This window comes from Butyricimonas synergistica DSM 23225 (genome assembly GCF_000379665.1).
Taxonomy (GTDB): domain Bacteria; phylum Bacteroidota; class Bacteroidia; order Bacteroidales; family Marinifilaceae; genus Butyricimonas; species Butyricimonas synergistica.
Genome location: NZ_KB903369.1, coordinates 1 through 57671, shown reverse-complemented (window position 1 = coordinate 57671; position 57671 = coordinate 1). Strand labels below are relative to the sequence as shown.

Genomic DNA, 57671 nt, shown 5'->3' with positions numbered 1-57671 from the left:
GTGTGTCGTGTTCGGACCGCTACTCCACCACGGATTGGCATGAGCTCCCGCCACGGTATTCAACCCGGGGATGTTGGTAAAATTCTCGTCACCCGGTTTTCTCCAACGATCTACAAACTCCCGACGCAAGTTACTTGACGGGTTGGGATTGGTTGTCCCGTACTCGGTACACAGTTTCAACAAACGGATTTTATTACCCAAGCTATAAGTCAGGTTAAACGATAAACCGAAGTTCCTGTACCCGAAATAATTCGAGATACCTCCTTGCAAGTAAGGTTCGCGCCGCCCGGATCGCTCCATCACTTCCAAAAAGACATCTTCCCGTTCCATGTTGTTGTATTTTTTACCCAACTCTTCTTGCAATTCATCTTCCGTCCCGTAAAAAACAGGGGAACCGTCTACTGGGCTCAAACCTTTAAAGCGGTATGAATAGAATGTATTCAATGGCTCACCCGCTATATCCACGTCGCCTTTTAGCATGTCGGTATACTCGATTTCGTCCCGCAAGACATTATTCCGGTTATTTATCGCCTTGTTCACCAGCTCGTTCAACACTTGTCCCAACTGGGGATCGATACGCCAAACAAACCCTCGCTTCCCGCCATCCAACCCGGCACGGTTGATCGGGGTAAAATTCAAGCTCACCTCGATACCCTTGTTCACGAGCGTTCCGCTATTTACCACATATTGGTTGGTCCCGTTGATCTCGGAGATCGTCTTGGTCAAGAAGGCATCACGCGTTTTCTTATAATACCAGGAGAACGAACCGTTGATTTTATTTTTCAAAAGCGAGAAATCCAAGGTCAAGTTCGTGGATGCCGTCTTCTCCCATCTTAAATCAGGATTCGGGTAATAGGCCACTTTCGAATTGTATTCCCCGTATTTTCCGGTATAATCAACCCCTTGCTTGATAATCATGTTCGGGGTCTGGTTGCTCAACATATTTCCCTGGTAACCGAAAGACCCTCGTAATGCCATGTCATTCACCCAATCAACAGATTTCAAGATATCCTGTTTCATGTTCCAACGACCGGACAAGGCCCAAATCGGCATCATGCGGTCGTTCGCCCGTGACCCAAACAAATTGGAACCTTCGCCCCGAATATGCAGATTCACCATGTAACGGTTGTCGTAATCATACCCTGCCATAGCATACCACGCTACCGAATTTGTCAAGTTTTCCGTGATTACCCCCAAGGCATTCGCGCTTGCCATAAACTGGTTATAATATCCCGTGTAAGTCTGGGGAACCGAAGAGAACAGTTTACCACGATCTCTATGATACCCCCGCCGCGTGATATTAAAGCCGTCATATCTTTGAGAATTCAACTCCAATCCGGCAGAACCATTCACGTTATGCTTTCCCTCGTGCCCGATATTTCTCGTGTAATTCGCCTGCACACGGGCCATCCAGTTCGTACTGCGCACCTCGCTCTTGCGCAATTCACCCCCGACAGGACACAAGTCATTCCGCTCCGACTGGTCGGCACGCAGTTGATGCACGTAATAGGTGTCTTCCGTGAAATAGATTTCTTGGTTCGTGTTGCTCACCGCGTAAGAGAGGGTTCCCTCCAGTTTCAACCCGTCGATAAGGTTGTAACCGACATGCGCCTGCATGTTAATCGCGTTACCCTTGGTCTTATCCCCGGAATTATCCATTTCGTTCAACACGTTGAAATCATACACCGGCGTCGTGCTGCTTATCCGTTGGTAAAAATAGCGGGAGCCATCGGGATTAAAAGCCGGAACGGCACGGCTCATATTATAGGCATAATTCAATACCCCCAGTTCCGAAGGATTGTAATCGCGTTTCGATACATTCCCCTGAAGCTGGAAACGTGCCGAGAAACGCTCGTAATTAGCCGTCAGGTTCAAAGTCGTCGAATGGCGTTTGTTACTCTCGCCTTTTATCGCGCCATTCTCATCACTCATACCGAGAGAAGCGTAATAACGGAGATTGGCAGAACCGCCGGAGAGGCTCAGCGTATGGCTATGTGAAAATACATCCTGACAAACAATATCGAACCAGTCCGTGTTCAAGGTCTCGTAGTACGCGACTAACCGGCTATACTCCTTGTAATCGATCACCCCGTTGTAATAATCCTGTACCACCGCCTCGTAGCCAACCCAACTATCCACATTGTTGTAATACACACCCCGTTCTACCAACTCCCGGGAAACATCCACTCTTTCTTTGGAGTTCATCAGATAAATCGCCCGATCGCTATAACGCGGACGCCGGGTGAAAGAACCCGTCCCGGAGTAAGTGACACTGGGAGGCCCTGCCTTTCCTTTTTTCGTTGTGATTACAATCACCCCATTACCCGCTTTCGCACCGTAAAGAGCCGTTGCCGAAGCATCCTTCAACACGTCAATCTGTTCAATATCGTTAGGATTCAACCCAGAGATGGCATTTCCCAACAGGTTCACGAAATCCAAGTCATTGATTTGCGCGGGATCCACGTTCACCGGATCGGTCAAAACGACTCCGTCCAACACCCACAACGGTTCCCTGTTCCCCAGAACAGTCGAAGTCCCTCGTATCCTCAATTTAGGTGCGGCACCTACTTGCCCGGAGTTCTGCATAAAAATCATACCGGGAATACGTCCTTCCAACATTTGGTCAATCGTGTTCACACCCGCAACCCTTATATCATCCATCTTGATGGTTTGCACGGCACTTGTCAACTTGCGTTTATCAATATTCTGATATCCCGTTCTCACGACCACCTCATCCAATTGTTCCGCAGATTCTTTCATAACGACACGAAGCGTATCCTGTCCGATGTATTTCACTTCTTGCGTTTCCATTCCTATAAATGAGAAAAGCAACGATATATTCTCGGTTTTCGGTAAAGTTAATGAAAAATGCCCCTTAACATCGGTGGCAGTCCCCAACGTCAGACCTTTCACGATAACGGTCACCCCGGGAAGCGGCAACTTTTTCTCATCCGTCACCTTACCCACGATACGTATGACTTCCTTTTTCTCGTCATTTCCTTTGCCCGGCACAATAATAATCACACCTTGTTCTATACGGTAAGCCAAATTTACCTTCCCGAGAATCACATCCAATACTTTCTCCAATTCCTCATTCTCGAACTTCGCGGAAACATCTTTCACCTTTTCTAACTCGTTATGGTTAAAAAAGAATTTGTAACCCGTCTGCTGGCGTAATTCCCGAATCACGTCCAACATACTCACACTCTCGACATCCAAATTCACTCGCTTCTGCGAATAAGTTGCTGCCGAAACTTGCAATAGCAAGAGCACCGTCAAAAAACACGTCAGTTTCATCACTAAAATCATTTTTTTCAGGCATACCCACTCAGCGGGGTAACCCTCGTTTCGATTTTTTTTCATACATTTGTCTTGTTAATGTTAAGATTGATACAAAGATTAACACATTTCCAGCCGGCAGGTGGTCGCAACACCTTCCGGTTTTTTGTTTATTTCATTTTTACGGTTATCGTTTTATCCTTTACTTCAAAAACCACGTTTGTCGTCATAGATATGATATTCAATACAACTTCGCAGTTATTATATTTCTCCAAGTCACCCGTGAAGACCAAATCCTTTACTTGCGGGTTTTGGTAAAAAACTTTTACATCATACCAACGAGCCAGCTGTTTCATGATATTTTCCAATCTCTCCCCCTCGATAATCCATTTTCCTTCAGCCCATGCCGTGTATATTTCCGTGTCTACTTTCGCGACATCCGCTTCCCGGGTTTCTTTATCGTAAGTTACCTGCTCACCGGGGGTAATCACCAGAGCATCAAGCATTCCCGCACCTTGAAATGCCACCTTCCCCTCTACCAGCGTGGTTTGCACGAACTCTTCGTCAGGATACGCATTCACGTTAAACACCGTTCCCAAAACCTCGATCTCTCCATTTTCCGTTTCCACGATAAAAGGATGCTCCGAGTCTTTTGCCACATGAAACAAAGCCTCCCCCTCCAGTCGTACTCTTCGCTCTTTCCCGATGAATTTATCCGGAAAACTCAATTTTGAATCGGCATTTAGTTTTACACTTGTCCCATCTGCCAATACCAAATTGTACTCACCTCCTCTTGGAATAATAAGTGTATTATATTCTTCCTTTTCCAGCAGCATACCTTGACCTTGAGAAGCTACCATTTTTTGCTTGTACTCCTCAACCACTTGTTCCAACACGGACGAATCGGTCAACGCAATATGCTCTCCTGAATTAAATATCAAAAACGCTTTCATCGTACCCGGCTTCAAGGGTTGGTTCACGGCTACCGTCTTCGGCTGTTCCACTCGGTTATCCGACATCCAATACGTGAATCCCACTCCCAAGAGTATAATCACGGCTGCCGCGTATCCGACGACTTTCTTCCATAAAAGTTTGCGGGAAGATTTTCCGGTATAAGCAACGAATTCATCCCACGCTCCCTCCGAATCTACCTCCCGGGTTTCCTCTCCCGTGTAGTATACGTCAAAGTAATGTTTCGCTTTCCGATAATATTCCCGGTTCGCTTCATCCTCCGCAAGCCAATCATCAACCAGCTTGTTCTCATCTTCCGAGGATTCATTCAATATCCGTCGTACAATAATGTCCCAATTTATATGCATCCTGTCTGTCATAGTTCTCATCACAATTACATACCTAAGACACACCGGAACAAAAAACGGAGTACAAAAAAAAAAATGATTTTAACGAAAAGTTTTTACCCGTACAAATACATTAACCTTGTTGTAACCATTCTATCAACAAGAGAATCGGCACCAATTTTTCACGCAACATCCGGTATGCACGTTGCACTTGTGTTTTTACCGTGGTTTCGGCAATATCCAATTGCTCGGCTATCTCCCGGTTCTTTTTCCCTTCCACCACTTTCAACATAATAATCTCCTTGCACCGATCCGGCAAAGAGTTCAACGCCTCTTGCAATCGTTGTTGTACCTCTTCGTCTATCACCACATCTTCTGTTCCGGAAAACAACTGCGCCTCAAACAACTTATCGTTGTGTTCATCCCGAATTTTACGGTCACGCAACACGTTCAAGCAACGATTCCGCAAAGAGGTGTAAAGATATGCTTTCAAAGAGGTCACGACCTGCAAGGTCTTCGCGTGATCCCAGATATAAAAGAATAAATCCTGTACCAAGTCTTTCGCCTCCTCCTCGTCATACAAGTAACTTTCGGCAAACAAGACCATTTTAGAGAAATACCGCTCATAAAGAAACCGAAACGCTTCCCGGTCACGATTTTGCAAACGGACTAAAATATGGGTTTCCTTATCTTCCATGTACATACTATTATCCCAACAAAAGTAAATGATATATTCGAGAAAAGCAACCGTACCCGGGATTAGCCATAAAACAAATTACCTCATCGACTGATTAATAAGTCCATGAGGTAATTACAATTATCCGAAATATTTCTTCTATTTTACTTCCCGAATAAGTTCGACAATCCGTTCATTATTAATGATAATCATCCCATGTTTATCATTGGTTATGCCCGGCTCCAACTTATACGTGTAAGTCGGCACGCTTCCGTTCATCACCGTGGGCAGGTAAGCGAACGTCGCGTTATCACAATTTTTTCCCAACTCATGACCGACTTCGATAATATGTGTTGAGATCATAAAAGAACAAGCATGACGCTTTGCCAAAGCTGACGTCACGGCATACGTGGCATCATAAGCATCCTTGACATTCGTGCCCTTGAAGAGTTCGTCAAAGATCACGACCAGCCGCTTAGAAAGACTCACCTCGATAGCCACTTTCTTCACCCGAAGCACTTCAGCGTAAAAATGACTATATCCCATGTTGATGTTATCAGGCACATTGATAGAAGTGTACATCCCGTCCTGCACGGTAAAGCGCATGCTACCGGCAGCAACGGGAAATCCCATGTGTGCCATATACACCGCGATACCGAAAGACTTCATCAACGTGGACTTCCCCGCCATATTCGCTCCCGTGAGAAAGAAGATATTCTTTTGCCTGGTAATAGTAAGATCATTGGAAACAGCCTTCCGGATACAAGGATGATGCAAACCTTTTATCTCCATAGACACCTCCCCGTCTTTCATGGCCTCCGCGAAACAAAAATCATTCTCGCGAGCCACACGCCCGACCACGGTATATAAATCTATTTCAACGAAAAGGGCGAGTAATTCCTGCAAGGATTTGAGCCATTCGCCCCGCAGCAGACGGTCGATGGCAAACATCCGACCGAACGTCAAGGGACGTGTCGTATCTTCCAACAAACGGGTAAAAGCCTTGTTATTCAGCAAGTCCAAGCCCCAACGGACACGTTCCTCCAACGGATTCCCGGTGATATTCTCACTCACTCGAGCCAAATACCCCCTCCCTTCCCGCAGGAAATCAAGGGTTGTTTCCATTCGCGTGCGCCAGATAGCAAAATGCTCGTCTTTGCTAATCATCTCTAACGCCTTCATTTTACACAACGATAACAAATTAACGAACCAAGCCGTACGCCCGGCACTTCCGATATATTGGTCGATCTCCTCCAATCCCTCGGGATCGCCGGGATATTCAAGATCATGCTCTTTAAAATAACGGAAAATCGCCGTTCTCCGGTTTATTTCATCCGCATCGGTCAAGGGATGAGTAAACATCTGGTCCATCAATCGTTCTGCCCCGCGGGTAACCAAACCGCTATACAAGCTATAAACGGAATTGCCGCTATACTTACCCAAAATATTCAGGTCGTCCAAGGTCTGTTTGTCGGTTTCAAAACTCATTGCACACCTCCTTCCCCGTTTATAATATCGATTATTTTCTCGTTGTTGATGATGATCATTCCATGCCGGTCATTCGTGATACCCTCTGTCAGCCGGTAAGTATAAACCGGTTGACTCCCTTCCATCTTAGTCGGGAGGTACACGAAACGGATATTCTTACACCGCTCTTTCAATACCAAGCCGATCTCGATAATATGCGTGGATATCAAAAACAAACAATTGGGGACTCCCGCAAAAGCTTCCGTCACGGCAAGCGTGGCATCGTAAGCGTCTTTTACATTCGTACCCCGGAAAAGCTCGTCGAACACGATCACAAGGTTCTTTGTCTGTTGCAGTTGCATCGCCACTTTTTTCAAACGCAATACTTCAGCGTAAAAATGGCTATATCCCATGCTCAGGTTATCGGGCAAATTAATTGTCGTGAACATCCCGTTGCGCACGGAAAATTCCATCGATTCCGCCGGAACCGGAAAACCGACATGAGCCAAGAATATCGCGATGGAAAAAGCTTTCATAAACGTGGACTTCCCCGCCATATTCGCCCCCGTGAGAAAAATAATATTACTATTCTCGTCCACCTCTATCGTGTTGCCTATCGGTTGCTTTAAAAACGGATGGAAAACTCCTTTCATCTTCAACACATTACATTCACCGGGACACACGGACGCAAAAGCAAACCCGCGTTCTTTAGCTACCCGTGCCACAGCAATATAAACGTCCATCAAGTAAACGTAATAAAGTACTTTCCGGAAATTCTCCCGCTCCTCGAAACGGAATACCCGGTCGTAAACGACAGCCTGTTCGTAATTTATTTTTTTCTTATCCAGGTACCAAGACCATTTTTCATTGTTCAACAAGTTTCTCAGGTTCAAATTTACCTCTGCCACATCTTTACTGCTCGTGTTGCCGGTTTTATTCAGAAAATCATTCAAGGTATTCAGCAATTCGAGGCATCCCAAGATCCCGTTTTGTATCCAGGTATATCCCGTATCGGCTCCCATGAGATTTTTCATTTTCCATTCCAACGTATTGTTCTGGCTCATCAACTGGCTACGCGTATCCGTGTTGTCCAAGTAGAACTCGATAGCATCGAAAATGGCTGCCCTGAACGGAAATTCCATACCACACTCCATATAATAATGGATCGCCGCACTCCTGTTGGCAATCAAGTCGCACTCCGATAGGGGCTGCTGGAACATTTCTTCCAGCAATTTAGCCCCACCCCGGGTATGCGTCCTGTTGAAGATCTCGTACACCGATTTGTTTGACCCGGCACTCAATATTGCCAAATCATTCAGAGTCTGTTTATCTATTCGAAATCCCATTTATTTTAATTTATTCTATAATTTTGAAAAGCACACCACGATTACCCGGTTAATTTCTCTTTCTACGGATCCACAGCACCACACCCCACAAGAGCAACAGCACGGGCACCACGACCATGAAAGCAGCCTTCACGTACGGCATATCCGGACGACTTAAATGGATCTTATCATCCGACCCGCCCGGACGACGCACGTCTAAAGGAGCCTCGCCATAAGAGAACCAATGGAATGTTCCGGTCACCAACGGATAGTTCGCAACAGCCACACCTCTCTCCCCGGCAACGCCGTCATTACTGATACAACTGCCATTGCCCAAAATCATAATACGCTGCTCCCGATCGCCTATCTTACGGGACAAAGCCAATGCTGTCGGATACATCCGTTCCACCTCTCCGGCTGCCGGATTCAACACCACCGTGTCATTCACGAAATCACGCGTCTCCATCTCATTCCAACACCCGGTAGAATCCGTACGCAACAATTCCCGCACCGTAAAGCCCTTATCCGTCGTGTAGTCCAAACCCACGGCATCTTTCATATTCACTTTAAATTTACGTACCAACCACATGAACTCATAGTGATAGGAAAGTTCTTTTACCGTCTCGGGCACAGCGGTCAACATCATTGAATTAGGAAGGATATCCACCTTCTTCTGCACCAAAACTCCCGGCAAGAAACGAACACCCAACGACTCGACAATCGGGTTCATGATATCCTGCTTCCCGGCTCCTGCCGCTATCAGCAAATTACCTCCCCGCTCGATATATCTGTTCAATTTAGCCATCTCTTCCGGGGTCAAAGCCTTGTTCATATCGGAAATAACCAATATATTTATATACCCGGGGATATCCGAATCACCCGAAATAGACACCTCTTCCGTGTCGAATCCCTGATTCAGCAACGAATGGCGGAATGTTTTCGCACCGGCAAACAACAGGTAATCTCTCTTCAACTCCCCCGTAATAGAAGGCTCCCCGTGTCCGGTAAGAAATCCGACTTTCGGCATTTCCATCACGAAACGTTTGAAGGTCACTCCTATTTCAGCCTCACTCGGGAACATTTCCATATCATTGAACAAGCGCAAGAAAGCTTTCTGCCCGTTTTTGCGTTCCACCAAGCGCACGAAAACATTTCCTTCCGGTTCCAAATCAATTACTTTCTTGATCTGCTCCGGCGTCAAGAACTTCTTGAGATTCCACCCTTTTTTCTCGGCTTCTTCTTTTGCGATTTCATGGATGGTTTTACCCGGGTAACGATTCATTAACCAGGGATTATTCGTCACCGTGTCATAATAATAAACATATTTCATCTTGATATCCGGTTTGAAACGCAGATATTGCTTGAAACGCTCCTTATCTTGATTCACCATCTTGGGTATTCCGAGATAAGCATTCCGGTCGAGGTAATTCACAAAAGTCGTGATCGTCATTCCGTCTTCCAACTTGTTCATGATTTCCTGGCTCTTGGGTGTCAACGTCATCCGTTTGGTTTCCGTCGTATCGTAGAAACACATCATTGCCGGACGGGAGGTGATATACCCGACCATACAGGTACCCGCTATCACCCCCAGGTATTTGCCCCACATCACTCCCTTGGGAGCATACTGGCGGGTAGAATTCAATCTCAGAATCGTCAATGCCAAGAACATTGCCGACACGGTAATGAAATAAATCACATCCTCGCTACAAATCAATCCCGCGATCATTTCTCCCGAACGACCGGAAATACAAAGCCAATAAGTGATATCCCGCACGAAGTCGTAACTTTGCCCCACCTGATTCGCGTAATTCAAAGCAGCCAAAATCACCAGAGTCCCGATGCCGGCTACCACCTGATAAGAAGTCAGCGAAGACACGAACAAACCGATAGCCGCGTAAGCGCACAACAACAAGTACAACCCCAACAGTCCGGACAAAGCCTCGCCGAAAGCGAAATGATCAATAACACACCCGGCAAACAATACCATAACAATCAACACTCCCAACAACACTAACCCGTAGAGCATCATGGAAAGGAACTTACCCAAAATAATCTGCGTGGAAGTCACCGGCGAAGCATACAACAATTTAATCGAACCGCTGCTATACTCCCGGCTCATCAAAGACATGGTCAACAAGGGCATATACAGATAGAGATATTGCTGCACTCCCGAGAACAAACCTCTCATTCCCCCCAGCAGGTTGGCTGTCAGCCAACCCCAGCTATATCCCAATGTGTTCGCCTGTGCCTGCTCCCCGATCAACTCGACAAAAGTCATTCCTACCTGAAAAGAAAACACAACTAAAATAAACCACGCTACCGGAGAATAAAACAACGTGGCTAATTCTGCTTTTGCTATTTTATATATTTGTCTCATAATATTCTGTCAAATAAATTTACATACTATTTCCTTTTCCCTTTGGCGGCATTTTTTGATAATTGGGCAAATACCGCATCCAACGAACTTCTCTCAATGACCAACTCGATTAATCCCCATCCCCGGGTGACACATTGTTCGGCAACCCGCTTCGCCGTGTCCTGATCTCCGTCATACTGCAAACGGAAGCGTTTTCCCGATAAAGTTTCTACCCGAGAGATTCCCGGCAACATCAGGTCGCATTCCATCGGGGGCGTATCCAACTCCACCAACAGGGTATTCGGCTGGATATAATTATCAAATTCCTCGATGGTACCCGAGAAAATCATCTGCCCGTTCTCAATCATCTTGATATCCCGGCAAGTTGCCTGTACCTCGGAAAGAATATGAGTGGAAAGCAACACGGAACGCTCTTCGGCAATCTCTTTGATTAAATGGCGCACCTCCACGATCTGGTTCGGGTCCAAGCCATTGGTCGGCTCGTCCAACACGACAAACTTCGGGTTATGCACGATCGCTTGCGCAATGCCCACCCGCTGCTGGTATCCCCCGGAAAGATTCCGCAACACCCGTTTACTGAAATGGGTGATGCCACAACGTGCCTTCGCCTCATCCACAGCTGCTTTAACACGTTTCTTATCCACCATGTGGAGATCGGCACAATACGTCAGATACTCATCCACCGTAAAGTCCAAATGCAGGGGTGCTTTCTGGGGAAGAAAGCCGACATTCTTTTTCGCTTCCACCGGATTCTCCCGCAAATTAACCCCACCGATAAACACATTTCCTTCCGTTTGTTTCAACACCCCGCATATAATATTCATCGTGGTTGATTTTCCCGCCCCGTTGGAGCCCAAGAGTCCCATGATACCCCGCTGATTGATTTCGAAATCAATATCCCGGATAGCCCATTGAACACTGTAACGATGAGACAAATGCTCTACTTTTACAATCGAATTTTCCATACAGTAATTTTATAATTCAAACACCTTATTTTTAAGACAACACGCTCCTACAATCCGTTTTCAACGCATTGTCCATACAATTTTCACACGTTTGCAGAATGGTGGGAGGCAGGGAACCCCGCCTCCCTTTATTTTAATACATATCAATAAGTTGCATTCCCGATTTTTGTCAGATCAAGATTATATTCTTTCTTGAAATGATCCACCAGAATATCGTATTTTTGTTTTACCAGCGGATAGGTCAAATCGCTTGCCCATTGCTCGGAAGTACGGCGAAGAATACTTGACAGAAAATAATTCAAATCATCCGACTGCAACAAAGTTTTCGTTTGCCAATTGACATAAGTACACCATTCACTCCCATACAGGGGATTAGCCACAAACCCGCGCTTACGGGCGTAGTCAGCATCATTCGGATTGGCACTCGCTTTCGTCGAATAATCACTGATTTTATAAAATTCCTCCGGAATACTTATCGCTTTCCGAACTTGCAACAAATCGAAGAAAAGAGATTGAACCGTGTTCTTCAATTCCAATTTCTCTGCTGCCGTTTTATTCTTAAGATCTTCATTCATATATCCGAAAGCCAATGAATTATCACCCGTTTTCACACATATCTCCGGACGATCCGTCCAACTCAACACGGAATACACCGTATCCGCCATAAAAACTCGATACGGCAGATTCTGTTTCAAGAATTCCTCGGGATAAAATTTCAACCATACCTCGTCCAGCAAATCCAACATATCTAGGGCATATTTCGGTTCTCCCAAAGCCAATTTATACAGCATCGAATTGGCTACTTGATTCCAGTTCAAATCCGCCACGGTGAAATCATACAGGAAATAAGAACCGTACTTTTCATACAGATCCATAATCCGTTCGTCCGCATCGGGATCCCCGCCCTGGGGCAATACATAATCCCTTTCCAATTCCACGTCCGGTCCCAAAGCCACGTCCTTCGAGCAAGAGCACAAAAATATACCCCAGATCAACATTGCTATCGCATATCTTTTTTTCATAACGAATCTCTTTTAATCATTCATAATTTTATTCTGCTTTTCTTTCCGGTTCATAAGCCGAAACATTTTGAGTCAATTCCGGATTGATACTCAAGACTGCCTCCGGCAAGGGAAGAGTATACATCGGATCTTTCTCCTTCAACACGTAAGTCTGTAATGCCATCCCTTCCCCTGGCAGCCAGGTATGTTTGATAGAAGGCATCCCGTAACGGCGTAAATCCAACCAGCGGTGTCCTTCCAAAGCAAATTCCAAACGACGTTCCAAACGAATCTCGTCCAATAGTAATTTGGGATCACTGATGGATACATCCTGATAATCCGTGATACGATTCCGACGCAATTTATTCAAATCCGCCAAAGCCTCCGCAGTCTTGTTTTCCCATTGTACATAAGCCTCAGCCCGATTCAAATAAGCCTCGGAAATACGTATTGCCGAACCTGGAGAATTTCCCTCTATCACTAATGCCGATGTAGCCTCCTTTTGATTGTAATACAGCCCTCTATCCGCATCATACGAATAATAAAGATCCATTCTTCGATCATCCTCCCCATAAGCTGTTCTTAACTCGGTAGACATATTCAAACCACTTTCAATTTTAAAAGTAGACACACTACCTCCATACACCCAAGTGACCTCTTGAGAAGAATATTTAGTACAAGCAAAAGCTCCCGCTCTTTCTATCGCGGTCAAATTCGTTAATTCTCCACCTATCCGGATAGCTTCTGTAGCCGCCTCCACAGCCTTTTGCCAATTTCCCATGTAAAGATACACCCGCGAAAGAAGAATCTCCACGGTCGGTCGATTGATTCTGTAATCCGTAGTTACACGGCTCGCTTCCCCGAAGAATTCTGCCGATTTATTCAAATCTTCCAAAATTTGAGCATACACCTTTTCTACCGTGGTACGGGCAATACTAGTTTCTTCTACCGAAGAAGAAAGTTTCAGGGGCACCCCTAACGCCCGCGGGTTCTCCGTGTAAGGCTCCCCGTAGAGATTCACCAACCAAAAATAAAACAATGCCCTCACTGCCAAGGCTTCCGCCTTGATCTGGTTTTTCTCCTGTTGGGTACCGATCGCATCATCGATATAATCCAACACGGCATTACAACCCTTGATTCGCTCGTACATAGCATAATAGGGAGTGGAAGCCAATTCCGGGCTCATAACCGTCGACTCGTATTTTTCCGCATCAGGTTGCCACGTGTAAACCGAAAAAACATTCTTAACAAGATTCGAACCAGCCATATTGTTATTCACGTCACAATCAACATCATCATCCATATAACTGGTGATCGCCATGGGATGAGTGTGCACTCCGGGCTGAGGATACCCCGACCCTAATAACAATTCGCGAAAATCCTTCGTTGTTTTAGGTATCACCTCATCCTGAGATTTGGAATCCAAGAAATCCGAACAAGAAGCCATCAGGATTCCTAATACACATATTATTGATAAAACTTTTTCTTTCATTTCTTTATTGTTTATCGGTTCTACTCGTTAAAAAGTCACATTCAAAGAAAGAGAGGTCGTCCTCCGAGCAGGCCAATCTTTCGTTTCCGGGTCTAAACCTTTCCATGCCTTATCGAAAGCGATCATAAACGGATTGCTCATGCTCCAACTGATGCTTGCATATTTCATGTGAAGAGCCTTCAAAATCTTTTCACTCACGTTATAGGTAAGAGCAATCTGACGGCAACGAATCAAATCCGTATCTGCCACCCGGATATCTGAATTTGCATACATTACGTAGGGAGTTGTACTATTCGTTCCCGATAACACCGGCAACTGTACATATCCGGATGTACTTGCGCTATTATAATTCGGCACGGCAGGGATATTAGTTTCATCTCCCGCTTTCCGCCAACGATTCTTCAACTGGCGGGAAACATTCTCCTGCGGCGCAGGAACCCCTTTCAAACTACCGGAATATAATTCGGGCAAACGATCTTGCCCCCCAAACTGCATGGCAAATTGCATCGTTAGCGATAAACGTTTGTATCTCACTTGTGTATTGAAACCTCCCGTGAAATCCGAATCAAAATTACCGCTACGCACCAAGAATTCAGTAAAGTCATTCGTCTTCTCGATATCCATGTTATAGAAAAGAGGTTCTCCATTCTCTTGGCTCAACTCTTTAAATTGATAAGAGTAGAACGTATTATATGCCTTCCCGTCAATGATAGCTGTACCATTCAAGAAATCTTCCAACACGTTTACCCGCTCGTTATTCTGAATCTTATTGTTTACCTTCCCGGTATTCACAGAGAATGACCATGTTAAATCTTCCGTACGGATAGGAATAAAATTAACGGTTAACTCGTACCCGTTATTATTCATTTGGGTTCCGAAAATCTGAGAATTCAACATACCGTTTTCCCCCGGAACCTGCCGGGAAGCAATCACGTCACTCTTTTTACCGTAGGCATTGAATACCACATTCATCCGCCCCTTCAAGAAAGAAAGGTCAACACTGGCATTCCATGATTTTGTTTTCTCCCAACCCAACTTTTCATAAGGCAAAGATTTTATATTCAACGTGTACTGGTTGTAGTATGAACTTAATCCCCCATCCCTTGCGATCAGATAAGGAGACACTTCCTCCACTGAATTTCCTTGATACCCGTACGATCCGGATATATCCAAAGATTCCATCCAATTCCAGTTCCGGGTAAACGGCTCACTGCCGACCCTCCATTTTCCCCCGATAGACCACGTCGGTTCGAAACGATCGTTCTTGTCCTGCCCGAAACGATTGGAAGCATCCAGACGGGCATTAAAATTCAATACATAACGATTATCAAAAGAATACACCGCCGTCAAAAATTCGCTGACGTAATTATTCTCCCGGTTGGTTACCGACGATGCCGTTCTCATCGTTTCTAACAGAGGATTCAATTGCGGAGTACTGTTATAAGTTGTCGTATAGGTCGTCGGAAGGGATGCAAAAGCCTCTCCCCGGTAACGCAGATAACCGTAACGCGTACTTCTCGAACCCGTAGAGGTATTGGAAGAAAGTTCCAATCCTACTTGCAACGTCACATTATGACGTTCTTTAAACAATTTATTAAATACCAAGCTATTTCGGAATGACCACGTATTCGTCGTGGCATTCTCCGTAACCAACAACCCGCCGAAAGGTAGCCGTGTCATACTCTCTTCTTTACTATTCGCTGCAACCTCCCCAATCTCGTATCCCCGCAAAGAAGTGATATAATTGGAATACTCCGTGGCATAAGATTTCATTTCCGACGAACTCACAGTGTAAGATACCAATCCCTGGTATTCCAGATAAGGCAAAATCTTCCACGAAAGATCAAGGCTGGAAGAAACCATTTTCGTCCGGTTCTCGTTACCCGTGTTATCAATCTCGTTCAAAATATTATACCCGTACCAATTCTTTCCGGATATGGCTGTGCTGGAATTTCCCCATTTCTCGTGGTAATATAACGTTCCGTCCTCATTATACAACGGAATTGTCCGTGCTGTATTGTAAGCATAACTGAAAGGACTAACCTCATAAGCAAAACCGAATATTTCACGGTAACTTCCATTCAGGTTCAAACTGATTCTCAAATTCGGGATCAATTGCAACACGGTATTTGAACTACCAGTAAATGTTTTCCCCTCGTTCCCCTTGGCTTCCCCTTTCTCCTCGGAAATACCGATAGAAGCACGGCTGGAAATTTTTTCCGAACCACCAGTGATACTCAATGAATGCTTGTGATTGAATGAATTACGGAATAAAATATCAAACCAGTCCGTATTCATATTTGCCATTTTATTATATTCCTCCACCAGTTGCTCATGAGTAATCTCCTTGTTCGTCAATTTTTGCACCAACCCGGCAAAACCAATGGGCAACACGGCACTGGGATAACGCACGCGGTCCTCGTACATTTCCCGGGAGAACTGCATCAATTCCTGTGAATTCATTCGATCGTACAACCCGTAACGCGGACGTTGCCCGATAGTAAAACTTCCCGAATAAGAAAGAGAGGCGGAACCTGCTTGTGCTTTCTTCGTGTTAATCACGATTACGCCATTCGCGGCCTTGGAACCATAGATTGCCGTTGCCGAAGCATCTTTCAACACGGTCAATGACTCGATATCCGACGGGTTCAACCAGGAAATCGCGTTAGCCGCAATATCCCGCAAGTTATCCAGATCACTCGAAAGAGCGGCATCCGTCTGGCTCAACGGTTGCGGGTCACGCTGAATCACTCCGTCAACCACCCACACCGGATCCTGACTACCTAACAAAGTAGAAGTACCGCGAATCCTGATTTTAGGAGTAGAACCCACCAATCCGGAAGTAATCCGCACGGACATTCCCGGGATCACACCCTGCAACATCTGGTCGATCGTACTCTCTCCCGGCACCATAATATCCTTGGCATACACCTTATTGATCGCTCCGACATATTTACTCTTGTCCAAAGTCATGTATCCCGTCACGACAACATCGTCCAACGTTTCAACGTCTTCCTTCATCACCACGTTGATCGTGTCTTTTCCCGTGTATGCAATTTCTTGCGTTACCATTCCGATAAAAGAGAAAAGTAAAGAAAACTTTTCCGGGGCATTCGGAATCGAAAGTCGATAATTTCCATCTCCACTCGTTGCCGTACCTATCGCGAAGCCCTTCAATTGCACGGTAACACCCGCCAGAGGCTGTTTCTTCTCATCGGTCACTCTCCCGACAATACGAACCACCTTAGCCTGTTGCACGGCGATTTCCCGAACGATATATACGCCACCCTCTTCAAAAAATTCGAAACGAGTGTCTTTTAATATCTGTTTCAAAGCCTCGGCAATCTCCATATCCGAAATCTTCATCTCGCGGCACTGCACTTGTTTTGTTTTACCCGCATCGTACAGGATACGAATTCCCGACTGATCTTTCAACTGCTTCAATACCTCGTTCAAACTCATATCTGACTTCACCGAGATATTCACTTTCTGAGTAAAGGCACTAGCCGATACAAAGAAAAACAACATAAAAAATAGAGTCAATTTCATCACTTTAGAAATTTTTTTGACACAATGTGGTCGTACCCACACTTTAGGTGGATTTTTTTTCATAACTTTGTTTGATTTTATAAGTTTAACACTTAGATAAAAGGGTTTCGATTCAAGGTTTGGTCGCTCTGTATCGATCCCTTTTTATTTTGCTTTTTTCACAGTCACTACATTACCTTCTATTTCAAATTTCACGTTCGTTCCTAACTCAAACAATCTCAATAACTGGCTCACGTCCGCATACTTATCCAAGGTTCCGGACAACTCCACGCTTTTCAGTTCTTCCGACATGAATCGCACTTTCAAATCATACCAGCGAGCCAAAATCGTCATGATTTCCGACAATCGCTGCTCTTCGAAACAGAAAAGATGATCTTTCCAAGCCGTGTACAATCTCGTGTTCACCTTACTCACGCGAGGTTGGTCATTCCCTAGCTTATAAGCCAATTGCTCCCCGGGACGCAACACAATTTCCGGCTGTGATTCATGCACGTAACTGATTGCCCCTCTTTCCAACGTTGCCACGATTCTCGTCGTGTCGTACACCTCCACGTCAAATGCCGTACCCAGTACTTTCACATCCCCCGCGGCCGTACTGACAATAAAAGGCTTGCCCGAGTTCGTTTTTACATCGAAATAAGCCTCCCCCTTCAAATACACCTGCCGGGTATCTCCCTTGAAATGAATCGGGAAACGCAACTCCGTCTCGGAATTCAACCACACGTTCGTCCCGTCCGACAAAACCAGATGATACTCGCCTCCCCGTGGAATAATCAATTTATTATAACTATCCTCGGCAACTCCCTCCCCGCTTTCCTCGCTACGAATCACCCCGACCGAATCGATATGAATCACGCCTTCCGCGGTTTCTATTCTCGTGGCTCGTGTTTCTTTCAGATCGAGTTCCCGCCCGTCGTTCAACACGAGCACAGCTTTCCGTTCCCCGGGAACAATCACCTTTTTCGTCAAAGGTACATTCTTCACGGACTCCGGCTCCATCTGAAACAGCCAGATCACCCCTAAAAGAATTGCCGCGGAAGCCGCCACGGAACTTACCCGGATCATCACCCGACGACGATTACGCCTCTTCAACTTCCCGAAAGCCGCATCCGCATCAAAACGCCGCTGCTCTTCCCGTTTCTGTCGCAAATAATCCGCCCGGGAAAGTCGTTCGACAATCCGTTCCTCCATCGGGTCACCCGTGAACGTACTTTCGGGACTTTCTTCTTCTAAAAAAAGTCCTTTCAGATAATCCGTAACCCGCTTGGATCGACTCGCTATATTTTTCCAGTCTTTCATTATTTCATGTTTCTTCTCAATTAAAGAACACATGACTTAAAAAAACGGGTGACAAAATTTTTAAAGAAAATGATATCTTGAAAGAAAAAAATAGTTTTCACGAGAATAACAAGAAAAGTATCGCCCCGAGTCCTTCCCCCAAACGCTCACGTACATAAGCATAAGCCCTCTTTTTTTGAGTTTTAACGGAATTCTCGCTGATATGCAACTTCTCCGCGATCTCCTTCACCTTCGCTCCATCCATGCTCATCAACACCACTTCCCGCTGTTGCTCGGACAATTCATCTATAATAGCATAAAACTTATTCACGACATCCTCTTCCACCGCAATCTCGATCACCGGATCCATCTCCTCCTGTTCCTCCAGCATCTTTTCTCCCCATTTCTCGTGCAACCCTTGGGCATATCCCAGATCCCTCACCAGATTCAGTGAGCGGGTGTACACCGCACGGAACAAATAAGCCGTCAATGACGGCACATCTTCAAACTGAATATATGAATCCCATATTTTAATGAAACAATCCTGAACAACATCCTCCGCCACATCCGCATCTCTCACGATCTTCAAGGCATAGTTACAAAGAGCAGGATAAAACCTCCTGTACAACTCACTCCATGCCCCCTCCCGTTTCTTGTTCACGTTTTCAATAAAATGCTCCATATTACATCAGCCAATTCTAACTAAACTCCTGTCTTTTTAATACAAAGATGCAAATAATTATCGAGAATTAAAACGTAATCTTTTCAAATCCTCCACATCCTTCTCTCCAAGTACATCATAGGCTCCCCCACTTTGCACGATAATCCGACAAGCCATCTCGAAAAACAAGGCACGCTGCAACACATCATCAAAATTCTTCCCGCACACCACCTGCCCGTGATTACTCATCAACACGGCATCGTGATCCCGCATCGCCTCGATAACCGCTTGTGCCAATTCCGGCGAACCCGGACAATAATAAGGAATCACAGCGATCTCCCCCACGTGATAAGGCACTTCCAGCGTCACGTTGAAATTCTTCGGTTTCTCCTTCATACAAGCCACCACGGTAGCGTACTCCGACTGGAAATGCAACACCACGTTCACGTCCGCCCGTTCCCGCATTACCCCGAGGTGAAAAACACTCTCCATGGAAGGTCGCACCCCATTCTCCGACAACCCTGTCACGACATCACATACCGCCACCCGTTCCCCCGTCAAAACAGGCAGCCACGACCCCGTCCCCGAAACGAGAGCCTTCTCCCCGATCCGCCAAGACAAATTCCCGCTACTGCAAAGCATCAACCCCACTGCGCCATACCGGTGCGCTTGCGTCACAAAGTATTCCATATCCTTTTTCGCAATCATATTCTTTCCTGTATATAAGATAACAACCACAAATAACGGAAATTAATTCAAAAGAAACAAGAAGAAGTCGCCCCGGAACATACCGGAACGACTCCATACCAGTCAAAAGCACGCATTCTGTTTTACAACCCGGGTAAATTCTCCAATACCTCCAACGTCTTCGGATCCGAGGGACGGGACATATTCGCATTCACGTAATTTCCCTCCTTGTCAATCAACAAGAAACGAGGAATACCACTACAAAGAATGGATTCCATAAACGAACGATCCTCTCCCATAATCAACTGAATGCCATCCAACTTTTTATCTTTAACAAACTTCAACCATGCTTCTTTACTTTCATCACAAGAAATACTCACGAAATAAATATTTCGTCCATGCAATTTCTTCTCCAACACTTTCAAATGAGGGATCTCCGCATTACAAGGTCCACACCACGTTGCCCACACGTCTATATACACATACTTCCCTTTCAAATCAGATAAACTCACGTCTTTCCCCTCTACATCTTGAAACGTGAAAGGAACAGTCGGTTGCCCTTTTAGCAAAGGTTTGTTTCGTTCAATGTATTGATTATATTCAGCCAAATAATCCGTCCGTTTTACACGTTCTTGAAAAACACGCTCCATCTCCTCTATTCCCTCCATCCCGTGCGACCTCACGTATGATAACACGCTCCGGGCCACCACAAATTCAATCAACCGCATATCCTTCAGATTCTCCGTCGCTATCTTCAATACATTCATCAACAAAGTTTTCGAATTAACAGAAGACTCCTCCATCCGAGCCAACACGTGAATCGCTTGTTGGACAGACTCCGCATACTCCAATATACCCCATGCGGTAGAATCTTCCGTCAAACTTTCCCGCAACTCCATAAATGTATCCCCGGAAAGTGTCCGGTCTCCTTGTCCCCCGTAAACAATATTGGAAGCCAACTCATAACGCCGGTCATAAAGCATGCGTTTCCTTTCCAAATTCATGAAAAACGGATCAAATCCACTCGTGTCCAACACCTGCTCCTGTTCCTGCACCATATTGTCCAATTTAGTCCGAAAAGAGAGATCTTCCATGCCATAATCCCGAAAATTGATTGAATTATACCATTTCCGGTTCAAATAAGCATTGATTTTCTCGGAGTTTTCTTTAAAATAGAGCACGTTCATTTCCAACGTGACATCCAACGATGTACTCGCCTCCAACCACAAGGGGAAATGCCTATCCCCCACCCACAATCGCCCGTAACAACTGTTCGCCAACGGCAAGCGGGCTACTGCCGTCTTCGTACTATCCACCACTAAATTCAAAATAGTATCCGCTGTTTCCAAACTAATCTCGAAAGAATAATCCATAGGCAAATGCAACACTAACTCCATATCTTTTGCCTTCTGCACACAAGAACAACAGCCACTCACAAACACAAACCACACAAACAAAGTCTTCACCATTCTCCTCATAACAATTACTCTATTAAAAACAATCTATAAAAACTATTTTATCCCCTTCAAACCCATTAAATACTTCTCCGTGTTCGCATCGGAAGGTCTTGTCATTTCCAATTTCAACACCCGTCCTTTCCGATCCAACAAAATAAAACGAGGAATTCGGTCCACCTTGAATGCCTTCATAAATGCCTCTCTCCCAGCAATCCACCATTGCACTCCCTCCATCATTCCCACCGCACCCGTCCAACGCCATTCCGCATCATCACAAGAAATCCCGACAAAAACGATATTCCGCCCCTTCATCTTTTTCTCCAGTTCCTGTAAATAAGGATACTCCTTCCTGCAAGGATAACACCACGAAGCCCACACGTCAATAAAGACATATTTTCCCTTGAACTCCCGCAACGTGTGATCCTTCTTTCCGGCATCCTTAAACACGAATTCCGGACATTTATCCCCTTTTTTCAACTCGGTCGTGTCCGCCCGATTCCCGGCTTCCGCTACCCGGGAAATGGCAAACAACAAAAAAATGACACACGAAATATATAAATACTTTTTCATACCTGATTCTTTTTATTCTAAACATCCATAAAATCAATCCCGCTTCCCCTTCATCAACCGCATGATCGAACTTACCGGAATACATTCCTTTATCCCCATCTGCTTATCAGAAGGAGGTTGCTCCACATAAAATATCGGGTGAAGGCAGGACACCATGGCTATCATATTTCCCCGGTCATCCATAATCGGTCCCCCACTGGAACCTTTCGCGAAATCTGCCGTGATCTCCACCCGGTTGCCAAAAGGATTATTCGCCTCCTTGGTAAACGTGCGGGAAACCACCCCGCTTGTGTACACGTAAGGATACCCCGCCGGATTCGTCAATGCATGCACATTCTCTCCCACCGCAATGTCTTGCCCCATCGGCATCGGTTCCAAGCGGTCTCCCCGGGTATCAATCTTGAAAAAAGCCAAATCCCCACTCCGGCTATAACTAAGAATCGAGGCAATCGAATATACCTTCCCTGCCTCTGTCGCCACGAAAAGAAGACTATCCCGCGCATCCAACCGTGCAATCGTGTCAATCAATTGCCAGAACACGTGCCAATTCGTCACGCACACTCCGTCCTCCGACAACACCACCGCGGTAGCCCACGGCTCTATTGCTTCCGGACGGGTCGTGGGACGTAAATACTTAAACATCATCAACACACTCCCCTGCCTATCCTCTATAATCTCCCTCGGTTTCAACTTCCGTTTTCCGGCAGGGCAAGACTTCACGTCTACGGTAGTCTCCTCGACCAGCGTTCGGCATTCCTGTTTCAACGTACTCATTCCCTTGAACAAAGAAGCCTCTCCCGGACGCTTCAACGAATCGAGTATCGCCCACCCCAGCCGATCATAATCCCGGTAAACCACCTTTTGTGCATGACTTGCTGTCCCCAAAAAAAGGACAAGCAAGCCAACACCCAACCATCTGAAACAATATCTTTCCATTCGGTCACTTTTTCTCCAATGCGTACGGGATAAATTGCCCTAGCGAAAACTTAAACTTATCATTCGTCGTTTCCTCCAAGAGTTTCTTTGCCAGCTTCAATATCCGTTCCTGTTGTCCTGCATCCCCATTTCGTTTAATAGTCAACGACAAAGGAAAAAACACTGCCAACAAATGCTCATGCTCAATCTGTGGAATATCTCTTTCACAAACCGCCAACAACTTTTCAATATCCCCGCTCCGCTGTGCCCGGGCTATCTCGGCAAACATCTTCAAACGAGGCTTGCTCAGGAACTTATACCCCTCCATCTCTTTCTCTATCGCATCAATCGCCTCCACCCCGCTTTGTTTATCCCGTCCCGTGATCATATTCGTCAACTTTAAATCAAAGGCGGTTGCAATCTTCTCGTTCACACGCTCCTCCCCCACGCTTTTCTGAAAACGAACGGCATTCGCTAACAAATACTCCATATTTGGCGACCCCACCGGAGTCAACGCCGGATGCTCGTACACGAACCAGTAAGCCGAATCTACCCGTTGCTCGTCACTCAATCCCTTGATCAACACCTCGGCAACCTCCAACACTTTCGGATCATCAACCGCCAACAAAGCCCTAGCATAATTCGCCAGGAAAGACACCTCCCGATCGCCCTTCTCGTATCTGGCGGCAAGTACCCCGATTGCCGTATTCTCATCCAACCCCTCGGCAACCCGCTTGATAAAATCGGCAACCGTCTCGCTTCCCCCGACAATCCGATGTTGCACCACCCCACTCGTGTTCAATATTAAAAATGTAGGGAAAGCCGCAATTTCATATCGTTTAGCGATCTCCACACCTTCACCCTCCTCCGCATTTATCTTCAAACACACGAATCGGGGATTCAAGTATTCCCCCATCTCCGCTTTCGGGAATATCGTGTTCGCCATATACTTGCACGGCATACACCACGACGTGTACATGTCAACAAACACCAACTTTCCCTCTGCCTTCGCTTTATCCAAAGCTTTATCCAGTGTCAACTCCTCAAAATTCGTTTGGGCAAAAGCCCCCACTTGCAGCATCAATAACGCCACAACAAATAATAAAAATTTCTTCATAACACAAAAATTAAAATAGATGACCTCCACACGCACCGAAGAGGTCATCCGAACTATAAATCAACTAATTGTAAATGTAAATATTTGAAGGTAACTTGGACAAAAATCCTGTCGGATTATACCCGTACCACAACATCTTTTTCACCTTTCCACGCCCCTCGAGAGTTCTCTCCGGTCTTAAAACCAAATTTCCATTATCATTCTCTTCAAAAGTGTACACGCTATAATCTTCCCCGGAACAAGTAGCCGCCATCAAACGGTTAAACGTATAATTATACTGAATGGCATCCCACGAATCACTTAGATCATAGTTATTACCCACGAATTTCAAGAAAGTAACCTCCCCATCAAACACATGACAATCCTTCACGAACCGGTCATTCTCAATATCGTAATAATGCAAAACATTATCCTTCACGAAATAAAGAATCTTCTTATCCTGATGCAACGTGTAGAAGTCTGCTGATGCAAACTCAGGACAAGCAGAAACTTCTATCGTCCGATGAAAACGTATCGGGCTATAAATAGTCCCGTAACTCGTGGCTTCCCTGAAATTCAAACCATACAATTCCACTTGTTCCGTATTCCCCTTTTTCCTCATCAACGCATAACCGATTCCCGGACCATAAGCAGGATACGACGAATAATTAGGATCCAGATTCCCATGTGTCTGCCCGAAAAACAACAGATCGGCATCCATACCGTTACTGGAAATTTGTACATCATCCCCTTCCCGGTAAGTATTCGGGAAATAAGACAACGCATCATCACCCACCATAACAAAAGACGAAGTAAGCTCATCGTACCCTACCAGCAGATTCATAGACACCCCGGTAATCAACCAAGGAGCTAATTTATAGTTTCCGACAATTTCCGGCATAAACCTTGAACCCGAATACGAGGCAAGCGTCCGGGAAACCCTTCCGTTGTCCACCAACGCTATGGCAATAGTAGATCCAAAAGCTCCCGACGCCTCAAATTTTCTTGTCGCCACGGGAGAAGGTTCATAAAACATATCATCACCCGACAACATCATCACCTCATCTTTAATCCGGTACCACCCAATACTCTTCTCGCTCACGGGTAACAAACATTCTAATCTTTCCTCTCGCACAAGAGTGATCGGGTGATACCAATAGTACTTCCCCGCCTCAAGCAATGCCACCGGTTTCCCTTCCAGCGGCTCCGCCAACAAATTCTCTGCCAACTCCATAACATCATTACCCGTCATAAGAAAAGCATCCATATCCGTATTCCCCTCAGCATTCTCTTTCAAAACAATCCAACCGCGTTCGATACGGGGAGTGATCTTGAAATTATACACCTCGGAAATCATGATTCCCGTCTCCACGTGCGTCACATCCAAACCGATATTTACAAAATCGGTCGTATCCACCCGCCACACCAAATCTTGCCCCTCATAAATCAATTCCGGTTCATTGCCATGATAACGATACCATTGATACGTGCATTCCACCTCTTCGCCTCCCAACATCCCAATCGGGTGTAAATTCAACTCATCTCCCGTCTTTACCGATCCCACCGAAATATTCGTTATCTGCAAATCAGGCAAACGGTGTATCGTGTTATCCTTGTCATAACAAGACGTGAGGAAAAGCCCCACAAATAACACCAACAACAATGTATATCTATTTGATTTCATCTCATTCATTCATTTAATTCATAACCTAATTAAAAGCGATCTCGGTACTCAGGTCATTCGGGTCATCCCTCAACGGGGGCAAACCGTCCTCTGCCCGGGCTGCATTTTCCTTCACCAACTCCCTCCTGAACACGTAAATGTAATAACTCAATAACTCCTCGTTACTATTCACGGATGCAATAAAATCTTCATCCCAAAATACTCCCGAAGCCCGGTTCATAAAATCATGCCGTACCACGCTCCAAGTTCCGAAACGCCAAGACCAATTGAGAGGTCGCACCAAACAATCGCTTATCACGATCTGTGCCTGGCAATAGTGGCTATCCCCCGCCGAAAAATCATCGGAATCCACAATCCTGAAATTCAACGTGTAAGGCTTCTCCTGCAAAGAAACATCGCGCAACACGATCACAGGTATCCGGGCTTCCAACTCCCCCTCCTCTAATTTCATCAAACCCGCAACCCGGGCATCATCGAATGCCACGTAATGCACTCCTGGCTTCGCTTGGTCGGGATACTCGTAAAGCGTAGAATCGACCACGTGCCCCAACTCGTCATACTCATAATCCCAACGAGTCTCCTGAAATTGCTCAAAACGTACATAGCTGGTTCTCTGAGGCAACGCCCCTTGCGGGCGCACTCTCACCCAAACAGTATCTTGCACCAGCGATGCATCTTTACCATAAAACGAATAATTACTCTTCACCCGATCATTAAGGGTTGCGTTATATCCTCCGTCCAGTATAAATTGGACCCCATGCCACTCTTCCGCGAAACCCGGCAACGCCTTTTCACACCCGCCACACAAGAGCAGCAACGCAATAAATAGATATAAATTGTTTTTCATGACTTCCATTTTTAATAACTATCTTCTATACTCGTTTCTCTGCGGGGCAAAGGCACCACGTAATCGCTCTCCCCACACGTGTGGCTGCTCCAACGCATCTGTTCCGTCCCGCGACGTTTATAAACATAAAACATCTGTCCCTCCGCGTAAAACTCTTTCATGTACTCCGTCGTCAGCACCTCTTCCCGGTTCGTCTCCGTCAACGTCGTCACTGGGGCATTCCGGCTGTTCAACAATTCACGATACACCTCGTTTGCCTCATCCAGCGGTGCACATTCCGCGATAATCAAGTACATCTCCGCAAGCCGTATCAGAGGCACCCCGCGGGACGGGGAAGCATTTGTAGTTTCCGTCGATCTCAAACCGGAATACTTCCTCGTGGAACGCTTGTACATACCCGCCGAAGCATTCCATGTCGATGAATACCATTGATACAAACGGATATCCGTCTCTCCGTTTACTACCGGAAACAACTCCTCTATCCAATAATTATTTTGATACTGGTACGAGTTGGATGCTGACGCCATCTGCGAATCATTAAAATCCTCTATATACGCGGCAAATATCTGCTCGTTAAAGAACACGAAATCATTACTGCCACTTCCCCCTACCGGTCCGAGAGCCGAAGTCGGACCCAGCGTGAACTGGGGAGTAATCCCTTCCAAGGCAGCGTTCTTCACCAAACGGGCATAACGCAACGCCTCTGCCCGATTTCCCATCCACAAATACACCCGAGCCTTCTCGGCTAAAACCGCATAATAATTCATCCGGTTCTGCCGGTATTCATTAGCAGCATTCAAAACCGAATTCGACGTTGTGATGATCGGGTCTACCCGAGCCAGCAAAACCTCCGCCGAATCCAGATCAGCAATTAACGTCCCCATATACTCGTTGTACGTCGAATAAGTATAATTTTCCAAGGAAACCATCGTTTCGTAAGGCAAATAACGCCGTCCCTCCTGTACATTCGTCGGCATCGGACCGTACAAACGTATCAAATCGAAATGCAGATAAGCCCTCAATCCCAAAGCTTCTCCTTTATACAAGGCATATTCCCGATTCGTCAAAACACCATTCTCCACGTACGCCAACATCTGATTCAAATTCGTGATCGCCTTATATTGTTGTAAAAACAATTCCCCGTTAGCCCTTTCCACCGCATCTCCCCGGTAATTATGAGCCGCAAAATCTCCCGACTCCGTGTTACTCTCCGAGTACCAAAGATTGGCAATATACTCCACCATCCCGGTCACCAGATTCCCGTCGGGAGCGTAATTATTCTCTCGCATCAAGGTATACACTCCGATCAAAGCATCGCGAAATCCTCCCGAACTTTTAAACATATCATCCTTTGACACCTCCGTCTTAGGTTGTACCGTCAACCAATCCGTACACGCACTCAATCCTGCTACAATCAAAATAGCCCATGCAAATATTTTCATTCTCTTCATAATATCTCTATTTAAAACGTACATGATAATGAAAATGACGGTCTGACAGAGAACGGATAACTAATTCCCCGTTCCTGCTCAATCGTGGAAAGATAAAACAAGTCATTCAAATTACCGGATACACTCAACCGTTCCATCCCGAAGAATTTACTTATCCGACGGGGAAAATCATACTGAATATTTACATTCCGAAGAATAAACGTCGATTCATCCGCCACGAAACGGGAATTAGCCGGCGTATTCGTGTCATTATTCAACCCCTTGTAACGGGTCACGTCACCCGGTTTCTCCCAACGCTGGGTAGCCACCCGCCGATCCACGTTAAAACGTACTTCTGCGTTTTCCACCTTATCCAACAACGTTTGGTTAAACTTCTGCCCCCCGAGCCTCAACTCAAAATTCAAATTTACAGACAGCGTCTTGTAACGGAACGCCGTACTCAAACGGCTGTTGATCTTGGGAATCTCGTTCCCGCAATACACTTTGGAATACATATCATAACCGTCAGACACATTCCCGTTATTATCCATATAGAGCACTCTACCCGTTGCCGGATCAACTCCCGGCGAAATAAAGGTATAAATAGCATCCATCGACTGCCCTTCCCGGTATTGCAAATAAATAAAAGCACCAGTCTGATTATTAATCGTTTCCTCGTTTCTCCGTTTCATCTCCTCGGACAACTTCACGATCGTATTCTTGTTATGAGAAAATGCCGCCCGTGCTGACCAAGATATATTCTTATTCCGCAACAAATAAACGGAAAGCTCCCAATCCAATCCCACGTTGCGCATCGTCCCCGAGTTCTCCGTGTACCCGTCGAACCCATGGGAATAAGTCAGCCCCAACGTAGAAATCTGGTTCGTCGTCTCCTTATGATAATAATTCCCGTTTATAGCAATCAACCCGTTAAATAAAGAAATATCCACTCCCAAATTATGCTGGTACGTGTTCTGCCAACGCAAATCATCATTACCGATACCCCGCATCGTGGCCCCGATATTCCCCCGATAACGGCTTGTCCAATCATACTGGTATGTCGTCAACGACTGATAAGGCTGAAAACCTAAAGCACTCGTCACCCCATAAGAATAACGCAAGCGCAACAATTCGATCTGAGGCAAATGATTCTGGATAAATTTCTCCTGGCTAACCGTCCAGCCGATACCGGCAGACCAGAACGGGGCAAACCGTTTATTCGAACCGAAAGAAGAAGCCCCGTCCGTACGGTAAGAAAAATCCACGAAATAACGGCTGTCAAAATTATAGTTCGCCGTCACCACAATTCCGATCTGACGCCTTGTTGTCTCTGTCGACGTGGGACGCTCCCTGGCAAACCTGTTTGCATTAGAAATATCATTCAAATTATCATTCGGGAACCCCTGTAACAAAATCGTGTACTGGCTATTCTGGTTCTCCTGCATACTCCAGTTCGCCCCGGCATAAACACTATGCCGCCCGAAAGTATTCCCGTAACTGGCTGTCGCCTCAAACTGGTAAGAAGACATTTCCCCGTATCTCCAGTCATAGCTCCCCTTGGAATCCTCATCCGACACCTGCAAAAAACCGGAATGAGACCTCGGTTGAAAACGGTCGCTTCGATCCGTTTGTTTCGTGTAGCCGAACCCTCCGCCAATTTTCATGCCTTTAAAAATATCCCACTCTCCCCGGAGCTGATTTCGGATATTCGTGTATTTCGTCTTGTCAAAACTCGGCAACGAGGCATCGTACAACGGGTTGGCAACCGTACTTCCTCCCGAATTCGGGAACGTGTTGAACGTGGGGACCAGATTGCCCTCCTCATCCCAAGGATACCAGTACGGGTTCATCTTCACGTAATCCGAAAACGTCCCGTAAGGACTGTCCTCCGAATTATTCAATCCTAGGGAAACCGTATTCGTGAAACGAAGATTCTTCAACAAATAACTGATAGACAACGAACCGTTAAAATTATTCCGGAAAGACCCTTTCATCGCACCTTGGTTGGAATTATACGCCAAAGACAAATTATAACGAAACTGCTCGTCACCTCCGCTCAAACCCAAAGTATGCTGTTGTCCCACTCCCGTGCGGACAGGCTTGCCGATCCAATACGTGTCCACACCCTCTGCCACACCCCGGGCAGCCTCCTCGTACAAGTACCTCGTCGAAACATCATCATACAACCCCGCACGCACCTCCACGTCCAACTTCTCCTTCGCATTCAACAAATTATAACTCGAAAGATCGGGAATCTCCAGACTCAATCCCGCCGTGTAAGAAATCTTCAACTTACCCTGCCGCGGCTTAGTCGACGTGATAACAACCACGCCATTCGCCCCACGGGAACCGTATATAGCCGTGGAACTCGCATCCTTCAATATCGTCACCGACTCCACGTCTGTCGGGTTCAAGTCCATCACCCGCTCCAGCGATACCTCGAAACCATCCAACACGAACAACGGTTGATTCAACTCCGCACGGGCATACGTCTGTAAATTCGTGATATCCGGCAAACTCGACACCCCCCGAATCTGAATTTCCGGCAATATATTCGGGTCAGAACCATACGTATTATTCTCCCGGATCAAAAATGAAGGATCGATATTACTCAACGTCTGTAACAAATTCCGGCTCCCGAACGCCATAATATCCTCCTTCGTGATATGCTTCACCGCTCCCGTGAAACTCTCTTTCGGCTTATTGAAAATTCCGGTTACCACCACCTCGTCGATCTCCGCCAAATCATTCTTCATCACGATATTCAGTGGCTTGTTATCCTTCTTTAGCCGTACTTCCTGCTTCTGGAAACCGACATACGAAAAAATCAACACCAGTGAATCCCGCTGCGGCAAATCGAAATTAAACTTACCCTCAACATTCGTGGTGAACCCGATCGTCGTGCCTTTCACCTGAATAGTCACCCCCGGCAACGTCATCCCCTCCGAATCCTTCACCGTACCCGTCACCGTGATCTTCTTCAAGGTATCGGCAGCCACCAGCGCACGCACATAATGAATGACCACGAAATTATCCGCAATCTCAAACTTCACGTCGCTTCCCTTAAATATCGTGCGCAATGCCTCTTCCAGTGTGGTGTCAAAAAAGTCGACGTTCACCTTCTTCGACACGTCAATCTTCGAATTGCTGTAAAAGAAATCCATTTTCGTCGACTCCGCTATCCGGTTCAGCACCTGTTCGATCGTAGCATCTTTCATTTTCAAATTGATACGAGCCGTCTGGGAATAAACGGCTGCCGATAAATGCATCACGCACACCAAACATAAAATTCCTGTTATTCGCATGACTAATAAAATTTTTTTTAGCCATCTGGGGAGATAAAGCCCCAAATCACAATTTTTTTTCATACATTTGTTTTTAAGGTTCATAATTCGTCTTGTCCTCCATCGCCAAACGTCGGGCAAGACATTATTTATCAAGTGCCGGGAATGTCGCTATACATTTCCGGTATTTATTTATTCCTCCGAAATCACTATCGTTTTCCCTTTCACGCTGAAACGCACCGGGCTAGTACTCTCGATCATCCGGATCAGATCATCCAGCGGCTTGAACTTCACCATACCACCCGTGAACCGGATCTTCTTCACGCTCTCGTTCGCAAAAAATATTTTCACGTCATACCAGCGGGAAACCTGCTTCGCAATCTCCTCCAACTCCGCATTGTTAAACAGGAACCGTCCGTCGATCCACGAGGTGTACAACCGCACGTTCACCTCCCGTTTCTCCAACTCACCCGCATTCCCGTAAGCCTGCTCGCCGGGCACCAGCACCATCGGTTTCTGCTTGCCCGAGGACACCTCCACGCTACCGTTCACCAACGTGGCGGAAACCTCGTCATTATCCGCGTAAGCATTCACGTTAAACCGCGTACCCAACACCTTCACGTCCATGCGGGAAGTCTCCACGATAAAAGGCTTGCTCTCGTCCCGAGCCACCTCGAAAAACGCCTCGCCCGACAATACCACCCTTCTCTCGCCCCCCGTGAAATTTCGCGGGAAAATGAGCTTCGTCGCCGAATTCAACCATACCCTTGTCCCGTCCGCCAGCTCGATCTGGTACTCCCCGCCCCGCGGTACAATCAACTCGTTGTTCTTCATTTCCCGTGAACCGGTCACCGTGTCCTCCGGCGAGTAACGCAACAACCGATTGGAATCCACCTCCACCCGCACGTTCCCGCTCTTCGCCAACAACGTGCTCCCCGACGTGCTATCCAGCACCACCGTCTGCCCGTCAAAAAGCCTCAAAACCGCCCGTTCCGACCCCGGACGAGCCACCGTGCTGAATTGCCTGTGTTGTTTCTCTCTCTCTTCCTTCAACCCCTGCCATAAAACCAACGCTATCCCCAACGGCAAAATAAACATCGCCGCGTACTTCCACCAAACACGCATCCCGACCTGTTTCCTTCCATGTCCTTTCAACTTTCTCAACGTCCCTTCCACATCCGGCGTGAACTCCCGCCGCAACAACTTCGCTTGTGTATGCAGCTTCCTCATTTCCTCGAAAATCACCTCGTGCTCCCCGTCAGCCTCCAACCAACCCGCCAGTTCCCGTTCTTCCTCTGCCGACAAAGCATCGTTCAATTTTCCGGAAATCAACTCGTATATTCTATCACTTATCTTCATTCTTCATGCTTTTTATATAGAGTACTTCAAAACTCAAAAACAGGGTGAAGAAAAAAGAGATTTTTTTTCAAAAAAGATATAACCTTATTATTTCCGCCCGTAAAGCAACAGAATAAGAGAGAATTGCTCTCGTTGCAAACTTTCCCTCAAGGTCTTATAGGCAATCTTGACCTGCGTTTTTACCGTGTTCACCGAAATATCCAAGGCTTCTGCCACCTCCCGGTATTTCATATCCTCCAGCACGACCAATTTGAATACCGCCTTACATTGCAGGGGTAACTTCTCGATTTCCACCCACAAGCGATTCAACTCCGCGTTATCGAACTCGACCACTTCCTCGGGAGCCTCCAATTGCGACTTCAATTCCTCCAGATCCACCCGCTCCCGCTTATTCTTCAAGTACGTGAAACAAGCGTTTCGTGCAGCAACAAACAAGTAACTGTCAATGGATTCGCCTTCCTCTATCCGGGCACTTTTCTGCCATATCTTCTCGAAAATCTCCTGCACGATATCCTCCGCCACGTCAAAATGCACCACGAACGTCGCCGCAAAACGGCACAAATTCTTGTAACGAGTACGGAAAAGAAAATCAAAAGCAGCTTCTTTGCCTGCTTTCAAATCCCTCGTCAAAACCTCCATGTCCCGATATTCCTGGCGTTCTTCCATATTCCTATATCAATTAAAGCCCCGACACTCCCGAACAAATACAAATCCACATTCAGTATTAATTTTCAAAATTAATAAAATCCCGAAACATATCTCTGATTTTAGCCCTACTTTTGTACCTGACACCTAATTCCGATTCACAATGACCAGAGAAAAATGGCAAGGACACATCGCGATACTGATGACCAACGTTATCTTCGGGCTGAACACGCCTATCGCTAAAACGCTCGTTCCCGAGTGGATTAACCCGTTTGCCCTGACACTGGTCAGGATGTCGAGTGCCACCGTCATTTTCTGGTGTATCTCCCTGTTTATTCCCCGGGAAAAAGTAAGTGTCAAAGACTTGGCAATACTATTCTTCGCCGCCCTTTTCGGGCTTATCGGGGCACAACTGTCATTCGCAGTCGCCCTGCAATACACCTCTCCCGTTAACATCTCCCTCATCGCCGCCATGACACCCGTCATCGTGATGCTCATGGCTGCCGCATTCCTGAAAGAACCCATCACGGGCAAAAAAGCAACTGGGGTCTTTATCGGGGCATGCGGGGCATTGTTGTTAATTCTGCAATCCTCCCCCGCGGGTGGCGGCCCCCATAATATGCTTGGCAACCTCCTTTGCATCGTGAACATCGTGACCTACGCCACCTACCTCATCATCACCCGTACTATCTCGCAACGCTATTCCCCAATCACCCTCATGAAATGGATGTTCTTCTTCGCCACCCTCATCGCCTTCCCCCTCGGGTTCGACAAACTCAGCGAATCCAAAATATTCACGACACCGGTACTCGACCTAAACGCCCTGTTGCGCCTTTTTTATATCGTCATCATGGCAACCGGGGTCGCCTACTTGCTCGTCCCCATCGCCCTGAAACGTATTCGCCCAACCACGGTCAGCATGTACAACAACGCCCAACCCATCATCGCCTCGATCGTGGCAATCCTCATCGGGCAAGACGTCTTCACGTGGGAAAAAACCGTTGCCGCCGCCCTCGTTTTTTTCGGCGTCTACCTCGTGACACAGAGTAAATCCCGTGCCGACCTCGAAAAACAAGCCTAAAGGTTCTGTTTTCTAGTAGATTTACCCGTGAAATCTATGGATTATATCAACCCTAAACAAGGGGAAGGCACCCATGACTTCCAAAATACTCGGGGTGTAATTCCGGTACATTACCGTATATAACGCTGTAGATTCGCTGTAGGTTCGCTGTAGATTCCCTGTATTAGAACAGCGAATCTACAGCGAACCTATAGTATATTAAAAGCTTTATACACGGAACTGCACCGGTACTCATCCCCGAATGAAGTTGAATTCACTCGGGTTATGTATAGGATTACCCCTTAACTTGTACTTCGTGTTATTGTACGTTATCCCCCGGTTTCAGAGGCAACGTGAACCAGAAGGTACTCCCTTGCCCTTCCCCAGATTCCACGCCGATGGCTCCTCCCAGTTTGTTCACGATGGTCTGGCATATCGCCAACCCTAACCCCGTCCCATTCGTGAAACTGTCCAGCTTGATAAAACGCTTGAAAATATCGGATTGCTTGTCTGCCGGAATGCCTCGTCCTGTGTCGGAAACAAAGAAACGTAGCTCATCCCCCCCTCCGCTCGTACCCGAAATACACGTGCCCGCGAGTCGTGAACTTCAGGGCGTTGCTCATGAAATTGGATAACACTTGCAATACCCTATTCTTCTCCGTGTAGATGACGCATTCGTCCAGCCGGGAAGTAAAAGCGATCTCGACATCCGGGTTATCAACGATCTTCTGGCGGCTGCTCAGCTCAAGGCTGTGCAACAACTCGTTCATATCCTCCGTCGTGTAAACAAATTCCAGCGTTCCCGCCTCGATCTTCGACAAATCCAAAATATCATTGATCAATTGTAGCAACAACTCGTTATTTCGTTGGATGATAGCGATATATTCTTCCCTCTCCCCCGGTTCCTCCGTTTGCGTCAGCAACTCGCTAAATCCCACGATGGCATTCAAGGGCGTGCGGATCTCGTGGCTCATGTTCGAGAGGAACATCGATTTCAATTTATCGGAAGCCTCTGCCGCCTCCTTCGCCCGCAACCACTCTTTCGCGACACGACGCCTCTCGGTCACATCCTCGTATTTCAACACCACTCCCCGGGGTTTCCCGCCTTTCACGCCGGAGACGGGCGTCGCCACCACTTCGACGACAACATCGCCCTCCAACTCCAATTCCTTAACCTCAACCTTGCCGGAAAACATGGCTTCCCGCATCACGCAACCGGGGCAAGGTTCCTCCCGCCCCATCACGTTCCGGTAACAACACACCCCTTGCTTGTATTTGCCCGCTAACGGATGCGTGGAGTATTTTGCCAGATTCTCCCATTCCACGATATAATCCGTGTTCACGTACACCAACCCGCTATTCGAGTGATCTAGTATCAACTGATTGACTTCTTGTATCCTCCTTAAATTCCGGTTCGCCTCCTGCAACTGGTCATGAACATGTATCAAATCGGAAATATCCCAACGGGTAGCCAACAACCAATGGTGAACATCATTCGAAACGACGTTTTTATTCACGATTGAAACGTGCTTCACCCCGTCGGGAGTCAAGTACTCCTCCTGTTCCCGGTAGGAGCCGCCATTCTCTATGATCCCGCGATCTACCTCCCGGTAATAACGCCCCCGTTCTTCCCCGTATATCTCAATATCATTCTTGCCGATAATCTCTTCCCGCGTGTATCCTCCCAAGAGTTCACACTGCTTATTCCAGAACACGTATTTCAAATCGTCGTCAATATCTTTAATAATCAACGGCATCGGCATGTTATCCAAGACGGCGTTCACCAGGCGTTCGTTCTGCTTTATTTCCGTTTCCGTCTTTTTCCGCCGCGTGATATCGCGTTCAAAGCAAGCCACAAGGTTATCCTGCACCCGCTTGTAACGCCCCTCGTAAAACACCTTTTTGCCATTCATCGTTATCGTGTACTCCGACTCGCGTACTTTCCCGGTCGCCAGAGCTTCCCGTATGTTCGCCGACACGTTCTCCATACATTCCGGATCGACACAATCCTTCAAGTTCCTTCCGATCAATGCCTCCGCGGACAAGGATAGTTTCGATGAATCGGCATTATATATTTTTTGTATATCCAACTGTCCATCAACCATGAAAATCATATCCGGAACAGAACTGATGATCTTCTCCGGCATCATTTCAACAACATCTTCATGCATTTTTGACACCTTACGTTTATAATACAAGAAAAACGCCAGATTTGCTAAAACCATAACTCCAATAACGATATATTCCCACATATTCACGATGATCTAGATTTATTATGGATACAAATATAGTAATTAAAATATCACCTTTATTGGCTAACAACCCCGAAAGGATGTTTTATTCTATATAGCAAAAAAGCTACCGGAAATTCCGGTAGCCCGCGCGGTTACAAATTCAAACTTAAACTTATTCACTTAAAAATGCTCGTAGCATCCACAAAGTCTTTTCCTGTGCGGTGATATAAGGATTCAGCATATCCTGAGTCCCGTCATCGCCAGCCTCGGCAGCAAGTGCCAAAATTTCTCTCTCCTTCCGGATTAAAATCACCAGGCTATCCATGATTTGCTTCACGCATTCCAACCCGTTGGAAAGCCCCGTTACCTCCTTGATTTCGGATATTTTCATGTAAGCCGAATACGAGTGTAACGGGGTTCCCTCCAACGTAAGCACGCGTTCTGCAATCTCGTCTATTTTCTCGATAGCGTCGTTGTAATACTCTTCAAATTTGGCGTGCAACTGGAAGAACCCGCGTCCTTTCACGTTCCAGTGGAATCCTCTCACGTTCTGATAATACAATTGGTAGTTAGCCAACAAATCATTCAAATGATTCACGATCTCTTGTGATTTCTCTACTTCTAGTCCGATTAAATTTTTCGTTTTCATATCTATTGATTTTTATTATTATACTTTCTTTCTGTTTTTCTGTTACAAATGTAAAGAAGATAATCTTATAGATCAAATCGATTGTTTTCATAATCTTATATATCATAATTATTATCTCTTATTTTCAATATAATACACATAATAATTGATGTTTATTTTATAAAAATATTCTCACGAACCTATTTCTTCAACTTGAAATTTACAGGTATCGTGTAGGACACCCGTGTTTTTTCACCCCTGAATTCACCAGATTTCCAGCGAGGTATCCCTTTCACGATCCGGAGCGCCTCGGCATACAGCAGTTGTAACGAGGTTAACTCTATAATGGTATGGCTTAAATATTCCCTTTTTCATCCTCTCGCTTAAATTATTACAACAAGCATATCAAAAAAACGGACATAAACAATTTATCCCCTCCTCAATTATTTCTATTTTTTTTTCAAAAAAAATCACCGATCTTTTGCAGTATTCAAAAAATGCACTACATTTGCATCCGCATTCAAGCAACACGGGCGCTTAGCTCAGCTGGTTCAGAGCATCTGGTTTACACCCAGAGGGTCGGGGGTTCGAATCCCTCAGCGCCCACAGCCCAAAAAAGCCAAAAGGCGACGAGAAAAAGACAAACCTGTAAGTATCAAAACCTTACAGTTTTTTTATCGTTTCTTTCAAGCCAAAAAAATGACCTAAAATAGTCAGAAAAAATCGCAAAGAGTTACTTAATCGTTACTCCTTTCAATTTAAGTCATTTTGGAGTAACTCTTTTCTATCCCGTGTTGCGATTTGGCACAGCATAATTATATCATAATCAGTTTTCAAAATGCAATTTTAACCTAAAAAATTATGAGAGAAACATTCGCGATTCTTTTCTACCTCAAAAAAGGTAAGAAAAAAAAGGGAGAATCTAATCCCCCTACCGAAGCAACAATTTATTGCAGATTATCCGTCTGCGGAACACAATTGGAAATTGCCCCCCTGTAAATTTTTCCCAGAAACGGCTAAATTATCTCGTTGTACGCGCGCATAAAATTCTACCGGTATGCCATTATTATTATTAAATTTTATTCACAAATATAGTAATTTTATCTTTTAGCTTGCAATTTTCTAATAGAGTCCCCGTGTAATTCAATTCGAATAGCCTGGTGAACAATCCTATCCAGGACGGCATCTGCAATAGTTTTTTCCCGATATAATCTATTCATTTATCATTTTTTTCATAACTTGTGCTCATCATTCAAATTAAAGATTACATTATAAATTGATTATTCATTCAATTACTTTTTATAACATATAAAACAAATACTATGAAAATACCAATCTTTATAATTTTTTTATTGACACTAACAAGCTCATCTCCTCTAACAAGCTCATTTTCAGATCAAACAACATGGTTTACATCTTGTTTTGACCGACCAACAACGCAAAAAGAAGAAACGTGGTGTGTCCACGCGTGCATGGAAATGACCTTCGGTATTCCACAATGTGTTTCGGTTCACAACTGGATATCTTTTAGAGATGGAATAGTCATCCCAAATGTCGATTGTTGTGATGTTGTAATACCTCCCCATAAATTCTACCCATGTATTAAAAACGCCGGCGTTCCCAGGTACGAGATTCTTCATTTCTTATCACAAAAATACGCACCTATTCAAGGTCAATTGACTACGTTATGGGACTTGCTTTCATACGGTCAAGACGTAAATGTGGCATTTCTATCCTTACACAATTCAAGATGTTATCATCTAGCTGTTCTTTACGGAGTAAAAAAAGTGTCCGATACGTTCTACGAAATCACATATTGTGACCCAGATAGCGGTATATTGTCTACAATAGGAAATCCAAACCCACTAGAAATAATATTTTAACTATGAAAACATTATTATGTATCTTAATTGTTATCAGCTTCATTGGATGCAATGAAATAGATAAATCTCCCAAAAAAGAATTAACGAAAGAACAAAAAAGCATCATTGAATCAATCGTTTCTTTTGCGGACTCACTCGGGAGTAAGAGCCGTTCTTCCAGCACGATGCTTTCCAAAATTGCATCCATTAAAAACAATGACGTGGAGTTCTTGCACTTCTACCGCTTCGATATGGATAAGTTTTATGACGATCCAACGCCCGAAAATCTTCTCTTGTCTTTGTACCAACCTGACGATTTTGCCATGCTTGGTATACAAGAGGAAGGTAGTAAGTCGTACACATTAACAACTGAAAAACAAAATTCCAAGTGGATTCCCTGTACAATGATGCATGATTTTGGAGAAAAAATCCAAAATGTTAAAGCCAAAATTCCCGATGTCGAAAATTCTGATTTCCGAATTTTTCAATTCGAGCATCTTTATTATTTTACTTACACAACCAAAGAAGGACGAGTTTATGAAAATATGCGAGGAAACGTTTTAACTCCCGCAATGATGTGTGACCGCCTACTTATGCTTATCAATTTGATAAAAGAAGCAGCCGAAAAAGGAGATATGCTCTACCTTTAGCTGAATACTGTTAAAAACGCCTCTTTTTTTATGAATTAACTTCATACAAAGGAAACACAACCTGCCATTTTATGACAGGTTGTATTCATCAACATATATAACAACTCCTTATCTCCATATATCTTCTTTATCCAATAAAATGACAGCAACAACACGCTTATACTAGATATGCAAGATTTTTTTTCTTTTTTTGAAGTATTCAAAGAATCAATATCATGATTTATAAATGGAAACACTAAAGCAGAGAAAAGAGTTTCACTCTCTTACCAAGTTTATTAAATCTCGATCATGCTGACGAAATCGACGTAAAATTCACGGAATTAGGTTGTTATTTTGGAATATAGATTGTTTTTTACTTGATTATATGATTAATTTCCCCTATCATTACATCGAGATAATAATGTTGCCAAGACAAGACATTTGGTAGAAAGCAAAGAGTTACTTAAGAGTTACTCCCCTTTGTTCATTGAAATATAACACGTTGAAAGATACAGCAGGAGGGTTCAGTTCCCTCAGCGCCCACCCAAGAGGTTCAAAATGAGCCTCTTTTTTATTTCTCAATTTTTCCACCACAACACTCCTTCTTGGAGAATTTGAAGTTCTTGAAACATTCTCTCTATGAAATAACGCCACCCTTAATTGATACTATTTTTTAGCACTAATAATCTTATATCTATTATTAGAATCTAGCTGAACAATAATACTAATTGATTTTTGTTTTTTAGCACTATATTTTAAAACGTCCATTATTTTCTCAAAATCTTTATCATGAGGATAGACAAAATACGCTTTTGCACTAATCCCCAGGCCAATAATGTAGTATGGAGTAGTACTATTATTCTCATAATAAGATATGGAACTCACTTTTTCCACCAACCATGTATTGCTAATAACTTTATTGTCTTTTTCCATTGATTGTTTTTCTAAAGAATCTTCAACCTGTAAAAGTTTACTATTACCACAACTGGAAATTATTAATGAGAAAATGATCATCATTAATGATTGCAAACATCTTGTTTTCATACAAATAATTTTTATCTATCAAAATTACGAAGCTCAAGAGACACATCAGCACCCCTTAGCATTTTTATACATATCGAGAGTCGTATCTGTGTCCAAATATAAATCATCATACATTGTTTGCCCCCCATTTTTATTCATATAATATATCCCACTATAAGCAGTATATTCAGCTTCTACATAACCACCAAGCGTGTTTTTCCATTCTTCATAAGTTACATCATAGCTATAAGGACAAAGTGCAGGGTCAATCATCATTTGCAGTACCTGATCGCCATACTGGACATAAACCGCCGCCGCAACATGATATCTCCAATAAACATCACAATCGAATTTTGGGGAAGTGATGGAAAAACTTCCATATATAAATACTTTATCACATGCGATTCCCATCCTTTCACACATTCTTCGTACCGCATGTGCACGAGCATAACAACCATCCCCAATGTAATCCCAATTTATAGTTCTCCTAGCTTCCGCCATGAGATCATCAAACTGGCTTATATCTATTGCCCAACCATCAGCTCCCCGTGAAGATAAAGGCGTTATATTTCCTGACACGAAATTTATATGACAATCAGGAGATTCACTTATTTTTCCTATTTCTTTACTATTAGAATTTAGTATCGAAATTTCAAGAGGAGTTTTATCACGCATCGCCTTTTTGAGGTATTCAACACTCTGATAACTCAAATCGTCAGTCAAAGTTATTGAAAACAAGCGCGCACTTTTATGAAATCCGATTGTTGCAACATCACCTTTCACCTCGACTAAATTCGGCACTAAATTGCCAATAGAAAAAAGTTGCTGATTCTTAATCAATTCAAACGTGGTTGTCTGAATAGATTTTTCCATCTCTTCATGATCGCCATTACTACACGAGCAAAATAATAATGCGACCGACATAACTAACATAACAAATACATTTTTTTTCATAATTAATAGGATCAATTTAACATCGCATAATATAGTCATGCTTAATTTGTGTGATAAACAACGACTATATGAATCACTTTCGTGTTACAATCGCCTGTTTAAAGTAAAGACAAACACATGGTATAAAATGTTTACAAAAAATCGATTTATTTTTTCAGCTCTTTTAGATGTCTAGCATATCCTTTCGGAGGTTCTTAAAAAAGAATGGACGGTATTGTTAGAGTAAATTGTGGGAAACCGCCCAGTCTAGGACAAATTAGAATGCAAATGCAGTTCAATATTAGGACAAATCACTACAATACTGTACTAACACCTCCTCTGTTTATAGAGGAGGTGGCGGCGAAGCCGACGGAGGAGTTTTAAGGTGAAAAAAGATTTTTAACACACCCGTGTTGAATGATTATTTATTTTTGGTAACTATATAGAAGATTACACCAAATAAATTTTTCCGACTCCCTTCTTTTTACTATATTTGTTAAAAGAAAAGCCGTTATGTTACAACTAGAAAAGTTCAAGTCATTAGCAGATTTAGACAAATTCTTTCCCACGGAAGAATCCTGCATTGAGCATCTTGAATATTTAAGGTGGCATGACGGCATCCTTTCTCCTTTTGACCCCGATTCAGTGGTCTACCAGTGCAAGGGACACAAATACCGATGCAAGAATACCGGGAAATATTTCAACGTCAAGACCGGAACTCTTTTTGAAGGTTCTAAAATTTCATTAAAGAAGTGGTTCATGGCTGTGTGGATGACCTTATCACATAAAAAAGGCGTTTCATCTTGCCAATTATCCCGTGACATTGGAGTGACACAGAAGACAGCTTGGTTCATGTTGCACCGGATACGTGTTTGCTTCGCTTTTGAAAATGATAGTGAACTCTCCGGCATCGTGGAAGTTGATGAAACTTTTGTCGGTGGCAAGAACAAAAACAGGCACAAGGATAAAAAAGTGAAAAAGTGCCAAGGACGTTCTTTCAAGGACAAGACGCCAGTCATAGGGATGATTGAAAGGGGTGGAAAGGCAGTCGCTCACGTGATTAAAGACACTTCAAAAGAAAGCCTTACGCCCGCTATATTGAATACCGTGAACACTAACGCTACATTGTACTCGGACGAGTGGTGCGGCTATAACAATGTCAAGGAAATTTACGTTCATGATTTCGTGGATCACGGGAAGGGGATATACGGGCACGAGGATGTTTACACGAATACCGTTGAAGGTTTTTGGGGAATAGTAAAGAGAGGTATTATAGGTATGTATCATTATACCAGCCCAAAGCACTTGCAAAAATACATGTGGGAATTTGTCTTCCGGCGTAATACTAGAGAAATGACACCACCGGAGATGTTTAATTACTTCTTGCAAAACACAAATCACAGAATAACGTATAAGGAGTTAGTAGCATAAACTAAATTTTATATGTTATTAGATACAAGCTAATTACTATTTTTATTATAATTATACTATAATTTTAGTTACAATTTAATCAATTAAATCATACCTTTGTAGTAGCATTTAAGCATGAAAAGGTATGATTGAACTTTTGAGAGATATACTTATGAGTCCTGCGGGTTCGTTTGCAACCGTATTATTAATATTCTTATTAATAGGATGGATTTATCATTGGATAGTTGTAAATATCACACAAATAAGATCAGAACATAAGAATAACATGGAAAACAATAAAACAATCATAGATAATCAAGATAAAATTTGCACAAAACTAGAAAATAAGGTTGATGATGTTAATAGATTATTTTTTGATTTATTGAAAGATATTGCAATAATCAAAGGATCAATAGAATCACTTCAAAAAAGTTCGCATGAAAATCTTACCCAAAGTAATAGTCCAATCTCTTTAACGAAAAAAGGACTAGAAGAAGTAAATAAACATAATCTTAATTCTATTGTAGACAATAATTGGAATACAATATATGAACATTTAGAAAAAGATGTTACTTGTAAAAACCCTTACGATATACAAACATATTGTATTGAAACAGCATTTGCAGAACCTGAAAAATTCTTCACAGAAGAAGATTTTTTAAAAATCAAAAGTATTGCTTTTAAAAATGGATATGCCTTAATGTCATATACCAATATATTAGGCGTTTTAATAAGAGATAAGTATTTTGAGCAAAAGGGGATTAATGTTGAAGATGTTGATAAACATGATCCTCATAATGTAAATGTATAGTTTATTAATATTGATTTTTTTCAAATATTGATTAACTTTACATGACAATATATACAAGAAGATGCCAAGTAAAACACCAAATAAACCAACAAAAAAAGTGGCTCCCAAAAAGCCTGCTAAAAAGATCATCCCCAAGAAACCATCCAAGGCTACGGAGATAGATCATATGTTGGAAAGGATGTTGAAATGTAAGCCTAAGAAGAAATAAGGGGGAATGATCCCCCTTTATTTATATCTTTAGTAATCAAAAATAGCAACCCAAATGATAGAAAATACCCATTTGGCAAAATAACAAGCAACATACGTGATAACAACAATCTTCCAGCTTATATCTATCCAATCAAATATTTTTGCAGCTATTATCACGTATGGAAGTATTAAGGTAACGAGCCACATTAGCCAACAAATACCTCCTATTATTTTTAACAGGAATCTCAATATTTCCTCCATATATCATATGTATAATATGTTAGACAAAAGGTGGCACAATAGTCTATACATAAAGCGTGGACCACCATCCCGAACCCTAGGTATCGCCAAACACCTTTGCATGAGGACAGTGATCCACAAAAGAGAATCACCGTGTCCCATGCGTTAAAATTGGCGATTTTAGGGTGCGGACACGCTATATATTTTAGTAATATGTTTTAGTCTTGGCGATTTTTACATAGGCATTTTGTTTAAGTTTAATACAAACGACAATTTAATTCGCTAAATTTAGCCAACGACAAATATATAAATAGATATTTTATTATTATAATTTTACGTACAAAAATTGAATGTGTAATCTAGTATATAATTACCTTATTTTTTTGAACTTTCGTCGATGTGCTTCAAAAAGAGGCGTTGTAACAAATCTTTATCTACTGAAGTAGCTTTATTTTTACCCAATTCCTTGTACAGTTGTTTTAAATAGTCCTCTCCTTTGAGTTCCAAAACAATGTAGTTGATTAATTGTCCGGTTTCCTCATCTTTGCTCCAACGGTCGAATATGATGGCAGCCCCGGCTAGAGTCTGTTTTACCGTTACCTTCGTTTTATCGTTGAGGAGGGATTTGGATTCTGCTGATAAGCCTTCGGATAAAATCGTCGAGTATTCTTCCGTTGTCGCTTCTACGGTTTTGGACAATATTGCTGCCAATTCGGCTGAAGCAGCCATTTGGGCTTTTTTCCGGGCAGACGCCTCGCTGTCGGATCTGCCGGACCCCCATCCCCGAAGTACGCCATCCCCGCTAATGAGATCGGTTCCCGGCAAGATATAAGTGGAAACAGGACTTTTTTCCTGAATCTTTTTTGAAGAACCGCAACTGCTTAATAAAGAAAATATGGCTACAACCATTCCCCATAAGACAAAATGTTTCATAATATTACTTTTTAATTGATTTTGAGTTTTTTGATTTGGTTTGGTAGTTCACGATTCACTCGTTTCATTACTTCCCGCACGCACATCGAGATAGATGCCGTAGCAGACTTGTTTACCGGTACTAACACTTTAATTTGATTTGCTGAATAGTTCAAGAGCATTTGTTGTGTCTTGTTATTGTAAATTTTGAGAACAATCGTGCAATAACAGGTATTCAGGTCATAAACACCCCCAGTTACGACTTCTCCCATGTCTAACTTTGTTGACAGTTCCACGAAGCATTGGGCGTCATCCGGGTCTTCTGACAGGGAAAAATAATTGTTCGTCAGCAAGCTGCTGATCTGGCGTTCACACCCTTCCAGTTCATGATCTTCGCTCACGTGCAGGTAGGCGGTGATGGGTGCGCTTTTCAACGAAATAGTGATTTTGGCAGAGGGCCACGTTTGGTTTTGCAACAGTTGGCGATATGCTTTCGGGAGGGTACTCATGAACGAGTCGTCGATCGTGATGCGCAATTCCTGCACGTCGTCTTTAGAAGTAATGTTGGTCACGTAGAATTCCGCTGTACCCGTGTAATCTGTTTGTATGGCGGGAGAGACCGTGCCATTGCCCACCGCGAATGATGCATTCAATTTTACATTCGGAACAACAACGCCGTTTTTGGAAAGGCATCCGGCGATCGGGTCGGCAATGGCTTTAAAAGCCTCTCCTTCCACCATCGTGACATTGGTCGTGATGGTCATTCCGCTGAATACATTCACGTAAGCGTTATAGAGTTCAACGGGGACATTCACGAATACGCCTCCCGCTTCTGTCGTCAGATCCATGAATACCCACGGTTCCACCGCTTCCAGTCCTTTGCCGTAGAGCTGGGCTGCCTGCGAAAGATTCATGTTTTTTTCTTCGGTACGACCTTTTTGCAGGTAATCCATACCTGTCCTTACCGCTTGTTGCCTGCGTTCTTCTGCCTTCCGGGCATATACTTTTTTATCCAGCGTGTAATACACGTAGTATTTTTGTTCCGACTGGTAGCTCCCTTTCAATTCTTGTCCTTCCAGCCAGGATTCCATCGTGCTATGAATTTTGTCTTCCAACATCTCCCGTGTTTTCCCGTCTACATCCACCCGATGTAAAAAAGAGTTGTTTTCAAGTTTCACGGCAATCTGTGAAACGATGTCGGTCAAGGCATTCTGGGTTGCTTTTTTCATGTAATCGGTTTCCGACAACGAGGCGATACCAATACCGATGTAAGCGTCAGACGAGGTCGGGCGTTGGGTTACCCAGTCTGGTTCTTGTGCCTCCGCGTAGAAAACACTGCATATCGAAAGTAACAAGCCTAAAATGATCTTTCGCATGTTTTTCTTTTTTTATTGTTATTACTTATTGCAAGTCCAGCATCAGCAAAATCGTGTTCCCATCGATGCGGATTGTACCCGAAACGTCTTGCGCTTTGAGCTGGTCGTTCAGTGCCTTAGCGAACTTGGAGGAGGTCATTTTATAACCTTCTTTGTCTTGCTTGGGAATCATCACGTAGTCAAAGATGGCTGATTCATCCATGATTCCTTGTATATGATAATCACCGTCATGCGCGTTGCGATCCAGCCAATTCTGGATAAAGTCCACGATTCTCTCCCCGTTTGAACAACAAGCATCCTGTAAGGAACCCGCTGAATTTTCACTGATGGATATTTGCAAAACGACACGAGCGGGAAGGGAAAAGTTTTTAATGATTTGTTCTAGGAAAGCGGGAAGATGATCTTTTATGGCATAAGAACACAGGGCTTCCGTGTTCGTGGTACGAAAACGATTCGTCCAGCCGTCTTCCGAAGCCCAGATTGTTCCGCTCGCAGTTTCATAGGCTTTCATGACCAGTGCCACGCGGGCATCCTCTGCCGTGTAATCTTTCATCAAGTCCACGGTGACATAAACGTCCGCACCAGAAGACATCAAAAGTTGTTTATCATTGGATTCCGCGGCTCCGGCATTTTCTTCATATTGCCCCCGGCGATGCATGGCATCGATACGTCCTTGTAAGTCAATCGTTTTAATGTCACACGATTCAAGTCCTTTTTGCACGGCGCTTATGGCAATACGACTGTCACTGTCATTTTCCAGGATTGCCTGAAAACTTTCTCCCGTTTTCTTGTAGGGAACCACAATGATGGTCGGTTTGGGATGACGGGGATTGGGTGCTTCCGCGACGGTCTCTTCGTAATGTGTATTTTTTCGTACATCATTGATCAATTGTCGAAGACGCAAGGTGATTCGCGTGGTTCCTTGGAAACGCCCGCCTACTTTCGAGGTTTTAACGGCTTCTTCGGTACTGACAATATAAGCCGTGTAACGAGCCAGGTTGTTGAAGAAAGTATTGGTATATGCCTCGTTGGGCTTGCTAACCAAGGGTTTCCCGTCATTAACACCTTCTACACCCTGAAAGAACAGGGTGTAGATGAGTGATTTGATGGCATCTGTTTCAACTCCTTTTTTACTGTCAGCTATTCCTGCCGAAGAAAAAACGGCGTTCGCCCCTTTTTCAGATTCCAGCGAAACAATCTGAAGATACTCTTGGGCTTTCGCGGAAGTTGTAAAGAGAAGTATCAGAATACCAAGTATGGTTACTATTTTATTCATAAAAAAACGAATTATAATGAGAATAAAGGAGCCACGGTCGCTTTTACTTTCAAGGGCTGTTTCTTTTGAGTTGCCTCGTCAAGAGCCTGAAAGGCGTCCATGGCGGTGAATATCTTTTTGTCCCCCTGCACTACTTTACATTGTGACATGGTTCCGTCAACAACCTCTTCCACTCTCACTCTACCCACCTCGCTGTACGTCGTGCGACCGGCTCTTACGCTGGGAGTTAAAATAGAGAAATAATCTCCTTTCTTGACGCCATGGTCTGAACCTAAGTCAATGTAACACTTCACCAGCTTGTCTTTCTTTACCTCGTAGTCCATGGGAATAACGGTACCTTCCAACGGGAATTCCTTGATCAGGAAGTCCTCGATATCACTTGCAATCATGTTGGTAGCGCTGGCAATGGCTTTTTCTTGTGAATCCGATAAATCCAAAATTTTACCCAACGTACCACCTACTCCGGAAGGAGAATGGTCAAATGTCGCTGTCGCGACTGTCGTTGACGTGGCAACTTCAGTCACGGTTACGGAATACTTCAAAACGCAGGAATACATGGTTTTCCCGTCTTGTTGCTGGGATTTCACGGAGCAAGCCAACACGTTAGCGCTCAGGAGGTAATCGTGGGCAGCCGCGGAAATGGTTTGCGTACGGGCTTTTTCGTCACTCATCGCTTTTTCATCCGTACGGCGTTTTTCTTCCTGCTTCATGGATGACTCGGCGTCTTGGTCTACCAGTTCAAAACGTTTTGTCTTGTTGAGGGCAGCCATAACTGTCTGACGAACTTTGTCGCTGTCCGCGTCCCCAACTCCATTCGCTGTAGTGAAACGTTCAACATACATCCGCGGTTTTTTTACTTCTTGTGCTTTGACCGCCATCACTACCACACACAGTAGAGTCAGGCACGTGAAAATTCTTTTTAGCATAACAATAAAATTTTAATTAGAGGTTAATAGTATATCGTTTACAATTTTGCTTTAGCTTCTTTATTTCCCATATCGGCTGCTTTTTTGAAATTTTTCCGTGCCATCATCCCGTTGCTGGCAACCGTACCGCAACCGTTTTCATAAATTAATCCCAGCATGTAATAAGATTTCGCGCTTCCGGATTTTTTGAAAAGACGAACGGCATCCAGTCCTTTTCCTTCGTCATAAGCGATCTTCCCGGCATCATAGTCCGCATCTTTCTTCTCCACCACGGGTTGTTGTTCTGCTTTTACGGGTTGTTCTTCCTTTTTCACGGAAGTCGTCGCGGGAGGAGTTGCCTCCGGTTTCGCGGCAGGAGAAGATTTTGGTGTAACACACTCTCTTTGTTCTGTTGGAGGTTTCACGGGTGTTTCCGCGGGAGCTTGATCCTTTCTTGACAGGAAAAAATAACCGACAAATACAATGAGTATGACGGCACTCAGGGGTATCCACTTGTTTTTTCCCGTGCCTGACCGGGGAGTGGGGTGAGGGTGCGCACCAGTTAAGGCTCCTACACCCTTTTGACCTGATTCTTGTGATTGAACGGATTCATCCCGGGCAGGAAGGTCCACCACGGCAGGTTGTGTGGCTTTATTTGTCGGCTTGTATGTTTCCGTCATTTCTTTTTCAATATCGGCTTTCGTGTTCTCCACGTCCAGCTCCCTGGCTTTCTGATCCATCATTTGCCGCCCGGCGATGCCGATGTTCCCATTGGTCGTCAGGAGTAATTGCTGGAAAGCAAGACGGTATTCGTTGATGGATTTCTTTTCACATTCCACACAACGGTTCTTTCCTTTTACTTTACAATCAAAGCAAATTTCTTTCCCGCATTTAGGACACCGGGCGTGTCTCTCGTCGAAGGGATTTCCGCATACTTGACAATATTCGGTTCCCTCTTTTCCCATAACGATTGTCGTGTTGTGATGGACTGTGGAAGAATTATCGACACTTGATGTGTTGATATTGGCGTGAGTGGTGGAAGTTTTGTTGATGCCTCCGGTGACGTTTGCACGTGCTCCCGCACCAATAATCGGTTCATCCGTTTCCGAAGGCTTCACTTTGTTCAGCGTGGCCTCTGCACTATTCGTACCGGTATTTGACTCAAACGGAACTTCCGCCCCGCAATCCTGACAAAAGCGTTCATCTGCTTCCAAAGGCTGACCACATTCCGGACAAAATCTCTCTTTGCTCATTACTTTGTGTATTTATTTGTTTTTCTTTTTCAATAGTTTCTTTGATTTGCGGGGTAAAGGAAGTTCGATCGGTTCCCCGGCGGGAAATTCCACCGGTTGAGGGAAAACTTCCGTGCCGTCGTCCAGTAAAATGGAGGTAACGAGAAAACTTCCCGTTTCTTCTTCCTCGTTTCCGCGAATCCCGACGTGCATCCCGTCGTAGGGGATGAAGAACGGGTCGCCCGCCGGTAACATTCCAGCCCGGTAGAGTTTGTATTTTTTCCCGTCATCATCTGTCAGAATGGCTTTTCGACCTTCCGATTTGGAACCGGCATCCAGTAGGGGACATTCCAAGATTCCGTGAATGGTTGTCATATCTTTTAGTCTTTGAATTGAAAAATAGTTTTACTTGATTCCCGCCCCGCAATCCGAACAGAACTGAATTCCAGCTTCCAACGGTGCCCCACATTCAGGACAAGTGATCGACACAACTGTTTTTGCCGCAGGCTGTTGTTGTGCTTGTACTTGTTGTTGCTGAGAGCCTTGTTGTCCTGCTTGCACGTTAGGCGTTTGTTGCGGAATGTTGCCACGGGTCGAGTAATCCAGTGCCCGGTCATAAGCAGTATCCATTCGTCCCTCCTGGCGTAGGATACGTTCTTCACGTTCATGTAACTGGCGATCTTTTTCATCCACTTTCTGGGCTTGAATACCTCCGGTCATGGTCATCATGTCACGCATCATCTGGAACATTTGCGATTGATTTTCCCGGTGTTCGGAATCTCGCGAAGCTCGTTCATTCTCCAAACGGGCATCCAATTCTCGCCGCTGTGCTTCCAACCATTCGCTTGCTTCTCGTTCTGCTTCCGAACTGTACTTATTTTCTGCATACGCAACGGCAGCTTCCCCACCATTTAACGCCCAGACTTTTTCATCGGAAAGTTCTTTGGCATTTTCCCATTTCAGACGTTCCATTTCCTCGGCATTCTTTAGACGGGTTTGCTCCATTTCCGCATCATGCTTGCGTTGATTTTCTTTCGTCTGTTCTTCCGCGTTTTGCATCGCCATGAACTGCTGGAATTGAGTGTCATCATCTTCCCGTTCCATGTCGTGCATACGTTTAGCGTCATTATAGTCCATGTCTCGACCGCGTTGCTCCAAATCCAGATTGGTTTCGGCAACGGTACGTTGTTTTTCAACTTCTTTATAAAAACGACTATCCGAGTAATCGTCATGCAGACCTTGCAATTCAAGTTCTTTCTTGACGATCAGGGTTGCTTTTTCAGCTTCTCCTTCCATGCGGGTACGCTCGAATTCGATGCCGTCACGAAGTTGCATCATCTGGAACAACATACCCCGTTGGTAGCTGTTCGTTTCCAGTTGATCCTGCAACGCATGTATTTCATCTTCCTGAATCAGTCCCGTTTTTGCGATTTCCAGCAGAGCCGCATCCCGTTCGCTGTCGTTTTGAGCCTCGCGTACGATGCGTTCGTTTCTCAGGAAATATTTGAATTTTTCTACCTCTTCTTCATGCAATAATTTGTCATGATTAATCGCTTCCAATTGTTTATCCAAATCCAGATCGGTCGCAGCCTCATGCAATCGTTGTGCATTCACCGTGTCGACCATTCGGTTCTTGAAGTCATTCGTGCGCCGAAGGTAATCCAACTCTTGTTCCGAGAGATAGAGCTCGCGGCTCAATACCCTGAATCGTTCCAGGTCTTCGCTAGTGGCGGAAATCTCGACAATACGCACGACGGAAATCCCGAAGAAAGCTTCCGCCGCAACGGTGTTGATCTTGTCTTTAAGTAACGCATGAAGTTCCTGGGGAATACGGTTGGAGGATAATTCCGTGTCATACAACGTTTCTTGCAACACGTTCCGGATGCTATCCGAGATCTCGTCCACGATGACAGTCGTGTTCAGCATTGGGCGTTCGGTCAGGTAATGAACGATAAATAGTTCCGGGTCCGAAATTTTGAAATAAGCGTTAACTCCCAATGCCATATCAAGGTATCGGGTTTGTATCTTCATCGGGACAAAATCTTTGTAATCGTCAAGTTGCCCTTGCCGGGAACCGAAGAGTAGCGGGAATGATTTATCCAGTAGAATGACAACTGAAAAGGCTGCCCCCTTTTGTGCGTTTTTCAGGATTGAATCCTGTTGCTGCTGGTAGAGCTCTTCCGTTGCTGATTTCTCCTCTTTCTTGCGTTTTTTGAACAGGTTGATGATAAATTCCCAGCCTTTTCGTGGCGTACTCCCGAACGTGGAGGAAGGGGAACCCGTGAAATTGTACGTGCCCCCGCTGATGGAAGCAATCGTGTGCCCGTTGGCGCGGATATAAGCTGTTGTTCCTTCCGGGATAATGATCCCTTGAATATTGTTATAGGAATCGAATTCTGCCTCGTTGATCACGCGGGCTACTTGTCCCGGTTGTATATTCCAATAAATACGTCCTTTGACAGAATTGATGTCTGACGGAGTTTCTTGCGAAGGCGTAGATGTTTTTTCAGTAAGAACTACCCGCTGACCGCATTTAATGCAGAATTTGGCTCCCTGTTTTAACGGGGAACCGCATTGGGTACATGTGGTCGATGACTCTATTTTTTGCCCACAGGAAGTACAAAACTTCACATCCGGACGAAGAACGACATTACATTTAGGACAATTCATAAGTTATAGCGTTTTATGGTTTCACCTTAAGTTTTTCATCTCGTTGTATAAACACTCTTGATTTTCCCGTCCGTGCTTGTCGTGACAACAAAACGGGTCGGGGTTTTCCTTTCGGAAGTCAGGTCGTAATTGAATTTCAACTCTTCCTGTCCGTTGTTATATTTTATTTTTAAAATTTCTTCTACCGGGCGTGGTTTTATACCGTAATTGACATACAGGTGTTGACCGATCATCTCGTGTATCTGGTGAATATTAGCATTCACGGCTCCGCGCACCTGTTCAAGAATAGAGTTACCCCTGTTTCCCGTTTCGATTTTCTCCACCGTGCATCCTATTTTAGCATCTTGAGCAGCTAAAGCATTCTTCCCGGTCGTAAAACGACCGGACTTCAAGCCTGAGCGGGAATCCATCGTGGTTGTAGGGTCCCCGAAAAGATTAAATTCCACGACTGTTAGAGCGGCGTGCGGATCACCCGGTATGGTGCTCCGAAGCAAGACACTACGGGCAATAAATAATGCTTCGGCCGCGGAATATCCTTTCAGGATGGCATCTATAAAATTATTGGCTACTATATCCGCATAACTTACCGGAATGTCTGATGCAGAAGAGGATGAGGAATCAACGGCTCCCCAGGCTACGCGTGATGACCCCACGAAGGTCAACGTGTTTGTAAAGAGGGATGCCAGCATCATGCTGTGGTGCTTGTCCAACCCGATAAAACGTCCCCCGTAACAGGCCTCGCTGATGATGATATTGGGAGCCTCACAGGTCATCATGTGTTCCGGTTCGATGACAGACCAACATCCGTCTTTTTCCTGGTGGAGCATGACGCCAAAATAACCGCGAGCTTCCCGTCCCTCCCCGCCGTGGAGGTTAAAATAGTACAGGGAAGCATTCGTGTGGAAAACCTGACCGACATTTTCCTCTACAACCATGGGAGAAAGAATCAGGCGATTATAGTAGTGATCCGCTGACAGGTAACGGTCTAAATTGCGTAAATAATTACCTTGCAGAAGATCGTTTGCCACGCGGCTTGATACTTTCTTCCAATGGGGATCGCATTGCCCGTAGGCCTCGTTCATCGGGATTCCGTTGGAATAATTGATATCCCGTTCCAGATACCCGCACAAATCTTCTAGCGAGGCATCATTCCCGAACGGTAATCTTCCCACGAAAAATAACTGGTCGTATTTAAACGCTTCCTGACTTTCAAGTAAAGCAAGCATTTCTTTACCGTAGGGATAGGCGTAAAGCATATCCGTGTCAATGCTGTCATCGTTGCTGTCATCCGGGATGTAGTGGTGGATACACGGCATGGGAATAATATCGTTACCTCCTATAATAAATAGGTATTGTGACATTTCGCTTCCCGTTTTCTTCTCCCCATTATGCACATCCATCAGTATATCCATGTAATCCCATAGCGGGCTATTCAGCGTCAAACAAACCGTCTTGTTATTTCCCCAGAAACCGCTCTTCTGGTAAGAGTAGTTACCGGCATCAACGAGTTTATACGAGATACCGTATTCTCGTTTCTGTCTGATAAATTCATCAAGAATGGACAATAAATCTTGCTCGTCAATTTCCATTTTTTCAGCCAGTAAACCCACGTTTGTAAAAATCAACCCGTGAATACCCGTTCCTTGGGATTGAGAGTCAGGAGTGTTTTTCTCGACATGACTGTCCTGTTTTATTTTTGCCCCGCATTCCGGACAAAAATGAATATTCTGATCTTCTATATGATTACCACATTCCGGACAAAACATTGTTATTTCTTTTTAAGGTTTGAGATATTTTTCCCGTCGTTTGCTCACTCCTGAAACGTAATTCCGAGCTTCGCTCGTGCTCAAGCGATTCGTGAGGTGATCATACAACTGTTCGTAGTTACATTTATTTATTAACGGAATCGCTTTCTTCAAATTCGTTGCCCCGGTAAAAGCCCTGCTCACGTTTCCAGCCCCGGTGTTGTACCCGGCGATAACACACAGTCTGCGACAATTCAGGTCGGAAACTGATGCGAATTGATTCATGAGGACACGGAGATAGGCTGTGCCCAACTCGATATTATTGCGAGGAACGAAAAGATAGCTTCGTGTCGGAACCCAACTGGTTCGGTACACGTAGTTGTACGCGTCCAATCCGCCGGAAGTGGGAACCAATTGCATTAACCCGTAAGCGGGAACCCAGCTCGTGGCTTCGGGATTAAAACGGGACTCTTGTTCCATCACGGCAAAAATAAGCGGTTGTTCTATTTGGAAGACTCGCGAGAATTCTTCCACGAATTCTTTGTAGAGAGTTGCGTTTTTCGAAAGGTTGTCTGAAACGAGACTCATTTGGATCTGTACCACTTGGCGTACTTTCCCGTCGTCCCCTTTTACTTTAACGGTCTCTTTTTTGCTTTGCGTGACAATCGCTTTAACGATAGAAGCTTTCTCTGCATCCTTTTGCCATGTCTGTACTTTTTGTTCGGCTCGCCGGTGGGCTTCCTCACGCTTGCCTGCAAGAGGATTATCGTTGCCCTTGTTACCTTCTTCTTGTTTGCGGCGAGCCATCGTTGTCCCCGTCGTGTCTGTGGTTACTTTTCGTGTTTGGCTTTGATTGAGAGATAGTTTTTTCCCTTTCACTGTCGGCGTGGGCGGTGCTGCACGAGCGGGAATTGGATCTTTACCCGTTGAAACCAATGATGTATCAGGTCGGTACATGGAAAAGTCTACAAGACCCTCCAGCACGGGAGCTGTAGTTAAGGGCTGTGACACGTCAACGGAAGACAAGTAGGGGCAAGTCGATCCCCGGCTGCTCAAAATCTCCTCAATAGCCGCGGTGAGACGGGCATTTATCACAGTGGGATCTGTCGTGCCGTCATCCTCAAGTGCTACTTCCACGAGAATTTTTCCTTTGTCAAAATCCACGATGGAACGACTTTGGTAATCATCACTATATTCAACCCATTGGGTCGGGGTGTTATCTATAATGCTGTCGTTCCCCCACGTTTGTTTGATAGAGCGGGTATAACGGGAATAGTCAGCACGTGCCTGCGCCTCGTATTTTTCGTATTCCTCACGTGCCTTCTTACTGTATGCTTCAAAATCAGAAACAGCCTGTGTTGCCTCCTTTTCAAATTGCTTACGAATTGAATCAACGGCAGTCGTACCCGTTGACTGGGCATAACTACCGACAGATAACATCATGATACATAGGATAGATGTATATCTTTTCATGCTTAAATAATATTTTAGTTTTACTTCCGCACCACAATGAAATTCTTATTGATCAAAATCTTTTAGTGCCTATCAAAAAAAGATCGTCATTAAAAAAACATTGCAATATACAAACATTTTTGTTAATTGAAAATTTTTTAATTAATAATTATTATTTCATCAAAACTGAGAGTTAAATAAAGAGTAAAAGCAAAATTTATTTTTCCATTTATTGTGTTATTAATTGATCATTAATTGATAGCGTAAAAAAAATATTGAGTTGCGCATTTAGACAATTCACAATAGGCTATGTGTCACTAAATAAAAATATGTAATACAAATTTTTCTATTAAAGAAAATATTATTATTTTTGTATTGCATTAAACGATCGTATAATGATATTTGGGATGGGAAGGAAACGAAGGGCAAAAGTCTTTTTTCTACAACACCTTCGGGTAGGGTGTCCAAATACTATTCACAGATTGAATCCTTAAATTTACACCGTCTAATAATCGCACAAAAATTCATTCATGATTACGTTGATTACATGTAGACGCCATGTTATAAAGATACGTCAAAAAATTACAGAAAAGCTTCTTATGCTCTTTTTTCAAAGAAATATCAATGATAATAAAATTAGTTCATTTCATGTAATATTTAGAGAACGAACTCAACCTCATCGTAATACAAAACGAAATTGTTTCTACGGTTTCTGATACCCGCAATTAATTCCGCTTTGCCAGTATTCATATTCGAGCACACTTTTCGCTGACAAATATAAAAAAAGTTAAAAAACTTTCTTTCAATGATCTATCATATTTTACGAGAAGTATTATTTCAAGGTGAAAAATAAGATCGTTCACCAACTTCATTGAATACTTAGCGCGGGACAACAAAAAGAGCGTACCATGGACTGGCACGCTCTCCTTGTAGAGAAAAATAATATTTTATTTACTTAATGCTTTTATTTGAAGCAAGATTGATTGATAATGAGCTCTATCTGCTGCATTCGCACCAGCAAGTCGACTCTCTATCAATTTTTGAATCCGATTCAACATATCTACATTGTACCCCAGAGATTCGTCAATGGTATCAACTTTCACGGCTCTCTGCCACCCGTAAGGATCCGCACCGAAGACATTGTATGTTGCAATCTGGCATGCCACCAGACCTTGACCGTATTCAGCCTCGAAAGCTTTCAACTGATCCCGGTAACGACGCACGTCGCCAGTTTTATCCATACCCGACTCAATCACCTCATCTATGGAAAGTTCAATTGCAGGAATCATATCGCCAAAGCCAGTGATTCCTTTCTTCGGGGCAATAGCTTTTCCTACAACGTCAGCCCCTTGAGCCACGCAAAGTCTTTGCATTAATTTATCGCCATCAGTTAGTTTTCTATTTTGAATTGTCGGTTCCCAAATTCCAGCATACAAATCATCATAGTAATCCTTAACCGTGTAAGGATTTTTTGACAAATGAGCCGTCAATGTAACCCTCGGCGCAATAGTAAATAATGCTTTAGCCACAACACCCTGCAANAGCGTGGAATATTTCGGGGCGAATATTTTTTGATCCAAAGCTTTGTCATTCAACCAGTCGCTATCTCTCAATTGCTTGATAGTCCAACGCATGGAAGCCCGTTGAACATCACGGGATACCGGCTGGTAACGCTCTACCGGGGTCCCTTCTTTTACAGGATTCAGGTAAACTCCACCCACCTGGCACAGGACGTTTGAAAT

43 protein-coding genes, 1 tRNA gene and 1 pseudogene (1 of these 45 running past the window's edge) are annotated in these 57671 nt (G+C 44.4%); 5 read left to right on the top strand and 40 right to left on the bottom strand.

What is annotated here, in order from left to right; genetic code table 11:
• The 23 genes from A3CY_RS0115720 to A3CY_RS0115610 all read right to left on the bottom strand — a co-directional run.
• On the bottom strand, positions 1-3363 hold the 5' portion of the coding sequence (locus A3CY_RS0115720) for a SusC/RagA family TonB-linked outer membrane protein (protein ID WP_018338892.1). It extends 285 nt beyond the left edge of the window; 3363 of the gene's 3648 nt are visible here — the first part of the coding sequence; its start codon is at positions 3361-3363; its stop codon lies beyond the left edge, outside the window.
• Between the two features lie 86 nt (positions 3364-3449).
• Positions 3450-4610, bottom strand: coding sequence for a FecR family protein (locus A3CY_RS0115715; protein WP_040371926.1), 1161 nt, complete (start codon positions 4608-4610; stop codon positions 3450-3452).
• Positions 4611-4710: 100 nt separating this feature from the next.
• On the bottom strand, positions 4711-5274 hold the full coding sequence (locus tag A3CY_RS0115710) for an RNA polymerase sigma-70 factor (RefSeq protein ID WP_040371952.1): 564 nt from the start codon (positions 5272-5274) through the stop codon (positions 4711-4713).
• A gap of 138 nt (positions 5275-5412) precedes the next feature.
• Positions 5413-6741, bottom strand: a complete 1329-nt coding sequence (locus A3CY_RS0115705; protein WP_018338889.1) for a MutS-related protein — start codon at positions 6739-6741, stop codon at positions 5413-5415.
• A complete protein-coding gene (locus A3CY_RS0115700; protein WP_018338888.1) occupies positions 6738-8066 on the bottom strand; it encodes a MutS-related protein in 1329 nt (442 codons plus the stop codon). Before A3CY_RS0115700 ends, A3CY_RS0115705 begins: the two co-directional genes overlap by 4 nt.
• A gap of 49 nt (positions 8067-8115) precedes the next feature.
• Positions 8116-10422, bottom strand: a complete 2307-nt coding sequence (locus A3CY_RS0115695) for a Gldg family protein (protein WP_018338887.1) — start codon at positions 10420-10422, stop codon at positions 8116-8118.
• 26 nt (positions 10423-10448) lie between these two features.
• Entirely contained in the window at positions 10449-11387 is a 939-nt protein-coding gene (locus tag A3CY_RS0115690; RefSeq protein WP_018338886.1) for an ABC transporter ATP-binding protein, read from the bottom strand.
• A 143-nt stretch (positions 11388-11530) separates the two neighbouring features.
• Complete coding sequence (locus A3CY_RS0115685) at positions 11531-12409, bottom strand: hypothetical protein (RefSeq protein WP_026207747.1); 879 nt, start codon at positions 12407-12409, stop codon at positions 11531-11533.
• Positions 12410-12437: 28 nt separating this feature from the next.
• Positions 12438-13880: a RagB/SusD family nutrient uptake outer membrane protein gene (locus A3CY_RS0115680; RefSeq protein WP_081619490.1), complete on the bottom strand. Its 1443-nt coding sequence runs from the start codon at positions 13878-13880 to the stop codon at positions 12438-12440.
• Positions 13881-13907: 27 nt separating this feature from the next.
• Positions 13908-17429 carry a SusC/RagA family TonB-linked outer membrane protein gene (locus A3CY_RS0115675; protein ID WP_026207746.1) on the bottom strand — a complete coding sequence of 1174 codons (3522 nt, stop codon included), beginning with the start codon at positions 17427-17429 and terminating at the stop codon, positions 13908-13910.
• A gap of 144 nt (positions 17430-17573) precedes the next feature.
• A complete protein-coding gene (locus tag A3CY_RS21315; RefSeq protein ID WP_018338882.1) occupies positions 17574-18728 on the bottom strand; it encodes a FecR family protein in 1155 nt (384 codons plus the stop codon).
• Between the two features lie 97 nt (positions 18729-18825).
• On the bottom strand, positions 18826-19389 hold the full coding sequence (locus tag A3CY_RS0115665; protein WP_018338881.1) for an RNA polymerase sigma-70 factor: 564 nt from the start codon (positions 19387-19389) through the stop codon (positions 18826-18828).
• 57 nt (positions 19390-19446) lie between these two features.
• Positions 19447-20076, bottom strand: coding sequence for a class II aldolase/adducin family protein (locus A3CY_RS0115660; protein WP_018338880.1), 630 nt, complete (start codon positions 20074-20076; stop codon positions 19447-19449).
• A gap of 122 nt (positions 20077-20198) precedes the next feature.
• A complete protein-coding gene (locus A3CY_RS23370; RefSeq protein ID WP_081619489.1) occupies positions 20199-21533 on the bottom strand; it encodes a TlpA family protein disulfide reductase in 1335 nt (444 codons plus the stop codon).
• Between the two features lie 33 nt (positions 21534-21566).
• Positions 21567-22082, bottom strand: a complete 516-nt coding sequence (locus tag A3CY_RS0115650) for a TlpA family protein disulfide reductase (protein ID WP_018338878.1) — start codon at positions 22080-22082, stop codon at positions 21567-21569.
• 33 nt (positions 22083-22115) lie between these two features.
• Positions 22116-23018, bottom strand: a complete 903-nt coding sequence (locus A3CY_RS0115645; protein ID WP_018338877.1) for a S1 family peptidase — start codon at positions 23016-23018, stop codon at positions 22116-22118.
• 4 nt (positions 23019-23022) lie between these two features.
• On the bottom strand, positions 23023-24114 hold the full coding sequence (locus A3CY_RS22200; RefSeq protein ID WP_169503688.1) for a thioredoxin family protein: 1092 nt from the start codon (positions 24112-24114) through the stop codon (positions 23023-23025).
• Between the two features lie 64 nt (positions 24115-24178).
• Positions 24179-25777 carry a hypothetical protein gene (locus A3CY_RS0115635; RefSeq protein WP_155828405.1) on the bottom strand — a complete coding sequence of 533 codons (1599 nt, stop codon included), beginning with the start codon at positions 25775-25777 and terminating at the stop codon, positions 24179-24181.
• Between the two features lie 25 nt (positions 25778-25802).
• Positions 25803-26624, bottom strand: coding sequence for a DUF4843 domain-containing protein (locus A3CY_RS0115630; RefSeq protein WP_018338874.1), 822 nt, complete (start codon positions 26622-26624; stop codon positions 25803-25805).
• A gap of 11 nt (positions 26625-26635) precedes the next feature.
• The gene (locus A3CY_RS0115625) at positions 26636-28075 is read right to left on the bottom strand and encodes a RagB/SusD family nutrient uptake outer membrane protein (protein ID WP_018338873.1); all 1440 of its coding nucleotides are present in this window, start codon (positions 28073-28075) and stop codon (positions 26636-26638) included.
• An 11-nt stretch (positions 28076-28086) separates the two neighbouring features.
• On the bottom strand, positions 28087-31422 hold the full coding sequence (locus tag A3CY_RS0115620) for a SusC/RagA family TonB-linked outer membrane protein (RefSeq protein WP_026207745.1): 3336 nt from the start codon (positions 31420-31422) through the stop codon (positions 28087-28089).
• 108 nt (positions 31423-31530) lie between these two features.
• Entirely contained in the window at positions 31531-32697 is a 1167-nt protein-coding gene (locus tag A3CY_RS0115615) for a FecR domain-containing protein (protein WP_018338871.1), read from the bottom strand.
• Between the two features lie 87 nt (positions 32698-32784).
• Positions 32785-33363, bottom strand: a complete 579-nt coding sequence (locus A3CY_RS0115610) for an RNA polymerase sigma-70 factor (RefSeq protein WP_018338870.1) — start codon at positions 33361-33363, stop codon at positions 32785-32787.
• A 142-nt stretch (positions 33364-33505) separates the two neighbouring features.
• On the opposite strand from A3CY_RS0115610, the gene A3CY_RS0115605 reads away from it, so the two are divergent.
• Positions 33506-34423 (top strand): DMT family transporter, encoded by a 918-nt coding sequence (locus A3CY_RS0115605; RefSeq protein ID WP_026207743.1) that lies wholly within the window; start codon positions 33506-33508, stop codon positions 34421-34423.
• Between the two features lie 298 nt (positions 34424-34721).
• On the opposite strand, the gene A3CY_RS22560 is transcribed toward A3CY_RS0115605, so the two are convergent.
• The 4 genes from A3CY_RS22560 to A3CY_RS23515 form a co-directional block, all read right to left on the bottom strand.
• Positions 34722-34922, bottom strand: a complete 201-nt coding sequence (locus A3CY_RS22560; protein ID WP_240388173.1) for a sensor histidine kinase — start codon at positions 34920-34922, stop codon at positions 34722-34724.
• 34 nt (positions 34923-34956) lie between these two features.
• Positions 34957-36654, bottom strand: a complete 1698-nt coding sequence (locus A3CY_RS21305; protein WP_018338867.1) for a sensor histidine kinase — start codon at positions 36652-36654, stop codon at positions 34957-34959.
• Between the two features lie 154 nt (positions 36655-36808).
• Positions 36809-37285 (bottom strand): Dps family protein, encoded by a 477-nt coding sequence (locus A3CY_RS0115595; protein WP_018338866.1) that lies wholly within the window; start codon positions 37283-37285, stop codon positions 36809-36811.
• A 179-nt stretch (positions 37286-37464) separates the two neighbouring features.
• The gene (locus tag A3CY_RS23515; protein ID WP_394330668.1) at positions 37465-37608 is read right to left on the bottom strand and encodes a hypothetical protein; all 144 of its coding nucleotides are present in this window, start codon (positions 37606-37608) and stop codon (positions 37465-37467) included.
• Between the two features lie 187 nt (positions 37609-37795).
• On the opposite strand from A3CY_RS23515, the gene A3CY_RS0115590 reads away from it, so the two are divergent.
• Positions 37796-37870: transfer RNA gene (locus A3CY_RS0115590), tRNA-Val, on the top strand.
• 494 nt (positions 37871-38364) lie between these two features.
• Here A3CY_RS0115590 and A3CY_RS23365 read toward each other — a convergent pair.
• Positions 38365-38466, bottom strand: a pseudogene (locus tag A3CY_RS23365) (ATP-binding protein); the annotation flags it as partial.
• 683 nt (positions 38467-39149) lie between these two features.
• On the opposite strand from A3CY_RS23365, the gene A3CY_RS0115575 reads away from it, so the two are divergent.
• Complete coding sequence (locus A3CY_RS0115575) at positions 39150-39776, top strand: hypothetical protein (protein ID WP_018338864.1); 627 nt, start codon at positions 39150-39152, stop codon at positions 39774-39776.
• 645 nt (positions 39777-40421) lie between these two features.
• Here A3CY_RS0115575 and A3CY_RS21295 read toward each other — a convergent pair.
• On the bottom strand, positions 40422-40799 hold the full coding sequence (locus A3CY_RS21295) for a hypothetical protein (RefSeq protein WP_155828401.1): 378 nt from the start codon (positions 40797-40799) through the stop codon (positions 40422-40424).
• A 45-nt stretch (positions 40800-40844) separates the two neighbouring features.
• Positions 40845-41732, bottom strand: a complete 888-nt coding sequence (locus tag A3CY_RS0115565; protein WP_040371922.1) for a protein-glutamine glutaminase — start codon at positions 41730-41732, stop codon at positions 40845-40847.
• A 492-nt stretch (positions 41733-42224) separates the two neighbouring features.
• Between A3CY_RS0115565 and A3CY_RS0115555 the strand changes: the two genes are divergently transcribed.
• On the top strand, positions 42225-43142 hold the full coding sequence (locus tag A3CY_RS0115555; protein ID WP_018338860.1) for an IS1595 family transposase: 918 nt from the start codon (positions 42225-42227) through the stop codon (positions 43140-43142).
• A 124-nt stretch (positions 43143-43266) separates the two neighbouring features.
• Complete coding sequence (locus A3CY_RS0115550) at positions 43267-43932, top strand: hypothetical protein (protein WP_018338859.1); 666 nt, start codon at positions 43267-43269, stop codon at positions 43930-43932.
• An 804-nt stretch (positions 43933-44736) separates the two neighbouring features.
• On the opposite strand, the gene A3CY_RS0115535 is transcribed toward A3CY_RS0115550, so the two are convergent.
• From A3CY_RS0115535 to A3CY_RS21280, 10 genes are all read right to left on the bottom strand, one after another.
• On the bottom strand, positions 44737-45294 hold the full coding sequence (locus A3CY_RS0115535) for a hypothetical protein (RefSeq protein ID WP_026207741.1): 558 nt from the start codon (positions 45292-45294) through the stop codon (positions 44737-44739).
• An 11-nt stretch (positions 45295-45305) separates the two neighbouring features.
• A complete protein-coding gene (locus A3CY_RS0115530) occupies positions 45306-46649 on the bottom strand; it encodes an LPP20 family lipoprotein (RefSeq protein ID WP_018338855.1) in 1344 nt (447 codons plus the stop codon).
• Between the two features lie 25 nt (positions 46650-46674).
• Positions 46675-47925: a DUF6175 family protein gene (locus tag A3CY_RS0115525; RefSeq protein WP_018338854.1), complete on the bottom strand. Its 1251-nt coding sequence runs from the start codon at positions 47923-47925 to the stop codon at positions 46675-46677.
• 11 nt (positions 47926-47936) lie between these two features.
• Positions 47937-48851, bottom strand: a complete 915-nt coding sequence (locus A3CY_RS0115520; RefSeq protein ID WP_155828399.1) for a hypothetical protein — start codon at positions 48849-48851, stop codon at positions 47937-47939.
• A gap of 38 nt (positions 48852-48889) precedes the next feature.
• Positions 48890-50083 (bottom strand): zinc-ribbon domain-containing protein, encoded by a 1194-nt coding sequence (locus A3CY_RS0115515; RefSeq protein ID WP_018338852.1) that lies wholly within the window; start codon positions 50081-50083, stop codon positions 48890-48892.
• A gap of 12 nt (positions 50084-50095) precedes the next feature.
• The gene (locus A3CY_RS0115510) at positions 50096-50437 is read right to left on the bottom strand and encodes a hypothetical protein (protein ID WP_018338851.1); all 342 of its coding nucleotides are present in this window, start codon (positions 50435-50437) and stop codon (positions 50096-50098) included.
• A gap of 30 nt (positions 50438-50467) precedes the next feature.
• Entirely contained in the window at positions 50468-52732 is a 2265-nt protein-coding gene (locus A3CY_RS21290; RefSeq protein WP_020518690.1) for a zinc-ribbon domain-containing protein, read from the bottom strand.
• Between the two features lie 35 nt (positions 52733-52767).
• Positions 52768-54498 carry a C25 family cysteine peptidase gene (locus A3CY_RS23195; RefSeq protein ID WP_018338850.1) on the bottom strand — a complete coding sequence of 577 codons (1731 nt, stop codon included), beginning with the start codon at positions 54496-54498 and terminating at the stop codon, positions 52768-52770.
• A gap of 12 nt (positions 54499-54510) precedes the next feature.
• On the bottom strand, positions 54511-55950 hold the full coding sequence (locus tag A3CY_RS22195; protein WP_081619484.1) for a murein transglycosylase domain-containing protein: 1440 nt from the start codon (positions 55948-55950) through the stop codon (positions 54511-54513).
• 926 nt (positions 55951-56876) lie between these two features.
• Positions 56877-57659 (bottom strand): zinc-dependent metalloprotease, encoded by a 783-nt coding sequence (locus A3CY_RS21280; protein WP_449374807.1) that lies wholly within the window; start codon positions 57657-57659, stop codon positions 56877-56879.
• Positions 57660-57671: the final 12 nt, after the last annotated feature.

Excerpts from the sequence above, each read along its gene's own strand:
- A3CY_RS0115710 (WP_040371952.1), bottom strand. The coding sequence starts at position 5,274 with ATGGAAGATAAGGAAACCCATATTTTAGTCCGTTTGCAAAATCGTGAC.
- A3CY_RS21290 (WP_020518690.1), bottom strand. The coding sequence starts at position 52,732 with ATGAATTGTCCTAAATGTAATGTCGTTCTTCGTCCGGATGTGAAGTTT.
- A3CY_RS0115650 (WP_018338878.1), bottom strand. The coding sequence starts at position 22,082 with ATGAAAAAGTATTTATATATTTCGTGTGTCATTTTTTTGTTGTTTGCC.
- A3CY_RS0115520 (WP_155828399.1), bottom strand. The coding sequence starts at position 48,851 with ATGCTAAAAAGAATTTTCACGTGCCTGACTCTACTGTGTGTGGTAGTG.
- A3CY_RS0115665 (WP_018338881.1), bottom strand. The coding sequence starts at position 19,389 with ATGGAGCATTTTATTGAAAACGTGAACAAGAAACGGGAGGGGGCATGG.
- A3CY_RS0115535 (WP_026207741.1), bottom strand. The coding sequence starts at position 45,294 with ATGAAACATTTTGTCTTATGGGGAATGGTTGTAGCCATATTTTCTTTA.
- A3CY_RS0115625 (WP_018338873.1), bottom strand. The coding sequence starts at position 28,075 with ATGAAGAGAATGAAAATATTTGCATGGGCTATTTTGATTGTAGCAGGA.
- A3CY_RS0115620 (WP_026207745.1), bottom strand. The coding sequence starts at position 31,422 with ATGAAAAAAAATTGTGATTTGGGGCTTTATCTCCCCAGATGGCTAAAA.
- A3CY_RS23195 (WP_018338850.1), bottom strand. The coding sequence starts at position 54,498 with ATGTTTTGTCCGGAATGTGGTAATCATATAGAAGATCAGAATATTCAT.
- A3CY_RS0115685 (WP_026207747.1), bottom strand. The coding sequence starts at position 12,409 with ATGAAAAAAAGATATGCGATAGCAATGTTGATCTGGGGTATATTTTTG.
- A3CY_RS0115595 (WP_018338866.1), bottom strand. The coding sequence starts at position 37,285 with ATGAAAACGAAAAATTTAATCGGACTAGAAGTAGAGAAATCACAAGAG.
- A3CY_RS0115715 (WP_040371926.1), bottom strand. The coding sequence starts at position 4,610 with ATGACAGACAGGATGCATATAAATTGGGACATTATTGTACGACGGATA.
- A3CY_RS0115675 (WP_026207746.1), bottom strand. The coding sequence starts at position 17,429 with ATGAAATTGACTCTATTTTTTATGTTGTTTTTCTTTGTATCGGCTAGT.
- A3CY_RS0115525 (WP_018338854.1), bottom strand. The coding sequence starts at position 47,925 with ATGAATAAAATAGTAACCATACTTGGTATTCTGATACTTCTCTTTACA.
- A3CY_RS22195 (WP_081619484.1), bottom strand. The coding sequence starts at position 55,950 with ATGAAAAGATATACATCTATCCTATGTATCATGATGTTATCTGTCGGT.
- A3CY_RS22200 (WP_169503688.1), bottom strand. The coding sequence starts at position 24,114 with ATGAAGAAATTTTTATTATTTGTTGTGGCGTTATTGATGCTGCAAGTG.
- A3CY_RS0115680 (WP_081619490.1), bottom strand. The coding sequence starts at position 13,880 with ATGAAAGAAAAAGTTTTATCAATAATATGTGTATTAGGAATCCTGATG.
- A3CY_RS0115565 (WP_040371922.1), bottom strand. The coding sequence starts at position 41,732 with ATGAAAAAAAATGTATTTGTTATGTTAGTTATGTCGGTCGCATTATTA.
- A3CY_RS0115515 (WP_018338852.1), bottom strand. The coding sequence starts at position 50,083 with ATGAGCAAAGAGAGATTTTGTCCGGAATGTGGTCAGCCTTTGGAAGCA.
- A3CY_RS0115510 (WP_018338851.1), bottom strand. The coding sequence starts at position 50,437 with ATGACAACCATTCACGGAATCTTGGAATGTCCCCTACTGGATGCCGGT.
- A3CY_RS0115645 (WP_018338877.1), bottom strand. The coding sequence starts at position 23,018 with ATGGAAAGATATTGTTTCAGATGGTTGGGTGTTGGCTTGCTTGTCCTT.
- A3CY_RS0115705 (WP_018338889.1), bottom strand. The coding sequence starts at position 6,741 with ATGAGTTTTGAAACCGACAAACAGACCTTGGACGACCTGAATATTTTG.
- A3CY_RS21305 (WP_018338867.1), bottom strand. The coding sequence starts at position 36,654 with ATGTGGGAATATATCGTTATTGGAGTTATGGTTTTAGCAAATCTGGCG.
- A3CY_RS0115530 (WP_018338855.1), bottom strand. The coding sequence starts at position 46,649 with ATGCGAAAGATCATTTTAGGCTTGTTACTTTCGATATGCAGTGTTTTC.
- A3CY_RS21295 (WP_155828401.1), bottom strand. The coding sequence starts at position 40,799 with ATGAAAACAAGATGTTTGCAATCATTAATGATGATCATTTTCTCATTA.
- A3CY_RS0115575 (WP_018338864.1), top strand. The coding sequence starts at position 39,150 with ATGAAAACATTATTATGTATCTTAATTGTTATCAGCTTCATTGGATGC.
- A3CY_RS21315 (WP_018338882.1), bottom strand. The coding sequence starts at position 18,728 with ATGAAAGACTGGAAAAATATAGCGAGTCGATCCAAGCGGGTTACGGAT.
- A3CY_RS0115630 (WP_018338874.1), bottom strand. The coding sequence starts at position 26,624 with ATGAAAAACAATTTATATCTATTTATTGCGTTGCTGCTCTTGTGTGGC.
- A3CY_RS0115660 (WP_018338880.1), bottom strand. The coding sequence starts at position 20,076 with ATGATTGCGAAAAAGGATATGGAATACTTTGTGACGCAAGCGCACCGG.
- A3CY_RS0115615 (WP_018338871.1), bottom strand. The coding sequence starts at position 32,697 with ATGAAGATAAGTGATAGAATATACGAGTTGATTTCCGGAAAATTGAAC.
- A3CY_RS0115605 (WP_026207743.1), top strand. The coding sequence starts at position 33,506 with ATGACCAGAGAAAAATGGCAAGGACACATCGCGATACTGATGACCAAC.
- A3CY_RS0115550 (WP_018338859.1), top strand. The coding sequence starts at position 43,267 with ATGATTGAACTTTTGAGAGATATACTTATGAGTCCTGCGGGTTCGTTT.
- A3CY_RS0115635 (WP_155828405.1), bottom strand. The coding sequence starts at position 25,777 with ATGAAATCAAATAGATATACATTGTTGTTGGTGTTATTTGTGGGGCTT.
- A3CY_RS23370 (WP_081619489.1), bottom strand. The coding sequence starts at position 21,533 with ATGAGGAGAATGGTGAAGACTTTGTTTGTGTGGTTTGTGTTTGTGAGT.
- A3CY_RS0115690 (WP_018338886.1), bottom strand. The coding sequence starts at position 11,387 with ATGGAAAATTCGATTGTAAAAGTAGAGCATTTGTCTCATCGTTACAGT.
- A3CY_RS0115610 (WP_018338870.1), bottom strand. The coding sequence starts at position 33,363 with ATGGAAGAACGCCAGGAATATCGGGACATGGAGGTTTTGACGAGGGAT.
- A3CY_RS0115700 (WP_018338888.1), bottom strand. The coding sequence starts at position 8,066 with ATGGGATTTCGAATAGATAAACAGACTCTGAATGATTTGGCAATATTG.
- A3CY_RS0115695 (WP_018338887.1), bottom strand. The coding sequence starts at position 10,422 with ATGAGACAAATATATAAAATAGCAAAAGCAGAATTAGCCACGTTGTTT.
- A3CY_RS0115555 (WP_018338860.1), top strand. The coding sequence starts at position 42,225 with ATGTTACAACTAGAAAAGTTCAAGTCATTAGCAGATTTAGACAAATTC.